At 61.9% G+C, this 57,671-nt stretch carries 46 protein-coding genes and 3 tRNA genes (2 of these 49 cut by a window edge); 23 read left to right on the top strand and 26 right to left on the bottom strand.

Translation table 11 applies throughout. The features are described from left to right. The 3 genes in view from QRN54_RS23350 to aroQ are tightly spaced (each overlapping or abutting the next) and all read right to left on the bottom strand, a layout consistent with a single transcriptional unit that may run on beyond the window. Positions 1-1,207 carry the 5' portion of a sugar phosphate isomerase/epimerase and 4-hydroxyphenylpyruvate domain-containing protein gene (locus QRN54_RS23350; RefSeq protein ID WP_030536642.1) on the bottom strand. It extends 707 nt beyond the left edge of the window, so only the first 1,207 of its 1,914 coding nucleotides appear in the window; it begins with the start codon at positions 1,205-1,207; its stop codon lies off the left edge, out of view. After that, entirely contained in the window at positions 1,204-2,082 is an 879-nt protein-coding gene (locus QRN54_RS23345; RefSeq protein ID WP_054187687.1) for a shikimate dehydrogenase, read from the bottom strand. The genes QRN54_RS23350 and QRN54_RS23345 overlap by 4 nt, the downstream gene beginning before the upstream one ends. After that, positions 2,082-2,531 carry a type II 3-dehydroquinate dehydratase gene (aroQ, locus tag QRN54_RS23340; RefSeq protein WP_058227172.1) on the bottom strand — a complete coding sequence of 150 codons (450 nt, stop codon included), beginning with the start codon at positions 2,529-2,531 and terminating at the stop codon, positions 2,082-2,084. Before aroQ ends, QRN54_RS23345 begins: the two co-directional genes overlap by 1 nt. 127 nt (positions 2,532-2,658) lie before the next feature. Between aroQ and QRN54_RS23335 the strand changes: the two genes are divergently transcribed. From QRN54_RS23335 to QRN54_RS23325, 3 genes are all read left to right on the top strand, one after another. After that, positions 2,659-3,333 carry a TetR/AcrR family transcriptional regulator gene (locus tag QRN54_RS23335; RefSeq protein WP_007730968.1) on the top strand — a complete coding sequence of 225 codons (675 nt, stop codon included), beginning with the start codon at positions 2,659-2,661 and terminating at the stop codon, positions 3,331-3,333. A 71-nt stretch (positions 3,334-3,404) separates the two neighbouring features. Continuing rightward, positions 3,405-5,627 (top strand): glycoside hydrolase family 3 C-terminal domain-containing protein, encoded by a 2,223-nt coding sequence (locus QRN54_RS23330; RefSeq protein WP_218695489.1) that lies wholly within the window; start codon positions 3,405-3,407, stop codon positions 5,625-5,627. Between the two features lie 190 nt (positions 5,628-5,817). Continuing rightward, entirely contained in the window at positions 5,818-7,155 is a 1,338-nt protein-coding gene (locus tag QRN54_RS23325; RefSeq protein ID WP_206029568.1) for an MFS transporter, read from the top strand. A gap of 101 nt (positions 7,156-7,256) precedes the next feature. On the opposite strand, the gene clpX is transcribed toward QRN54_RS23325, so the two are convergent. The 5 genes from clpX to QRN54_RS23300 form a co-directional block, all read right to left on the bottom strand. Beyond that, a complete protein-coding gene (gene clpX / locus QRN54_RS23320; protein ID WP_003944582.1) occupies positions 7,257-8,537 on the bottom strand; it encodes an ATP-dependent Clp protease ATP-binding subunit ClpX in 1,281 nt (426 codons plus the stop codon). Positions 8,538-8,869: 332 nt separating this feature from the next. Beyond that, positions 8,870-9,532, bottom strand: a complete 663-nt coding sequence (locus QRN54_RS23315) for an ATP-dependent Clp protease proteolytic subunit (protein ID WP_003944539.1) — start codon at positions 9,530-9,532, stop codon at positions 8,870-8,872. A gap of 48 nt (positions 9,533-9,580) precedes the next feature. Next, positions 9,581-10,168 (bottom strand): ATP-dependent Clp protease proteolytic subunit, encoded by a 588-nt coding sequence (locus QRN54_RS23310; protein ID WP_007730960.1) that lies wholly within the window; start codon positions 10,166-10,168, stop codon positions 9,581-9,583. Between the two features lie 216 nt (positions 10,169-10,384). After that, positions 10,385-11,758 (bottom strand): trigger factor, encoded by a 1,374-nt coding sequence (tig, locus tag QRN54_RS23305; protein WP_007730958.1) that lies wholly within the window; start codon positions 11,756-11,758, stop codon positions 10,385-10,387. A 115-nt stretch (positions 11,759-11,873) separates the two neighbouring features. After that, positions 11,874-11,947 (bottom strand) — tRNA-Pro (locus QRN54_RS23300). 408 nt (positions 11,948-12,355) lie between these two features. Between QRN54_RS23300 and QRN54_RS23295 the strand changes: the two genes are divergently transcribed. Both QRN54_RS23295 and QRN54_RS23290 read left to right on the top strand, forming a co-directional pair. Further along, positions 12,356-12,429 (top strand) — tRNA-Gly (locus QRN54_RS23295). Positions 12,430-12,621: 192 nt separating this feature from the next. Then, entirely contained in the window at positions 12,622-13,398 is a 777-nt protein-coding gene (locus QRN54_RS23290; RefSeq protein ID WP_285183184.1) for a DUF1542 domain-containing protein, read from the top strand. Here QRN54_RS23290 and QRN54_RS23285 read toward each other — a convergent pair. Together QRN54_RS23285 and QRN54_RS23280 are read right to left on the bottom strand one after the other, a co-directional pair. After that, entirely contained in the window at positions 13,395-14,192 is a 798-nt protein-coding gene (locus QRN54_RS23285) for an Fpg/Nei family DNA glycosylase (RefSeq protein ID WP_003944531.1), read from the bottom strand. The two genes, QRN54_RS23290 and QRN54_RS23285, sit on opposite strands and share 4 nt — an antisense overlap. Before the next feature lie 15 nt (positions 14,193-14,207). Then, positions 14,208-14,681 (bottom strand): ribose-5-phosphate isomerase, encoded by a 474-nt coding sequence (locus QRN54_RS23280; protein WP_003944571.1) that lies wholly within the window; start codon positions 14,679-14,681, stop codon positions 14,208-14,210. 100 nt (positions 14,682-14,781) lie between these two features. Between QRN54_RS23280 and QRN54_RS23275 the strand changes: the two genes are divergently transcribed. After that, entirely contained in the window at positions 14,782-15,660 is an 879-nt protein-coding gene (locus tag QRN54_RS23275; RefSeq protein WP_042923839.1) for a M48 family metallopeptidase, read from the top strand. On the opposite strand, the gene QRN54_RS23270 is transcribed toward QRN54_RS23275, so the two are convergent. Continuing rightward, positions 15,648-16,271, bottom strand: coding sequence for a DsbA family oxidoreductase (locus QRN54_RS23270; protein ID WP_285183135.1), 624 nt, complete (start codon positions 16,269-16,271; stop codon positions 15,648-15,650). The genes QRN54_RS23275 and QRN54_RS23270 overlap by 13 nt on opposite strands. A gap of 166 nt (positions 16,272-16,437) precedes the next feature. Between QRN54_RS23270 and QRN54_RS23265 the strand changes: the two genes are divergently transcribed. Continuing rightward, positions 16,438-17,673, top strand: a complete 1,236-nt coding sequence (locus QRN54_RS23265; RefSeq protein WP_065456265.1) for an NAD(P)/FAD-dependent oxidoreductase — start codon at positions 16,438-16,440, stop codon at positions 17,671-17,673. 65 nt (positions 17,674-17,738) lie between these two features. Further along, a complete protein-coding gene (gene pepN, locus QRN54_RS23260; protein WP_285183134.1) occupies positions 17,739-20,318 on the top strand; it encodes an aminopeptidase N in 2,580 nt (859 codons plus the stop codon). Positions 20,319-20,386: 68 nt separating this feature from the next. On the opposite strand, the gene QRN54_RS23255 is transcribed toward pepN, so the two are convergent. From QRN54_RS23255 to QRN54_RS23245, 3 genes are all read right to left on the bottom strand, one after another. Next, the gene (locus tag QRN54_RS23255) at positions 20,387-20,866 is read right to left on the bottom strand and encodes a DUF5130 domain-containing protein (protein ID WP_003944512.1); all 480 of its coding nucleotides are present in this window, start codon (positions 20,864-20,866) and stop codon (positions 20,387-20,389) included. After that, positions 20,853-21,116 (bottom strand): aa3-type cytochrome oxidase subunit CtaJ, encoded by a 264-nt coding sequence (gene ctaJ, locus QRN54_RS23250; RefSeq protein WP_007730943.1) that lies wholly within the window; start codon positions 21,114-21,116, stop codon positions 20,853-20,855. The genes QRN54_RS23255 and ctaJ overlap by 14 nt, the downstream gene beginning before the upstream one ends. 146 nt (positions 21,117-21,262) lie before the next feature. Continuing rightward, on the bottom strand, positions 21,263-21,961 hold the full coding sequence (locus tag QRN54_RS23245) for an HNH endonuclease (protein WP_172403517.1): 699 nt from the start codon (positions 21,959-21,961) through the stop codon (positions 21,263-21,265). 182 nt (positions 21,962-22,143) lie between these two features. On the opposite strand from QRN54_RS23245, the gene QRN54_RS23240 reads away from it, so the two are divergent. Then, complete coding sequence (locus QRN54_RS23240) at positions 22,144-22,551, top strand: globin (RefSeq protein WP_003944464.1); 408 nt, start codon at positions 22,144-22,146, stop codon at positions 22,549-22,551. A 4-nt stretch (positions 22,552-22,555) separates the two neighbouring features. Here the strand turns inward: QRN54_RS23240 and QRN54_RS23235 are convergent, their stop codons facing one another. Continuing rightward, a complete protein-coding gene (locus QRN54_RS23235) occupies positions 22,556-22,984 on the bottom strand; it encodes a cupin domain-containing protein (RefSeq protein WP_223304541.1) in 429 nt (142 codons plus the stop codon). 170 nt (positions 22,985-23,154) lie between these two features. Between QRN54_RS23235 and QRN54_RS23230 the strand changes: the two genes are divergently transcribed. Continuing rightward, entirely contained in the window at positions 23,155-24,753 is a 1,599-nt protein-coding gene (locus QRN54_RS23230) for a glycoside hydrolase family 13 protein (RefSeq protein ID WP_075833675.1), read from the top strand. A gap of 27 nt (positions 24,754-24,780) precedes the next feature. On the opposite strand, the gene QRN54_RS23225 is transcribed toward QRN54_RS23230, so the two are convergent. The 7 genes from QRN54_RS23225 to QRN54_RS23195 form a co-directional block, all read right to left on the bottom strand. After that, entirely contained in the window at positions 24,781-25,467 is a 687-nt protein-coding gene (locus QRN54_RS23225; RefSeq protein WP_007730934.1) for a DUF8010 domain-containing protein, read from the bottom strand. Then, positions 25,460-25,879 carry an acyl-CoA thioesterase gene (locus tag QRN54_RS23220; RefSeq protein WP_003944573.1) on the bottom strand — a complete coding sequence of 140 codons (420 nt, stop codon included), beginning with the start codon at positions 25,877-25,879 and terminating at the stop codon, positions 25,460-25,462. The genes QRN54_RS23225 and QRN54_RS23220 overlap by 8 nt, the downstream gene beginning before the upstream one ends. After that, the gene (locus QRN54_RS23215; RefSeq protein ID WP_285183132.1) at positions 25,876-30,723 is read right to left on the bottom strand and encodes an NAD-glutamate dehydrogenase; all 4,848 of its coding nucleotides are present in this window, start codon (positions 30,721-30,723) and stop codon (positions 25,876-25,878) included. Before QRN54_RS23215 ends, QRN54_RS23220 begins: the two co-directional genes overlap by 4 nt. 99 nt (positions 30,724-30,822) lie before the next feature. Further along, entirely contained in the window at positions 30,823-31,242 is a 420-nt protein-coding gene (locus tag QRN54_RS23210; protein ID WP_003944475.1) for an acyl-CoA thioesterase, read from the bottom strand. Positions 31,243-31,246: 4 nt separating this feature from the next. After that, complete coding sequence (ettA, locus tag QRN54_RS23205) at positions 31,247-32,926, bottom strand: energy-dependent translational throttle protein EttA (RefSeq protein WP_007730925.1); 1,680 nt, start codon at positions 32,924-32,926, stop codon at positions 31,247-31,249. 166 nt (positions 32,927-33,092) lie between these two features. After that, positions 33,093-34,271, bottom strand: coding sequence for an acyl-CoA dehydrogenase family protein (locus QRN54_RS23200; protein WP_021333428.1), 1,179 nt, complete (start codon positions 34,269-34,271; stop codon positions 33,093-33,095). Positions 34,272-34,365: 94 nt separating this feature from the next. Beyond that, a complete protein-coding gene (locus QRN54_RS23195; protein ID WP_054801009.1) occupies positions 34,366-36,183 on the bottom strand; it encodes an ABC transporter ATP-binding protein in 1,818 nt (605 codons plus the stop codon). Positions 36,184-36,289: 106 nt separating this feature from the next. Here QRN54_RS23195 and QRN54_RS23190 point away from each other — a divergent pair, with 106 nt between their 5' ends. Further along, positions 36,290-36,748: a MarR family winged helix-turn-helix transcriptional regulator gene (locus QRN54_RS23190; RefSeq protein WP_054781492.1), complete on the top strand. Its 459-nt coding sequence runs from the start codon at positions 36,290-36,292 to the stop codon at positions 36,746-36,748. 4 nt (positions 36,749-36,752) lie between these two features. Here QRN54_RS23190 and ssb read toward each other — a convergent pair whose 3' ends face one another. Further along, entirely contained in the window at positions 36,753-37,166 is a 414-nt protein-coding gene (gene ssb, locus QRN54_RS23185) for a single-stranded DNA-binding protein (protein WP_007733347.1), read from the bottom strand. 182 nt (positions 37,167-37,348) lie between these two features. Beyond that, positions 37,349-39,484: a bifunctional copper resistance protein CopD/cytochrome c oxidase assembly protein gene (locus QRN54_RS23180; protein WP_285183130.1), complete on the bottom strand. Its 2,136-nt coding sequence runs from the start codon at positions 39,482-39,484 to the stop codon at positions 37,349-37,351. A gap of 97 nt (positions 39,485-39,581) precedes the next feature. Here QRN54_RS23180 and QRN54_RS23175 point away from each other — a divergent pair. The 9 genes from QRN54_RS23175 to QRN54_RS23135 all read left to right on the top strand — a co-directional run bounded on the left by QRN54_RS23175 (position 39,582) and on the right by QRN54_RS23135 (position 51,001). Next, positions 39,582-39,654 (top strand) — tRNA-Arg (locus tag QRN54_RS23175). Positions 39,655-40,579: 925 nt separating this feature from the next. Beyond that, positions 40,580-41,338 (top strand): hypothetical protein, encoded by a 759-nt coding sequence (locus QRN54_RS23170; RefSeq protein WP_042923865.1) that lies wholly within the window; start codon positions 40,580-40,582, stop codon positions 41,336-41,338. A gap of 188 nt (positions 41,339-41,526) precedes the next feature. Continuing rightward, on the top strand, positions 41,527-42,897 hold the full coding sequence (locus QRN54_RS23165) for a hypothetical protein (RefSeq protein ID WP_256083115.1): 1,371 nt from the start codon (positions 41,527-41,529) through the stop codon (positions 42,895-42,897). A 301-nt stretch (positions 42,898-43,198) separates the two neighbouring features. Further along, positions 43,199-43,357 (top strand): hypothetical protein, encoded by a 159-nt coding sequence (locus QRN54_RS23160; protein ID WP_285183129.1) that lies wholly within the window; start codon positions 43,199-43,201, stop codon positions 43,355-43,357. Between the two features lie 455 nt (positions 43,358-43,812). Beyond that, positions 43,813-43,956, top strand: coding sequence for a hypothetical protein (locus QRN54_RS23155; RefSeq protein ID WP_283377267.1), 144 nt, complete (start codon positions 43,813-43,815; stop codon positions 43,954-43,956). A gap of 1,131 nt (positions 43,957-45,087) precedes the next feature. Next, positions 45,088-49,695: a DUF5979 domain-containing protein gene (locus tag QRN54_RS23150; RefSeq protein ID WP_502944072.1), complete on the top strand. Its 4,608-nt coding sequence runs from the start codon at positions 45,088-45,090 to the stop codon at positions 49,693-49,695. A 127-nt stretch (positions 49,696-49,822) separates the two neighbouring features. Next, on the top strand, positions 49,823-49,966 hold the full coding sequence (locus QRN54_RS23145; protein WP_007733341.1) for a hypothetical protein: 144 nt from the start codon (positions 49,823-49,825) through the stop codon (positions 49,964-49,966). A 66-nt stretch (positions 49,967-50,032) separates the two neighbouring features. Next, positions 50,033-50,848, top strand: coding sequence for a class E sortase (locus QRN54_RS23140; RefSeq protein WP_285183127.1), 816 nt, complete (start codon positions 50,033-50,035; stop codon positions 50,846-50,848). Further along, on the top strand, positions 50,849-51,001 hold the full coding sequence (locus QRN54_RS23135; RefSeq protein WP_003945315.1) for a hypothetical protein: 153 nt from the start codon (positions 50,849-50,851) through the stop codon (positions 50,999-51,001). A 211-nt stretch (positions 51,002-51,212) separates the two neighbouring features. Here the strand turns inward: QRN54_RS23135 and QRN54_RS23130 are convergent, their stop codons facing one another. Beyond that, positions 51,213-51,482 (bottom strand): putative quinol monooxygenase, encoded by a 270-nt coding sequence (locus QRN54_RS23130; protein WP_230358829.1) that lies wholly within the window; start codon positions 51,480-51,482, stop codon positions 51,213-51,215. 225 nt (positions 51,483-51,707) lie between these two features. Here QRN54_RS23130 and QRN54_RS23125 point away from each other — a divergent pair, with 225 nt between their 5' ends. Beyond that, on the top strand, positions 51,708-53,885 hold the full coding sequence (locus tag QRN54_RS23125; protein WP_285183125.1) for a glutamine synthetase III family protein: 2,178 nt from the start codon (positions 51,708-51,710) through the stop codon (positions 53,883-53,885). An 83-nt stretch (positions 53,886-53,968) separates the two neighbouring features. Here the strand turns inward: QRN54_RS23125 and QRN54_RS23120 are convergent, their stop codons facing one another. Continuing rightward, positions 53,969-55,303: a glycoside hydrolase family 183 protein gene (locus tag QRN54_RS23120; protein ID WP_285183124.1), complete on the bottom strand. Its 1,335-nt coding sequence runs from the start codon at positions 55,301-55,303 to the stop codon at positions 53,969-53,971. Positions 55,304-55,573: 270 nt separating this feature from the next. On the opposite strand from QRN54_RS23120, the gene gdhA reads away from it, so the two are divergent. Continuing rightward, on the top strand, positions 55,574-56,917 hold the full coding sequence (gdhA, locus tag QRN54_RS23115) for an NADP-specific glutamate dehydrogenase (RefSeq protein WP_003945368.1): 1,344 nt from the start codon (positions 55,574-55,576) through the stop codon (positions 56,915-56,917). A 486-nt stretch (positions 56,918-57,403) separates the two neighbouring features. Then, on the top strand, positions 57,404-57,671 hold the beginning of the coding sequence (locus QRN54_RS23110; protein WP_003945374.1) for a PucR family transcriptional regulator. It continues 992 nt past the right edge of the window; only the first 268 of its 1,260 coding nucleotides appear in the window; its start codon is at positions 57,404-57,406; the stop codon falls past the right edge of the window.

The raw sequence follows: 57,671 nt of genomic DNA, 5'->3' as shown, positions 1-57,671 counted from the left end.
GTACCTCGGAGTTCTCGTCGCTCGACCCCGGCAACTGCACGCGCGTCGCCGGCACTTCGAGAGCCAGAGCGCGCTCTCCCCACACCTCGGGTTCGGTTGCCCGGATGCCGATCTGAGTCAGAACCGGTAGATCCGCAGGCAGCCCGGGCGCCGTCCACACCGTGCCCGCAGTCGCATCCACGGCAACGGTGAGCGGTCCGTGCCGCCACAACTGCAAATCGTGATCGTGGTGCCGTCCGACAAGATGAAAACCGACGCGGGAGAGCATCGAGTGCACCTGGTCCTGTTTAGCCGGACCCGCAGCGATTCGCAGAGACACGATCCCTTCGAGCGGGGTGCGCTCCGGGGCGGTGAACAGCGTGGGTCCACCGGCGGCAGGGTTCGCGGCAGCGACCTGTTCTTCCAGATGCAGGAGCGACCGATGAGCGTCGATTGCCGTCCGCTGGGTGTCGGCGCGGCGGAATACGTCGTTGAAGATCTCGAGCGACCACGGTCCGTCGTAACCGGTGGCGTAGACATGCTGAGCGAACGCATTGAGATCGAAGCTGCCCTGCCCCGGGAAGTTTCGGTGATGCCGGCTCCACTGGAGGATGTCCATCGCCAAGAACGGAGCGTCCGCCAACTGGAGGAAGAAGATCTTCTCGCCGGGAATCTCGCGAATTCCGGCGGGATCGTCACCGCGCGAGAGGATGTGAAAGCTGTCCAGACAGGTACCGAGCGAAGGATGGTCGACGCCCTCGACGATCTGCCACGCATGGCCGTACGTGTTGACGTGGGCACCCCACGCGAGCGCCTCATAGGCAACCTTCTTGCCGTGCTCGGACGCCAGTTCGGCGAGAGCTCCGAATTGCTCTGTCAACTGACCGTCATCGTGACTTGCGGTCGGCAGGGGCGAGGAGCACACCAGGAGCGTCTCGCACCCCAGTTGATCCATGAGCTCGAATTTGCGTTGCACTCGAACAAGATTCCGAGCAAATTGGGCCTCGTCCACCGTGTCGAAGTCACGGAACGGCTGATACAGATCGAGGGTCAAGCCCAGATCCGCAGCCCTCGTTCGTAATTCCTTCGGGGACCACGGCGAAGCAACAAAATCCGGCTCGAACACCTCGAAGCCGTCGAAGCCGGCAGCAGCGATGGCGTCGAGCTTCTCCTCGAGAGTGCCACTGAGCGATACCGTCGCGATCGACGTCCGGACCGGGGCACTCACAGCGCTGCCGCAGTCTGTTCGCCGTGTACAAGTTCCGTCATGTGCGCGAGCATGCGCTTACTGTCGGGCTCGATGCCCGTGAAGATCCGGAACGCGTCGACGGCCTGGAAGACAGTCATTCCGCCTCCGCTGAGCGTCGGGGCTCCGATCAACCTTGCCTGACGCAACAGTTCGGTTTCGAGTGGACGGTAGACGATTTCGGCCACCCACAGATCAGGGCGAAGCAGATCTGGCGAGAACGCCATTCCGGGATGAGCCGCCATTCCCATCGGCGTCGCGTGGATCAATCCGTTTGCCTTGCCGAGCACTTCGGCGAGGTCGCTCGTATGCCGCGCCTCGACAACCTGCGCCGGAAACTGCTGCGCGAAGGTTTGTGCAAGTTCCTGCGCGCGAGGCAGGCTCGAATCGACCAACGTCAGTGTCCCGACGCCACGGGTGAGCGCGGCATAGGCAACCGCCGCACCGGCTCCGCCGGCACCGAGCTGCACGACACGATCGAGCTGTGCTCCGGGAAGTCCGTCGTCGAAATTTCGGCCGAAGCCCGACCAATCGGTGTTGTGTCCGATCGCCTTGCCGGAGTCGAAGAGGACCGTGTTCACCGCGCCGAGCCGGCTCGCATCGGGCGAGAGCTCGTCGAGGTGCTCGATCACCAACTGCTTGCACGGGTGAGTGATGTTGAGGCCGCGGAACCCGAAACGTCGTGCATAGGTAAGAAGTTCACCGATGTCCGACGGCGCCATGCCCATCACGTCGAGATCGAGGATGCGGTAGACGTACGGAAGACCCTGTCTGCGCCCTTCTTCCTCGTGCATGATCGGAGTCAAAGAGGCTCCGATTCCGGTGCCGATCAGACCGCAGAGCATCGAATCGCTCATCAGTTCTTCCCTTCTCGGATGCAGACGAATTCGACTGCGGCGCTGTATCCGTCGATTCCCAATCCACAGATGACGGCGTCGGCGATGCCGGAGACATACGAGTGGTGACGGAATTCTTCGCGACTGTGGATGTTGCTGATGTGCACCTCCACGACGGGGGCATCGAGTGTGACCAGAGCGTCACGCAACGCAACGGAGGTATGCGAGTACCCACCGGGATTGATGACGATGCCCGCGACTCTTCCCCTGGCCTCGTGGATCCAATCGATCAGTTGGCCCTCGTGGTTCGACTGCCTTGCCTCGACCACCGCTCCGAACTTCGCGGCCGCCGCTTCACAGCGGGAAACGACGTCGTCCAGCGTGTCTCTCCCGTAGAACTCCGGTTGGCGCTGGCCCAACAAATTCAAGTTGGGCCCGTTGAGGACCAGGACCGGTAGAGATGAAGTCATCAGGGGCACCTCGGGGTTGACGCTCGAAACTAATGTACGAACTAGTGAGTTAGTTCACTGGACGTTACTCCCCCGACGCGGACTCGACAAGCAAAGTCGACAAACTGCTGACAGATAGAGTGAGCACATGGTTTCCGAGCAGTCAGTGAACTCCGTGGTGTCGAAGCCGGAGAAACGACGCCGAAACAGCGATCTGACCAGGGTGAACATCATCGCCGTCGCCACCGAGGAGTTTGCCGACAAAGGCTTTGCCGGCGCCCGAGTGGACGAGATCGCAACCAAGACTCACACCACCAAGCGCATGATCTACTACTACTTCACCGACAAGGAAGGGCTGTACAAGTCCGTCCTCGAACACGCGTACAGCGTCATTCGTGCGCAGGAACGTGAACTCGACCTCGAGGGATTGAAACCCACGGCAGCAGTCCGCGCCTTGGCCGAACTCACCTTCGACCACCACGAACAACACCCGAACTTCATTCGGCTGGTAGCCAACGAGAACATGCTCCGCGGTGAGCACATCGAGAAATCCGAGCTACTCAGCGGTCTCGGCGCCCCCGCCGCCGACCTGGTCTCGCAGATCCTCCACGACGGACAGCAGTCGGGAGCATTCCGCTCCGACGTAGATGCTCTCGATATTCACATGTTGATCAGCAGTTACTGCGTCTTTCGTATCGCCAATCGTTACACCTTCAAAGCGCTCTTCGACCGCGACCTGACCGACTCGACGCATCGTGAGCATCTTCGAACCATGCTCGGGGACATGGTTGTTGCCTTCCTGACCTCGAAGGCGCCGTCCTGACCCACCCCGAAGTCCGAAAAATCCCCCTACGGTGGTGAGTGGAACTCACAGCTGCCACCGGGAGGAATGACGTGACCGAGAATTACGTAGACGGGCTTTCACTCGAGGAGAAGGCGTCGTTGACGTCGGGCTCGGATTTCTGGCACAGCCAGTCCGTTCCCGGAATCGAATCGATACTCCTGACCGACGGTCCGCACGGAGTCCGGAAACAACCCGAGGGCGGCGACGCACTCGGACTCGGCCACAGCATTCCAGCGACATGTTTCCCACCGGCGGTCGGGTTGGGCTCGTCGTGGAACCTCGACCTCATCCGCCAGGTCGGTGAGGCTCTGGGCGACGAGGCCAAAGCCGAACAGGTCTCGGTCCTCCTCGGCCCAGGCATCAACATCAAACGATCACCCTTGTGTGGCAGGAATTTCGAATACGTCTCCGAGGACCCATTCCTCTCCGGCCGCGTCGCGGCAGCGCTGATCACCGGCATCCAGTCTCGCGGCGTCGGAACCTCGCTCAAGCACTTCGCTGCCAACAACCAAGAACACGACCGGATGAGAGTCAGTGCCGACGTCGACGAACGGACACTGCGCGAGATCTATCTGGCCGGCTTCGAATACGCCGTCAAGACCGCGGCCCCGACGACGGTCATGTGCTCGTACAACAAGATCAACGGTGTGTACTCGAGCCAGAACCATTGGCTGCTCACCGAGGTACTCCGCGAACAGTGGGGCTTCGACGGCCTCGTCGTTTCGGACTGGGGAGCGGTCAACGACCGCGTGGCGGCACTCGCCGCGGGCCTCGACCTGGAAATGCCGCCGACCGGAACCGATACCCAGATCGTCGACGCCGTGCGCGGCGGCGACCTGGACGAATCAGTGCTCACCACTGCCGCCGAGCGCCTGGCGACGCTGGTGGCACGCACCGCCGCCGCGCGCACCGAAGGCCACACGTACGACGTCGAGCGTCACCACGAACTGGCACGGACCGCTGCAGCGGAGTCCGCTGTCTTGCTGGCCAACGACGGAGAACTACTGCCGCTGACCCCTGGCGGGCAAACCGTCGCGGTGATCGGCGAATTCGCGTGCAGCCCGCGGTACCAGGGAGCCGGCAGTTCACAGGTGGTCCCGACCAAGCTCGACAATGCCTTGGACGCGATCCTCGACCTCGAAGGCGCCGACCGCGTCACTTTCGCACCGGGCTTCACCTTCGACGGCACTCCGGACGACGACATGGTCACCGAGGCTGTCGACGCCGCACGCCGCGCCGACGTCGCGGTGCTGTTCCTCGGACTACCGTCCGCCACGGAATCCGAAGGATTCGACCGAACCGACATCGAACTGCCGGCTGACCAGATCGCCCTGCTGGAAGCGGTCCACGGCGCGAACCCGAACACGGTCGTCGTGCTCGCCAACGGCGGTGTGGTTGCGATCGAGCCTTGGAAGGATCATGCCGCCGCAATCCTCGAGGGCTGGCTACTCGGCCAGGCGGGCGGCTCGGCGATTGCCGATCTTCTGTTCGGCATCACGAATCCGTCCGGCCGCCTGACGGAGACCATTCCGCTTCGCCTCCAAGACAATCCGTCGTATCTGCATTTCCCGGGATCACAGCAGCACGTCCGCTACGGCGAAGGTCTGTACGTGGGATACCGCTACTACGACTCCGCGCTGCGCGAAGTGGCGTACCCGTTCGGGTTCGGGCTGAGCTACACCACCTTCGACATCACCGATACCTCCGTCGAGGCCGGTGAAAACTCCGCCGAAGTGACCGTCACCGTGCGCAACAGCGGCGACCGATCGGGCAGCAGCGTCGTTCAGGTCTACGTCCACGACGCCTCGGCAAGCATCGATCGACCCGCGCAGGAATTGAAAGGCTTTGCCAAGGTCCACCTCGACCCCGACGAATCCGCGACTGTGACCATCACGCTCGACAGCAGGGCATTTGCCTATTGGTCTGTCACGGAAAAGGACTGGGCGATCGAGGCCGGCGACTACGAGATCCGCGTCGGCTTCTCGTCTCGGGACATCGCAACCACCGACACGATCACCCTGGCCGGGAACGTCGGCGTCGGCACGCTCGACGCCATGTCGACCATCGGCGAATGGCTCGCCCATCCCGTCGGCAGCGCAGTTCTCGGCGCCGCCATGGCTGCCGCAGCGGGCGACGGTGCACAGGCGGTCAGCCCCGAGATGATGGCACTCGCAGGCTCGATGCCGCTCGGAAAACTCGCCACCTTCGGCCTCGGGATCACCGAGGAACAGGTGGAGCAGTTGGTGGCGGCCGCCGCGCAGCCAGGCTCCTGACTCCCTGAACTGCGGTTTCGACGAGCGGCGTGACCGCCAGTAGATTTTTATGAACTATTTGGTTAATAATCTTGTGTAGTTGCTGTGGCGTCGGTTACATTCCTTGTATCGCTCTCCGCACAGACGTTCTTTATACGAACACAATCGGCGGATGTAGAGCCTCCACGACGCTTCCACCCAGGAGATGAGCATGTCAGCTAGCACGGTTACACCGTCCGGGCCCGAGGCGGGATCCTTGGCAAGGCCGGATACGACCAAGGTCAAGCGCGCCGCAACATCGTCGTTTCTCGGCAGCATGCTCGAGTACTACGACTTCTACATCTACGCCTCCGCCGCTGCGCTCATCTTCCCCACGGTGTTCTTCCCGGACAGCGGACATGCGGCTCTGCTTTCGCTGGCCACCTTCGGTGTCGCGTACGTCGCGCGTCCCCTCGGCGCTGTAGTCCTCGGTCATTTCGGTGACCGCGTCGGCCGCAAGAAGATCATGCTGCTCACGCTCATCATGATGGGCGCAGCAACATTCCTCATCGGATGTATTCCCAGCGCAGATTCGATCGGAGTTCTTGCACCGATCCTTCTTGTCTTGATGAGAATCGCTCAGGGCATCTCCGCCGCTGGCGAACAGAGTGGCGCCAGCTCACTGACGCTCGAACATGCCCCCGAAGGCCGACGCGCGTTCTTCTGCAGTTGGACCCTCAACGGCACCCAGGCCGGCTTCATCCTCGCCAGCCTCGTATTCCTGCCCATCGCCGCGCTCCCCGACGACATCCTCTACACGTGGGGCTGGCGAATCCCGTTCTGGGGCAGCCTGATCGTTCTGGTCGCGGCATACATCATGCGTCTCAAGCTCGAAGAGCCCGAAGAGTTCACCGAGCAGCAGGAGTCGAAGGCCGTCGCCAAATTGCCTGTTGCCGATCTTCTTCGCACCCACAGCGCAAATCTGATTCGCGTGATCTGCTGCGCTTTCATCGCCGTCGTCTCGACCATCTTCTCCGTCTTCGGTCTCGCTTTCGCCACCACCGAAGAAGTGGGGATTCCGAAGTCGACCATGCTCTGGGTTGCCATCGCAGCCAACGCCGTAGCCCTGCTCAGTCAGCCCGCCTGGGCGATGCTCTCCGACCGGATCGGTCGCAGGCCGCTGTTCATCGGTGGCGCCCTCGGTAGCGCGGTGTTCATCTACGTGTACTTCGGCGCAATCGCCAGCGGCAACGTTCCCCTGATCTTCCTCGCCGCAATCGGATTGATGTCCGTCTTCTACGCTGCCCCGAATGCCATCTGGCCGTCGTTCTACTCCGAGATGTTCAACACCAAGGTCCGCTACTCGGGCATTGCGATCGGCACCCAGGTCGGCTTCGCCCTCGCAGGCTTTGCCCCCGCCATCGGCAACGCCCTCATGGGCGGCGACAAGACACACTGGATGCCCGTTGCCATTCTGACTTCGGTGGCCTGCGTCATCTGCGCGATCTCGGCGTTCACCGCCAAGGAGACTTTCCGCACCCCCCTCAAGGAGCTCGGCAACCCGATCTAGCCGACCACCCCACAGACACCCTGCACGAACGACTGTGTTGCGCGAACGACTGTGGCCCGGCATCTCGCGAGAGATACCGGGCCACAGTCGTTTTGAGTTTTCTACGCCGTCTTGTCGCGACGCTCGCCACGTTCCGGCTTACGCGGAACGATGGTCGGAAGTACGTTGTCGTTGACGGTCTCCGCGGTGACGACCACCTTTTCGACGTCGTCACGGCTGGGGATGTCGTACATCACCGGAAGAAGAACCTCTTCCATGATGGCGCGCAGGCCACGAGCGCCGGTTCCACGCAAGATCGCCTGATCGGCGATAGCGTCGAGCGCTTCTTCGGTGAACTCGAGTTCTACGCCGTCCATGTCGAACAGGCGACGATACTGCTTGACGAGAGCGTTCTTGGGCTCCGACAGGATCTGAACGAGCGATTCCTTGTCGAGGTTGGTCACCGACGCGATCATCGGCAGTCGGCCGATGAACTCCGGAATCAGACCGAACTTGATCAAATCCTCCGGCATGACCTCGGCGAAACGATCGACCGTATCCAGTTCGGCCTTCGACCGAACCTCGGCACCGAATCCGATACCGCGCTTGCCGACACGATCGGAGACGATCCGCTCGAGACCTGCGAAAGCGCCCGCGACGATGAACAGCACGTTCGTGGTGTCGATCTGAATGAATTCCTGGTGCGGATGCTTACGGCCACCCTGCGGCGGGACGCTTGCCTGCGTACCTTCGAGGATCTTCAGCAACGCCTGCTGAACACCTTCGCCGGACACGTCACGCGTGATCGACGGGTTCTCGCTCTTACGGGCGATCTTGTCGACCTCGTCGATGTAGATGATTCCGGTCTCGGCGCGCTTGACGTCGTAGTCGGCAGCCTGAATCAGCTTGAGCAGAATGTTCTCGACGTCCTCACCGACGTAACCGGCCTCGGTCAACGCCGTCGCGTCAGCGATGGCGAACGGGACGTTGAGCATCTTCGCGAGAGTCTGAGCGAGATACGTCTTGCCACAGCCGGTGGGGCCGAGCATCAAGATGTTGGATTTCGCGAGCTCAACCGTCTCACCCCGCGCGTCACGGCCCTTGTCGCCGGCCTGAATGCGCTTGTAGTGGTTGTAGACGGCCACGGCCAACGTCCGCTTGGCGGAGTCCTGACCGATGACGTAGTTCTCGAGGAATTCTCGGATCTCCGCAGGCTTGGGAAGCTCGTCGAGCTTGACCTCGCTCGATTCGGCCAATTCCTCTTCGATGATCTCGTTGCAGAGGTCGATGCACTCGTCGCAGATGTACACCCCGGGTCCTGCAATGAGCTTTTTGACCTGCTTCTGACTCTTACCGCAGAAAGAGCACTTGAGCAGATCCCCGCCGTCGCCGATGCGTGCCATCTCGTGAGGTCCCTACTTTCCATCATGTACGTGCACTCGCCGCCACTCGATCGGTCGAGACGCTCCGCAGTACTTCGGTAGTTGTCAGATCAGACAAACTGATCGAACAAATCTGGTCGAACAATCGCAGAACGCCGGTCGAGAACCAGCCCGTGAAGTGACGGTACCCGCAGATCCCGAACGGGGTCGACCTGTTCTCGGCGTTTCGTCTGCGGATAAAAAAGAAAAGAGTCGAGATTTCAGCCTGGCAAGCGCTCCACCAGGCACTTCTCGACGTGTCCGCCTCGTGTCGGGAATCGGGTAACAGATCCTCGACACGAGGCGGAAATCGACTACTTCTGTGCGCTGAGCTTCCGGTAAGCCAGCACGTCGTCGATGATGCCGTACTCCTTGGCCTGCTCGGCCGTGAGGATCTTGTCGCGATCGGTGTCGACGCGGATGGTCTCCGGATCCTTACCCGTGTGCAGCGACAGCGTGCTCTCCATGAGCCGACGCATACGCTCGATCTCCGCAGCCTGGATCTCCAGATCGGAAACCTGACCCTGGATGCCGCCCGTAGCCGGCTGGTGGATCAGAATGCGCGAGTTGGGGAGCGCGAAGCGCTTGCCCGGCGTACCGCCGGCCAGAAGCACGGCAGCTGCCGAAGCAGCCTGACCGAGGCAGACGGTGGAAATGTCGGCACGGACGTACTGCATCGTGTCGTAGATCGCCATCAGCGCGGTGAAAGAACCACCGGGCGAGTTGATGTACATCGTGATGTCGCGGTCCGGATCCTGCGATTCGAGAACCAGCAACTGCGCCATGAGGTCGTTGGCGGACACGTCGTCGACCTGCGAGCCGAGGAAGATGATGCGCTCCTCGAACAGCTTGTTGTACGGGTCGGACGTCTTGACGCCGTAGCTGGTCTGCTCCGTGAACTGGGGCAGGATGTAACGCGATTGGGGGCCCGACGGCGCCTGGCCGCCCAGCGAGTTAGCTCCGAAAAGATTGGTCATCAGTTCTCCAAAGTATGAATTGGGCAGCGAAAGGACGGGCGAACCGGCTCAGTTGCCGGTGCCGCCGGCCTGATTCGCACGGGAGACGACGTGGTCGACGAAGCCGTACTCGAGAGCTTCCTTCGCCGTGAACCAACGGTCACGATCGGAGTCCGCGGTGATCTGCTCGACCGTCTGGCCGGTGTGCTGAGCAATCAGCTCGGCCATTTCGCGCTTGGTGTGCTTGAACTGCTCGGCCATGATCGCGATGTCACTGGCGGAACCACCGATGCCGGCGGACGGCTGGTGCATCATGATGCGGGCGTGAGGCAGTGCGTAGCGCTTGCCCTTGGTGCCTGCCGAGAGCAGGAACTGACCCATCGACGCCGCAAGGCCCATGCCGAAGGTGGCGATGTCGCACTCGGCGAACTGCATCGTGTCGAAGATCGCCATACCTGCGGTCACGGATCCACCGGGCGAGTTGATGTAGAGCGAGATGTCTCGCGTCGGGTCCTCGGCCGAGAGCAGCAGGATCTGTGCGCACAGCTTGTTGGCGATGTCGTCGTCGACCTGGGTACCGAGGAAAATGATGCGCTCTCGCAGCAAGCGCTCGTACACCGAGTCGCTGAGGTTCAACCCAGCGGTCGCTGAAGTCATGGCGGGACTCTGCAAAGTCTCCAGGTGATTGGAAGTCACGGTACCTGCCTTCTATGTGGATCTACTTGTGCGGTGGATCGTCTATGCGAAACACTTCTACTGACACAGACAGTAACGAAGTAGGGCGGCACCGGAGTCCCGGTGCCGCCCTACTTCGCTCAAAGCGGAAAACTCAGTGCAGTCGATCGTGGTGAAAACACCCGTCCGCCTGCGTTTTTACTTGTCTTCGCTCTCGGCGGAATCAGACTCGTCCGCTTCGGTTTCGGCCTCACTGCTGCCGAACAGCTCTGCGGTGTCGACAACTGCGCCGGAGGTGTCCTTGACACCGGCCGACTCGACGACGGACGCGAGAGCCTTGCCACGACGGACGTCTGCGAAGACGGCGCCGAGCTGGTTGGCCTGCTGGATCTGCTGGATGAACTGCTCAGGAGCCATGCCGTAACGCTGCGCCTGGAACAGGATGCGCTCGGTGAGCTCGTCCTGACCGACGGTGACGTTGCCCGCATCGGCAATCGAGTCGAGCAAGAGCTGCGTCTTGACGGAGCGCTCAGCGGCTTCCTGTGCATCCTTGTCGAACTCTTCGCGGCTGCTGCCCTGTTCTTCGAGGAGCTTGTTCAGTGCCTCTTCGTCGTGATCGAGACCGTGAACGGCGTCGTGCAGTGCAGCGTCGACCTCAGCCTTGACGACAGCCTCCGGCAACGGAACCTCGACGGTCTCGAGCAGCTGCTCGAGAACCTTGTCGCGGATCTGACCGGCCTGCTCGACCTTGCGGACGCGTGCGACGCGCTCACGGAGGTCAGCCTTCAGTTCTTCCAGGGTGTCGAACTCGCTGGCGAGCTGAGCGAACTCGTCGTCCTCAGCCGGAAGCTCACGCTCCTTGACCGTCTGCACGGTCACGGTGACAACAGCTTCCTTGCCTGCGTACTCGCCGGCGACCAGCGTCGACGTGAAGTCCTTGGACTCCCCCGCCTTGAGGCCGATGATGGCTTCGTCGAGGCCCTCGATGAGCTGGCCCGAACCGACCTCGTGCGACAGTCCGCTCGCGGTTGCCTCGGCAACGTTCTCGCCGTCGACGGTGGCCGACAGATCGATGGAGACGAAGTCGCCGTCCTCGACTGCGCGGTCGACGCCGGTGAGGGTACCGAAACGCTGACGCAGCGAAAGCAGCTGCTCTTCGATAGCTTCGTCGGTGATCTCGATCGGATCGACCTCGACGTTGATGGAGCTGAAGTCAGGGAGCTCGATCTCGGGGCGCACGTCGACCTCGGCGGTGAACTCGAGGAGCTCGCCGTCTTCGATCTTGGTGACCTCGATCTCGGGCTGGCCGATGGCCTTCACGCCGGCGCTGGTGACAGCCTCGGAGTAACGCGACGGCAGAGCGTCGTTGACGACCTGCTCGAGCACAGCGCCACGACCGACACGCGCTTCGAGGAGGCGGGCCGGAGCCTTGCCGGGACGGAAGCCGGGGAGACGAATCTGCTGCGCGAGGGCCTTGTAGGCCTTGTCGAAATCAGACTTGAGTTCCGCGAAGGGCACCTCAACGTTGATACGGACTCGCGTCGGGCTGAGCTGCTCGACGGTGCTCTTCACGAAACTTCGCTCCTTCGTCTGGTCTTGCTCACAACTTGTGTTGAATCGGTACTGCTGTCTGGCGCGGCACTTCACTCCCGGACTTACTGGAGGTGAAGTGCCATGTACGTACTTGTCGGGATGACAGGATTTGAACCTGCGACCCTCCGCTCCCAAAGCGGATGCGCTACCAAGCTGCGCTACATCCCGTTTCCGATCACATGAAACACACGATACGGCCATCCGAGGCCACTAAGACAGCGGGCCACAAAGGCAGCCACCATCGGTGACCGCGCACAACCCTATCGCGCTCACTACTCTCTCACGAACCCGACCGCCATTTGTACACGGCCCGGCTGTCGACCCCGTCAGTATGTCATCCGACGGCAGCCACATACGGCAGCCACATACAGCCTTGCCTCAACTGCCATTCAAAGCCGGAATCAGAAGTCGCGCCTGCGGCCGAGACACCCCAACTCGCCGAGCAATTCGCCAATTCCCCAGGTGAACGACGGTCTCGAACTTCTCCGACCCCCCGATTATGAAATCCGGTGGGGCATTGGGTACAGTTTCGTATCGCAGACGACGAACACGGCGATCCCGAGTTGTCGTATGCACGGGGATGTAGCTCAATGGTAGAGCCTCAGTCTTCCAAACTGATCACGCGGGTTCGATTCCCGTCATCCCCTCCATCAGGAGGGAAACTCCACAAAAGATCCGCATCGGCCCAGCCGGTGCGGATTTTTTGTATTCCGACTTTGTCCACTCAGACCACTCCCCTGCGGTCCGTATCCTGGAGTTGTCCGGATCGATTCTGCTCGGGAGGCCACGTGACCACGATTCTTCTCATACTCGTCGTTCTGGCCGTAGTCGTATTCCTGGTCATGAAAAGCCAGCAACGCGGTTCCGGCCACAGCGCAACACAACTCGACGATGCGAAAGCCGATGCCCGGCAGTCGATCGAACGCCTCGGCGGTCAGGTCTACAACCTGACCGGCAGTGACGACGCGTCGCGCCAAGCCCTCGCCGACGCGGCCGAACGGTACAACGCCGCAGGCTCGCAGATCGATCAGGCCGCAACGCCGGTCCAAGCACGTCTCGCGAAACAGACTGCACTGGAAGGGCTTTACTACATCCGCGCGGCACGGGTGGCGATGGGCATGGATCCGGGACCGGAAGTTCCTTCCATCGACGGACAGAAGGCTGCCGGTTCGGTCACCGAAGACCGTGAGGTCGAATTCGAGGGCCGCAAGGTCGCGGCATCACCCAATCCGTCGTCGCACACACCCAACTACTACCCCGGTGGCCGAGTCGCCGGACGCCCGGTCCCGGCCGGCTGGTACTCCGAACCCTGGTGGAAGCCTGCACTCGTCGCCGGCGCCTGGGGTCTGGGTTCGATGATGCTGTTTTCGACCATGTTCTCCGGCATGGCCGGGGTTCCTTACGGCGCAGAGGCTTTCGGCCAGGGTGGCGATCCCGGCGCCGACACAGGCTCCGGTGACTCGGGAGATCAGGGTATGGACGCCGGTGATCCCGGCGCCGACCAAGGAAGTATCGACAACACGGACTACACCGCTGACGGCGGAAGCGACTGGTCTGGTGGCGACGGAGGCGGAATGGATTTCGGGGGCGGCGGGGACTTCGGCGGCTTCGACTTCTAAGCCGACTGACAGACCGGGCACCAGAACAGGTTTCGTGCCTTCATGACGGAATGCAGGATCGGTGTGCCGCACACGCGGCACGGCGATCCTGCTCTTCTGTAGACATAGGTACGCGGACGATCCTTCGCGTACGCCGGATCTCCGTTGTCGTGCTCGGCGCGAACGACGTGCATCTTCCCCCGTCTGACGCCGACTTTCATCAATTCGACTAGGTCTGCCCACATGGCGGTCCACTCGCCGTGAGAGACGAGATTCCCCGGTCGTTCAGGGTTGATTCCGTGACGAAAGAGAAGTTCGGCGCGATAGACGTTGCCGACACCCGCCAGGACCGCCTGGTCCATCAGCAGGGCGCCGATTGCCGTCTTGGACTTGGAGATTCGCAACCAGGCCTTCTCTGGATCCGCGTCGCGGCGCAGTGGGTCCGGCCCGAGTCTGGCCTCGATCGCGGCGACCTGAGGAGGTAGCAGGACTTCGCAGGCGGTGGGACCACGAAGGTCGGTGCCGAAATCGGCACCGACCATACGCATCCGGACCTGACCTACCGGTTCTTCCATCGGCAGGGCGGCGTCGGTGAACTTTCCGTACAACCCGAGGTGTACGTGAACTGTCAGACCGTTGTCGTACGTGTGCCAGAGGTGCTTTCCCCAGGCATCCGAGGACGTGAGTACGTGTCCGTCCACCAGGCGCGCGTCCTCGGCGAATCTGCCTTGCGGACTGAGGACGCGGACCGGTGAACCGACGAACTTGCGGGCATGCAACCGTGCCAGCCGGTGCAGGGTATGACCTTCAGGCACGGAACAACTTTCGGATCAGGCTTGCGGCAGAGCCGGTGCGACGCCGGTCTTCTCGTACTCGGACAGGATGTCGATACGACGCTGGTGGCGCTCTTCACCCGACCATGCGGTGGCGAGGAAAGCGTCGACGATGGCAAGCGATTCCTCGAGGGAATGCATACGCCCGCCGATGCCGATCAGCTGAGCGTTGTTGTGCTCACGTGCCAGCTTCGCCGTTTCGACGCTCCAAGCGAGGGCGCACCGTGCGCCGGGAACCTTGTTCGCTGCGATCTGCTCGCCGTTGCCACTGCCACCCAGGACGATTCCCAGGCTGCCTTCGTCGGCGACGACGCGCTTTGCGGCTTCGATGCAGAAAGCCGGGTAGTCGTCCACGGCGTCGTACTCGTGAGCACCACAGTCGATGGCCTCGTGGCCGTTCGCTTTCAGGTGTTCGATGATCTCGTTCTTACGTTCGAATCCGGCATGGTCGGCACCCAGGTATACGCGCATGGCGACAATTCTCTCAGGCCCGACCAGCCGGGCGCACCCGGGTCGACGTCACACTTTCAGGAACACGCATTGCCGCGCGAGCACACCTATCGTGGTGCCCATGTACCCCGTCAACGGCCAGGCCGCTGCACCCGCCGTTCGTGTGTCACCGGGCAGTGACGCCGTTCGCCACCCGTGGGAAATCCCGCTACTCGTGCTCGCGGTGCTGACGACGGTCGTCACTTATGTGGTGGCGATCGTTCTGATCGCTGCGGGTGATCTGTCGACGTGGATCCTCGTGGTGCTCGCGGCTCCGATCCTGCTGTTCCTCGCGCGAGGTCAGCTGTACGGATCGCAACAGGTCAACGGAATCAAGATGACGCCTTCACAGTTTCCGGAGGGGTATCAGCTGGTTGCCGAGGCTGCGGCACGGTTCGGCATGAAAACTCCGCCGGATGCCTACGTCGTGCTGGGGAACGGACGGATCAACGCGTTCGCGTCGGGGCACGGATTTCGCCGTTTCGTCGTCGTCTACAGCGACCTGTTCGAAGTCGGTGGGCAGGCACGCGAGCCCGATGCGCTCGCATTCATCATCGGCCACGAGGTCGGCCACATCGCTGCCGGGCATGCGTCGTACTGGCGCCAGTGGGGACAGTTCGCGTCGAACTACATTCCGGTGATCGGGTCTTCGCTGTCGCGGTCCATGGAGTACACGGCGGACAACTTCGGCTTTCACATGCGTCCGCAGGGTGCACCGGGCGCGATGGGCGTCCTAGGCGCGGGAAAGTATCTGGTGGGTCTGGTCGGGTTCGACGAACTGGCCGATCGGGCGACACTCGAATCCGGGTTCTTCCCGTGGTTCGTCAACATCTTGTCGTCGCATCCGGTGCTGACCTGGCGTGCGGCTGCGCTTCGCAACCGCACGCACTCAGGGCATCTGTTCTTCCGGCCGGGTCAGCTCTACCGAAATCCGGCGCTCACTGCCGCTCAGTCGAACTGAGGATCCTCGTTGCGGGTCCGCTTGAGCTCGAAGAAGTGGGGGTAGCCGGCCAGCGCGACTGCGCCGTCCCACACCTTGCCTGCGTCCTCGCCGCGCGGGATGCGTGAGAGCACGGGGCCGAAGAACGCCACACCGTTGACATGGATCGTCGGGGTTCCGACGTCGGGTCCGACGGCGTCCATGCCCTTGTGGTGGCTCTCGCGCAGAGCCTCGTCGTACTTGTCGGTGTCGGCGGCCTCGGCCAGTTCAGGTGGCAGGCCGACCTCGGCGAGGGACGACTTGATGACGTCGGCGAAGTCCTTGTTGCCCTCGTTGTGAATCTTCGTCCCCATAGCCGTGTACAGCGGCAGCAGGATCTCGTCACCCTTCAGCTGCGCTGCAGCGATGGCGACACGGACCGGGCCCCAGGCCTTGGTCATCATCTCCCGGTAATCGTCGGGAAGGTCACGGCCCTCGTTGAGAACCGCAAGGCTCATCACGTGGAACTTGGCCTCGATGTCGCGTACCTGCTGGGCCTCGAGAATCCAGCGTGAGGTGATCCAGCACCACGGGCAGAGCGGATCGAACCAGAAGTCAGCAGTGTCCGTGGTCTTGCTCGAGGTTACGCTCACGAAGAAACTCCCTATCAGTTCATGTCGGTCAGGTCATATCAGTTCGGGGACATACTCCCGTTCTGCCAACAATCATGAACCCGCAATCCTTCCCGCGCTTTCCCCCGAACCACCTCCCGATCGCAGTAGTGTCGAAAAGAAACGAGTACGAAGGAGTGGTTCAGTAATGAGCACCAACCGGAGATTCGTGATCGTCGGCGGCGGGCTCGCGGGCGCAAAGATCGCAGAAGCCCTGCGTGACAGAGATTTCGACGGTGAGATCACCGTACTGAGTGAAGAAGACCACCTCCCGTACGAGCGTCCGCCGCTGTCGAAAGAGTTCTTCGCCGGCAAGAAGACGCTCCCCGAATTCACCGTCCACGACGGCGAGTGGTTCCGCGACCATCATGTCGATCTTCGCCCGGGAACGACGGCAACGGCCATCGACCCCGCTGCGCACACCGTGTCACTTCCGGACGGTTCCACGATCAGCTACGACAAGCTCGCCTTGGCCACCGGTTCGCGGTCGCGGCGCCTCGACATCCCGGGATCCGACGCCGAGGGCGTTCACTACGTGCGAACAGTCGATCAGGCCGCCGCGCTGCTGCGCACCCTGGCCGCCGACAAGAAGCTCGTCGTGGTCGGTGCCGGCTGGATCGGCCTCGAAATTGCCGCGTCGGCTCGCGGTTTCGACGTCGAGGTCACCGTGCTCGAACATGCCGGCCTTCCGCTCGAATCGACCCTCGGCCCGGAAATGGGTGAGGTCTTCGCCGCGCTGCACCGCCAGAACGGGGTGGACTTACGCACCGGCACGGACGTCACTGCAATCTCTGTCGACGGCGGTCACGCCTCGGGCGTCACTTTGAGCGATGGAACCGTGATTCCGGCCGACGCCGTGTTGATCGCTGTCGGCGCATTGCCGAACACCGAGTTGGCATCGGAGGCGGGTATCGACGTCGAGAACGGGGTTCTCGTCGACGCCGGTCTGCAGAGCAGCGACCCCGACGTGGTCGCAGTGGGTGACATCGCGGCCGCACAGCATCCGATTCTGAATGCACGAATTCGGGTGGAGCACTGGGCAAACGCACTCAACCAACCCGAGACGGCCGCAGAGACCATGTTGGGACGGCCCGCCGAGTACGTCCGCATGCCGTATTTCTTCACCGATCAGTACGACCTCGGAATGGAATACGTAGGTCACGCACCGCACGGCGGCTACTCCCGTGTCGTCACTCGCGGCGACGTCGACAAGCGCGAGTTCCTGGCATTCTGGCTGGATTCCGCGAACAAGGTGCTCGCCGGAATGAACGTGAACATCTGGGATGCCGGTGACGCCATCAAGGAATTGGTCGCGTCTTCGCGTCCCGTCGATCCGGAGCGGTTGGCCGACCCGGAGATTCCGCTGGCAGAAGTGTCCGCTTGAGTGAAGTCGTTCTCTTCGTGATGGGATGGACGTAATAGATCCGCACCATCTACGAGGAGATCTTTGTGGTCGCACCGAACCTGACACGCGAAACCGCAGCGCAACGGTCAGCAATCCTGACCGTCGAGAACTACCTGATCGAACTCGATCTCACCGACGGCAAAGACGCACCCGGCGAGGAGACGTTCTCCTCGAAGACCACCGTCACGTTCACCGCCACGGCCGGAGCAAGCAGCTTCATCGACATCGTCGCGGCCAGAGTCCATTCCGCGGTCCTCAACGGCACCGCGCTCGACGTCTCCGGCTACGACGAGTCGACGGGCATCAGTCTGCCCGACCTCGCTGCCGACAACGAGTTGGTCATCGATGCCGATTGCATCTACTCCCACACCGGCGAAGGGCTGCACCGATTCGTCGACCCGACCGATGACGCCGTCTACCTTTATTCACAGTTCGAGACGGCTGACGCCAAGCGCATGTTCGCGTGCTTCGATCAGCCTGATCTCAAGGCCACGTTCGACGTCCGCGTCACCGCTCCCACGTCGTGGAAGGTCATCTCCAACTCCGCGGTCGTCGAGACCCTTGCCGCCGATCCCGGCAAGCACGTTTTCCGGACCACCCCGAAGATGAGCACGTACCTGGTGGCGCTCATCGCCGGTCCCTACGCGCAGTGGACCGACAACTACTCCGACGAGCACGGCGACATCCCGCTCGGAATCTTCTGCCGCGCTTCACTGGCCGAGTTCATGGACGAGGAGCGACTGTTCACCGAGACCAAGCAGGGATTCGACTTCTATCACCGCAACTTCGGTGTTCCCTATGCTTTCGGTAAGTACGACCAGCTCTTCGTCCCCGAATTCAATGCCGGCGCGATGGAGAATGCCGGCGCCGTGACATTCCTCGAGGACTACGTCTTCCGCTCCAAGGTGACCCGCTACTCGTACGAGCGTCGTGCCGAAACGGTCCTGCACGAAATGGCGCACATGTGGTTCGGCGACCTCGTCACGATGGCGTGGTGGGACGACCTGTGGCTCAACGAGTCGTTCGCGACCTTCGCTTCGGTCCTGTGCCAGACCGAGGCCACGGAGTACGCGAACGCCTGGACGACGTTCGCCAACGTCGAGAAGTCGTGGGCGTACCGCCAGGACCAGTTGCCGTCGACGCACCCGATTGCCGCGGACATTCCGGACCTGGCCGCCGTCGAGGTGAACTTCGACGGCATCACGTACGCGAAGGGCGCCAGCGTCCTCAAGCAGTTGGTGGCATACGTCGGACTCGAACCGTTCCTCGCCGGACTGCGTGAGTACTTCCGTGAGCACGCATTCGGAAACGCAACATTCGACGATCTGCTGGGCTCACTCGAAAAGTCCTCGGGCCGTGACCTTTCCGACTGGGGTCGGCAGTGGCTCAAGACCACCGGTTTGAACATCCTGCGCCCCGACTTCGATGTCGACGCAGACGGAAAGTTCACCCGCTTCGCCGTCCTGCAGGACGGTGCTGCACCAGGCGCCGGGGAGCGTCGAATCCACCGGATCGCCATCGGAATCTACGACGACGTCGACGGCAAGTTGGTGCGAAGCCATCGCGTCGAACTCGACCTCGATGCCGTGGAAAGCACGGATGTCCCCGAACTTGTCGGCGTCGCCCGCGGTGCACTCGTGTTGGTCAACGACGACGATCTCACCTACGGCTCCGTGCGACTCGATCCCGAATCGTTGGCGACGGCGATCGAGCGGGTCGGCGACATCACCGATTCACTCCCCCGCACCCTGGTCTGGTCGGCGGCGTGGGAAATGACCCGTCAAGCCGAACTGAAGGCACGCGACTTCGTCGCGCTGGTCGAGCGCGGCATCAGTTCGGAGACTGAAGTCGGTGTGGTGCAACGTCTCTTGCTCCAAGCCCAAACCGCCATCGGCTCCTACGCAGATCCGGCCTGGGCCGAGGCCGAAGGCGCGGCGAGCTTCGCCAATCGGTTGCTCGAACTCGCGCGTGAGGCAGAGGCCGGGTCCGACCACCAGCTGGCATTCGTCAACGCACTCACCGGCGCAGCACTCTCCCCGTGGCACACCGAGGTACTGCGCGAATTGCTCGACGCCGATCCCTCCACCGTTGGGCTCGACGGCCTGATCGTCGACACGGACCTGCGCTGGCGCATCGTCGGGGCACTCGCGGCCGCCGGTGAGATCGACGCCGAAGGAACCGCAACTCCATTCATCGACGCCGAAGCTCAGCGTGACCCGACCGCTGCGGGCGCTCGTCAAGCCGCGGCGGCCGCGGCCGGACGTCCGCAGGTCGCTGTCAAGGAAGAGGTCTGGGCAAAGGTCGTCGGCGACGACTCCGTGCCCAACATCACCGCGCGATCGATCATCGGCGGGTTCGCTCGCGAAGGCCAGGACGAATTGCTCGAGCCCTTCGTCTCCCGCTACTTCGCCGATATCGCGGCGGTGTGGGAACGACGCTCGAGCGAAGTGGCACAGACGGTCGTCATCGGGCTGTACCCGTCGTGGTCGATCTCGGACGAATCCGTAGCGGCAGCAGACCGGTTCCTCGAAGGCGACATCCCTCCCGCGTTGCGTCGCCTGGTCGTCGAAGGTCAGGCCGGCGTGGTTCGTTCACTCGCAGCACGAAAGTTCGACGCGAGCTGACATGCGAAAGGCCGGTGCTCGCTTCGATTCTCACGAATCGAAGCGAGCACCGGCCAGTGTCTTACAAGTCAGGGCGCTGAAATCGCGGCTGCCATAACGCGGATAGCGCTGATCAGTCCGTCGATCAGGTTGCCTTCACTGAATGATGCAACAGCTGCCGTTGCTCCGAGCTGGGTAACACGATCGGTGACCCGATCGGCGATTGCCCGACCGCTGCGAACCTCGACGGTGCGCTGGTTGGGCGAAACGGCGATCAGGACGGAACGCTCGGCTTCGGGCGTGGTCGGGAACAATGCGTCGGCACCCGCTGCCGGATCGGAACCGAGATCACCGACGTACGCGTTGAACCGCACCTTGGTGGCCCGCGTCGCTTCGGTCATCGCGACGTCGAGCGCGACCAGATCCATGGTCTCGAACGGAAGATCGTCGGTGAACGGCTCGCCGATGCGATGCACACCGGATACGCGTCCACTGGACGTGACGACGCTGCCGACGGGCAGGTCCTCGGGCGCTACTGCGAGCGCGGTCGAATGATCACCACTTGCCACTTGCGGACCCTCCGATCAGATCAGCCGAACCGGCTTCGATTGCGTGTGCACTGCCGTGATGGCCACCGCGAACGGTGACCTCGTCGACAGCACTCCACAGCACGGGAGCGTGATCCCACGACTCACCGAGATGGAACGCCGGCGGAACCGGTCCCGGCGTCTTCTTCCCGAGGAAGGACGCAGCCGCGAAGAACGCGGTGATCAAGGCCGGAATCCCAACGTATATCAGTACTACCTCGAGAATGCTCACACCAGATAACGTAGCCCAGAACGCCAGGAAGGAAAGCGTCAGGGCCACAAATTCTCGGGCAATTTCGTTTCGGTGACGCTAGAACTCAATTCAGGCTGCGCCCACGCCGACACATAGCTCAGGCTGCGCCCACGCCGACACATAGCTCAGGCTGCGCCCACGCCGAGATAAGGCATCCACGCCGGATGCAATTCCTTGGTCGCCGCGAGCAGACGCCAGTGCGGTCCGGACGGCGGGACCAATTCCGCACGGAGGGTCCATCCGAGTTCGCTGAGCATCTTGTCGGCCTTGCGGTGATTGCAGGGGGCACAGCAAGCGACGCAGTTCTCCCACGAATGCCCGCCACCTCTGCTGCGAGGAACGACGTGGTCGATGGTTTCGGCTTTGGCTCCGCAGTACGCACATCGGAAGTGGTCACGATGCATCAGCGCGGCACGAGTCATGGGGATGCGGGCGCGATATGGAACGCGCACGTAGGTGCGCAATCGAATGACCGAGGGAACCTGCACCGACCAGTCCGCGGAATGGACTACCGGGCCCTGTTCGTCCTCGTGGACGGTATCGGCCTTGCCGCAGGCCATCAGTACGACCGCGCGCCTGGCAGGAAGGGCGGTCAGCGGTTCGTACGTGACGTTGAGCAGTAGCACCCGACGTTTCACCCACTCGGGGACGACGCGATCGGGAGGGAACATCTCGAGGTGAGAATGCTCGTCGGAAAAGAGTGGGTCGGTAGTGTGCGCGAACCCGTCAGGAACAACTTCCAGAACAGCCCCTAACGCGTGGTCGTTCCGCGCGCTAGTGGGCTGGAGTTGTCGGTGATTGCGTGCAGCATGTCGGTTCTTCATACGACCTCCGGGAGACTGCCCCCAAGTTGACCACGGATGATCGCGTTACGCACTCCCATTTCGAACAAAATTGCCAGGACGGCCGGTGAATTTCCGGTGAATGGGTACGCACTCCGACTCGATACAACCGTCGTCGACCCGGAAACCGACCACTACGGCCGTCAGGCACAATGGAACTTGCCATGAATGACGTACAGCACGACGTGCAGCAGACCTTCTACGACGCCGTCGGCGGAGCCGAGACGTTTCACAAGCTCACCGCGCGATTTTACGAAGAGGTCGCGAAGGACGAGGTTGTGCGCCCGCTCTACCCCGAGGCCGATCTCGGCCCGGCCGAGCGGCGGATGCGGATGTTCCTCGAGCAGTACTGGGGCGGACCGCACACGTACTCGGAGGAGCGTGGACACCCGCGTCTGCGGATGCGCCACAATCCATTCGTGATCGGCCCGATCGAGCGTGATGCGTGGCTGCGGTGCATGCACGTCGCCATCGCGTCCATCGACGAGAAGACTCTGAGCCCGGTGCACCGCAAGCAGTTGATCGACTACATGGAGATGGCTGCCGCGTCCATGGTGAACTCCGCTATCTGACCGTCTACCTAGCCTTCGGCCTGACCACGCGCGCGACCCGGCGGACTGCTCGTACCCCGAACGACACCGTGGGATGCAGGGGCGAACTCAAGATTGCATGCTTGCGCACGTACTCTTCGACCTCCCACTCCGACCAACTGCCCGCACGGAAGAGTGCGGCATCGCCGACACTCAGGGTTCGCTCGGCGATTCCGTCGGCCTGAACGGTGACCGACCCTTCGATGATGTGCACGATTTCGTCCGCGTGGAAGTACCAGCGGAAGCGCCCCTTCGTGCAATCCCAGACGTGTGTAGTCGTGGTCCCGTCTTTACTCGCCGACCATTGCGCCGACCGTGCAACCGGTGTGCCGAAGATTATCCAGTCGCGGTTGATGGGATCATCTTCGAGCAGTACATGATCCAAACTGACCGCTTCGATTGCCGACAAAGTCAAGGCCAAGCCCCCTTGGTTGAATTCCCGAATACTTCTCCCCCGGCAGTAACACCAAAGTTGCCACATGGTGTCACCGCGTGAATGCAAAGTACACCAAGGCTAGGTAAAGAGTCACGCTTTTGCCGTGTCCAAGTCGTGAGAGTGCCAGACGTTTGGCACTATGAACTGCTGTGAGCACCCCCGCGGATTCGTCCTCTGTAAGCCGGCCCGAAGCCCCGTGGTGGAACGAGGCGGTCTTCTATCAGATCTATCCGCGTTCTTTTGCCGATTCGGGCAGCGACGGTATCGGCGACCTCGGCGGAGTCGAGGAGAAACTCGGCTACCTCGAACTGCTCGGCATCGATGCAATCTGGTTGAGCCCGGTGATGAAGTCACCGATGGCAGACCACGGCTACGACGTCTCGGATCCTCGCGACATCGATCCCCTGTTCGGCGATCTGGCGACGATGGATTCGCTGATCACGTCAGCCCACGAACGCGGAATCAAGGTCACGATGGACCTGGTCCCGAACCACACGAGTGATCAGCACGAGTGGTTCAAGGCAGCCCTGGCGTCGGCGCCCGATTCGGCGGAGCGATCCCGTTACATCTTCCGAGACGGCAAAGGTGAGAACGGCAACGAACCGCCGAACAACTGGCCGAGCATCTTCGGCGGCCCGGCGTGGACCCGTGTCACCGAAGCCGACGGAACACCCGGCCAGTGGTACCTGCACATCTTCGCCAAGGAACAGCCCGACCTGAACTGGGACAACCCCGAGGTCTTCGACGACCTCGCCAAGACTCTGCGCTTCTGGCTCGAGCGCGGAATCGACGGATTCCGCATCGACGTGGCCCACGGAATGGCCAAGCCCGACGGTTTGCCGGACCACGACTGGGAGCTCAACGAGCTCATGCGCAATTCCGACGACGACCCGCGGTTCAACAACCCGGCAGTTCACGAAATCCACCGCGGCATCCGCAAGGTCATGGACGAGTTCCCGGAGGCGATGACCGTCGGCGAGATCTGGGTGAAGGACAACCAGAAGTTCGGCGAATACATCCGGCCAGACGAACTGCATCTCGGATTCAACTTCCGACTTGCAGAAACCGAATTCTCCGCCGAGTCCGTCCGGGAGGCCGTGGAGAACTCTCTTGCGGCCGTCGCCGAGGTCGGGGGTGTGCCCACGTGGACGCTGTCGAATCACGACGTCGAACGTGAAGTCACGCGCTACGGCGGGGGTGAGATCGGAACCCAACGCGCACGGGCGATGATCCTCGTCGAACTGGCGCTTCCGGGCGCGAGCTTCATCTACAACGGAGCCGAACTCGGCCTGCCGAACGTCGACCTGCCCGACGAGGCACTACAGGACCCGGTCTGGGAACGATCCGGACATGCCGAGCGAGGACGCGACGGCTGCCGAGTGCCCCTTCCGTGGGAAGGAAGCGAACCCCCGTTCGGATTCACCACCGGTGCGAGCACCTGGTTGCCGATGCCACGCGAGTGGTCGACACTCACGGTGGAGGCGCAGATCGAGGACGTCGACTCGATGCTCTCGCTTTATCGCGCCGCCCTCGAACTTCGTAGCGCCAGGCCGGAGTTCTCCGGCGCCGACATCGATTGGTACGGCAGTCCCCCCGGCTGCCTCGCTTTCCGTCGACGCGGTGGTCTGATCTGTGCTCTCAACACCACGGAGGTGCCGATCGCACTGCCGAACGGGCAGCTGCTGTTGAGCAGCGCACCACTCGTCGACGGTCAACTACCCGTCAACGCTGCGGCGTGGCTGATCTGAGAGAACACGCACCCGCCACCTGAACTCCTATCGTGCGACCATCAGCGGTATCGAACCACCGCGGTGACGGTAGATCGAACCGAACCGTGCATCGAGCCGCACCCAGGATTTGCTCGCCCGCACCCGAACCAGTTCCGAGGCGTCGATCTGCTCGAGGTCGATGTCGGCGGTCATCGCCTCGGACCCGGCGTGCGGAACGAATCCCATTGCGGTCAAGGCAAAAATAACCCGCATCGAGATCCCGACCGTGCCGGACGGACCACTGACCTCGAGCACGTCCTGATCGAGCAACGACGCCGGCGGACCGTGACTACTTCCATGCTCCAGTGCCAAGGCGTTGCCCCGCTGCGCCAGTTCGATCAGCACCCGGGCGGGTACGTCGTCCAGGTGCTCGAAGCCGTCCATCGGCGGCAACGCCCCACGCCACGCCGAATCCATGGCGAACCCCGGATCGATCAGCTCACTTGTCGCCTGCTCCACCGCCGAGAGCAACTGATCGCCGGCAGCCGAGGTGTCGTCAGGGTTGATGGTGCCCGCCACGGTTCGCGTAGCGAGAGCGTCGAAACCCGTTGACGCCCAAACGCTCAGGTGAGCATCTCCGCGTCGACGCATCCGGATGACCGTGGACTCGTCCAAACGCAAGGCATGACCGATGAAGCCGGCCAAGTTCTTTCGCTCGGCCTCCTCGGGCACGGTCAGTACACGTTCATGCACGTTGCCAGCTCTCCAAGTACTCGCGCTCGGGCCCGCTGAGGCGACGCAAACGTTGAGTGTCGATATCGAAGGCCGCGATCTGAGTCGACGCCACGATGGACGGCGGGACACTGAGATCCGCACCGCGGGGGCGAACCTCGTACGCGATGGTGAAGTCCACCGCGCGCACCTTTTCCACCCACATGAAGACGTCGAGCGGCGAATCGTCGTGCCGCAGTTGGCCGCGGTACCGCACATGGAGATCGGCAATCACGGCCCCGTCACGCAGGGTGACCGTCGGGCGCGAGTCTTCGAACAACCAAGGAATCCGCGCCTCTTCGAGCAACGTCACCATCCGTGCGTGGTTGATGTGCTGGAAGGCATCCATGTCGGACCACCGAACCACAACTTCGGCGTGGAATCCTTCGCTCAACGTCCTACCTCCGATCGGGTGCCCATGCTGCGCACCATGCTACGAACCTGACGCGCCGCCACCGAGAGCGTCGCGAGGTCAAGCGTCCCAGACTCGAAGATCTCGACGAGAGCTGCCCTCGCCCGGCTCAGACGCGAGGCGTTGGTCGACTCCCATTCGTCGATCTTCTCCTGCGGCGACTCCCCCGGCTCGCCGCCGGCCAGAACCTCCATCGTCAGCTGCCGAAGCGAACTGTAGAGGTCGTCTCGCAACGCGAGCCTCGCGAGCGAGTGCCATCGATCGCCGCGCTCGAGTCCCGAGACCGCGCTCAGCAACCAGTCGATTCCCAGATGCGCGTCCAAGGCGTAGTACAGCTCCGCGACTTCGGTGATGTCGTGATCTGCGATGTCGGCGATATCCGCGATGTCGAGCAGGCAGTAGACATCCAGCAGTCGGAACACGTCCAGCGCCAACGCTTCCGGAGCCCCGCGATCGATCACCGATTGAGCCCGCACCAGCAGATCGTCGAGTTGATGGCCCGCAAGCAGCCCCGGGACCAGAGGTGCCGTAGCCCGATACGCCGCCGAGTAACGCGCAACCTCGGCGCCGACGGCGATCGGCTGGGGCCGATTGGCCAGGAACCACCGCGACGCGCGGTCGAGCAAGCGGCACGACTCAACGATCAACTCGTTTTCGATCTCTGCACTGACGCCCGCCGAGCGGATTCGCGACCACACCTCGTCGAGCGCAAACACCTCTCGCACAGCGGCGTAGGCACGGATCGAGTCCGTACTGCTCGCTCCGGTCTCCTCGGCCAAGCGGTAGGCGTACGTGATTCCGCCGTTGTCGATCACTTCGTTCACGAGCATCGTCGCGACGATCTGCCGCCGCAACGGGTGTGCCTTGATCTCCGTTTCGAACCGATCGCGAACAGCGGTCGGGAAGTACTGCGGGATCTGCTGGGCGAAGAAATCGTTGTCCGGCAACTCGGTTGCGAGCAGATCGTCCTTGAGTGAAAGCTTCACGTGCGCCGTCAGCGTCGCCAATTCCGGCGACGTCAGACCCACACCGGCCTCGAGTCGACGCTCGATCTCCTTGTCGGTCGGCAACGCCTCGAGTTTGCGGTCAAGGCCACGTGCCTTGGTCAGATCCGTCAACTGACGGCGGTGAACACCGAGCATCTGAGAAGCGGTCACGCGGGAGATTCCGAGCAGCGCGTTCTGAGCAATGTTGTCCGCCAACACCAGCGCCGCCACGTCGTCGGTCATCGACGCCAGCAACGGATTCCGTTCCTGCGTGGGCAGTAACTGCGAACGCACGAGCGAATCGAGAAGAATCTTGATGTTCACTTCGTGATCGGAGCAGTCGACGCCGGCCGAGTTGTCGATGGCGTCGGTGTTGATGTGACCGCCGCTGGCGCTGAACTCGATTCTTCCCAGAGCAGTGACGCCGAGGTTGCCGCCCTCCCCGATCACCTTGACCCGCAGATCTTGACCGTCGACACGCACGGCGTCGTTGCTCTTGTCGCCAACCTGCGCATTGGTCTCGGTCGACGCTTTGACGTATGTACCGATTCCGCCGTTCCACAGCAGATCCACCGGTGCCGACAGAATCGCCTGCATCAATTCCGGCGGCGAGAGCTTCGTGACCCCCTCGGCCAGACCCAGTGCGATCCGGACGCTTTCGGCGATCGGAACCGACTTGACCGTGCGGTCCCATACGCCGCCACCTTCACTGATCAGGCTCTTGTCGTAGTCGGCCCATGACGACCGTGGCAACTCGAAAAGTCGTTGACGTTCGACGAACGAGCTCGCTGCATCCGGGTTCGGATCGAGGAAGATGTGTCGATGATCGAACGCGCCCACCAGACGGATGTGCCGACTGAGGAGCATTCCGTTGCCGAACACGTCTCCGCTCATGTCGCCGACGCCTACCGTCGTGAAATCCTGCGTCTGCGTGTCGACCCCGAGTTCGCGGAAGTGCCGCTTGACGCTTTCCCAGGCGCCGCGAGCGGTGATACCCATGCCCTTGTGGTCGTATCCCACGGAGCCACCGGAGGCAAACGCGTCGCCGAGCCAGAAGTCGTACTTGGCGGCAACCGAATTGGCGAGATCCGAGAACGTCGCCGTGCCCTTGTCCGCGGCGACCACCAGGTAGCGATCCTGATCGTCCTTGCACACCACTCGATCCGGCGTCACAACTTCGCCGGTAGCCGCGTGCACGTTGTCGGTGATGTCGAGCAATCCGGAGATGAACGTGGTGTAGCAGGCCTTGCCGGTTTCCAGCGTCGCCATTCGATCAACGGCCGGATCGCCCGTCGGCAGAGGCGGATTCTTCACGACGAAGCCGCCCTTGGCGCCGACCGGCACGATCACCGCGTTCTTGACGGCCTGAGCCTTCACCAAGCCGAGCACCTCGGTGCGGAAATCCTCGCGCCGGTCGGACCAGCGGAGCCCGCCGCGCGCGACTGCGCCGAATCGCAGGTGGACGCCTTCGACCTCGGGTGAGTACACGTAGATCTCGAAAGCCGGCCGCGGCTTGGGCAACTCGCTGATCCGTGAGGGATCGAGCTTGACCGACAGGTAGTCGCGAGAGCGGCCATCGGCGTCGACGACGTAGAAATTGGTACGCAAGGTCGCCTTCACCAAGGAGAACATTCCACGCAGAATGCGATCGGCATCCAAGCTGAGTACCTCGTCGATGGACGCACGCAACTGCTCGTCCAATTCGGCGACGCGAATGTCGTCCTGCTTCTCGGGGTCGAACATCGCCTCGAACAACTGCACCAATGCAAACGCGGTCTGCGGGTGTGTAAGCGCGATTCCTTCGATGTGGAACTGACTGTATGGAAATGTGGCCTGGCGCAGATACTTTGTGTAAGCACGCAGCACCACGGCTTGCCGCCAGGACATTCCGGCCCGCAGCACCAACTCGTTGAATCGGTCAGCTTCGGCCCGGCCGAACCAGACTGCACCGAATGCAGCCGTGAATCGCTTCTGGACCTCGGTCAGCGGGGCGGTACTGGTCTCGAGCGGCACCTGCGCATCGAGGTCGATCTCGACCGACGCCCGAAGATCCGCCGGTACCGACAATCCGAAATCGTAGATCCAGCACTGAACGCCGTCGAGTCGCTGCACGACGTGCGGCCGCTCGTCGAGAACTTCGACGCCGAGTGACTGCAGCACCGGTAGCACCTGGCTCAACGAGATACCGTCGCCGCCGACGAAGAGCGTGAAGCGCCAGGCACCGGGCGCGGAGTCCACAGCACGATAGAGCAGTACGTCGATCGCGCCTGGCGCCAACGCCTCGAGTCTGGCGATATCGGCCAACGCGCGTGACGGTTCGAAGTCCTCCTTGTATCCATCGGGAAGCACCCGCGAATACCGCTGCACCAGTTCCGGATCCACACCCGGACTTTCACGAACAAGGTCGTTGATGCGGTCGTCCCAGCTACGACTGACTTCGGTCAACAGAGCCTGAACTCGCTCGCGGTTGGCCTCGGAGACATCCAGATGAACCGGCTCACTGTCCGGATCGCGCCGGATCGTCACGTGCAACAGCGCAAGATCATTCTCGGTAACCCGGGCGGTGTAATCGACTGTGCCTGGTCCGAATTCGCGCCACAGCAGGTTTTGCATCGCCAGTCGCACCCGCGTCGTGTACCGGTCGCGGGGTAGGTACACCAAGCAGGACACGAAGCGTCCGAACGTGTCCTCGCGGACAAAGAGTCGCACCTGTCGACGCAGCCCGATGCTGTGCACGGCGTGGACGGTCTCGAACAAGGTCTCGGCGTCGCTCGAGAACAACTCGGTGCGTGGGAACGACTGGATGACCTCGAGCATCGCCTGACCGGAGTACGAATGCAGGTCGACACCGGCACGCGCGATGACCTCGCGGACGCGGCGCTCGATCAGAGGAATCGCGAGGACGTTCTCGTGGAGTGCGACCACGGTGAACACACCCAGGAATCTGTGCTCCCCCACGATGTTTCCCTCGTCGTCGAGGATCGAGACACCCACGAAGTACGGGTAGACAGCGCGGTGCACCGTGGCGGGGAACGATCCCTGCGTCAGGACCAGAAGCGGTCGATCCGGGAGATCTGCAACTGGAGGCAAACTCATCGGGCCTTCGGTGACCGCGTCGGAGCGCAGCACGCCGAGTCCACTGCCGGCTACCGTGCGTGAACCGTCCTTCGTGCCCTCGAACCGCCGGTATCCGAGCACGGCATAGTTTCCGTCCGCCATCCACCGCAGCAGCCGGGCGGTGTCGGAGAATTCTTCGGGGGTGATCCTCCCGGAGGCAGTTTCTGCGGCACTCTCCAACTCGTCGGCAACGCGCAGTTGCAATGCCTTCATGTCCGGGGTGTCACCAACCACCTGGCGGACGTCCGCGAGCACCTTGCCGAGGTGTGCTTCGATCGCGTCGAGAGCGGAATCCTCGACTTCGGAGTCCAACTGGACGTGCATCCAGGATTCTTGGATACCGCTGTCGCCCAAGGACATCAGATTGCCCGAGTCATCGCGTTCAACCGTCAGGATCGGATGGGCGAATTGACTGATTCCCACACCTTGTCGGTTGAGCATCGCGGTAACGGACTCGACGAGCAACGACATGTCGTCGGTGACGATCTGGACGGCAGCGCCGAGACCCTCGGATCCTGACGGGCGGTACACACGCCATACGGCCGTGCCCGGGGTCCGCTGCCTCCCGAGCGCAAGATGCGCGAGCAGGACTCGATCCGATCGACCGTTGATGACGTCGTCGCTGTCACCCTCGTCGATATGCGTGAAAAAGGCCTCGCGAAGACGCGTCAACAACGTCGCTTCGTCGAGGCCTGTGCCCTGCTGCCGTACACGGTCTGTCATTGCTGGCTCACATCCTTGTGGGTTCTGATCGCCGCGACCAATCTCTGACTCGAGACTAGCCGCGGCAACCAGTACCTAGGGTGAACTGAGAAACGAAATCTACGATGTCGTCATCTGAACAAGCGATGCTTCGAGCACCGCGCGTTCGCTGTCCGCCAGCGGTCTGGACTTTTCGGACACCGTGTCGAATCCGACCATCAACGCGTCGCCGAAAGCGCATTCGACACCCGCGTTGTCACGGATGACGTGCCGAACCGTGAACGAGGAAGTCCCGACGTGAGTCGTGAAGATCTCCACATTCAAGGGACCGGACCGATCGGTGACCGGCTTGAGGAACTCGACGGTCATCTTTCGAACCACGAGGTATCCCGGCCGGCCGCCGAGCGGCGCCAGTTTCGCTTCCAGGAACTGGATGCGCGCTTCCTGCATGTACTCGACGTAACGCGTGTTGTTGACGTGACCCAACCGGTCGGAATCGCCCCACCGGACCTGGATTTGCGCCGTGTATACGTCGGACACCGGATCAGTCCCTGGTGAGCTTGCGGTGAGTCACGCGGTGCGGGCGTGCGGCGTCGGGGCCGAGTCGCTCGACCTTGTTCGCCTCGTAGCCCTCGAAGTTGCCCTCGTACCAGTACCAAGCTGCCTCGTTGTCGCCGAAGCCACCTTCCCACGCGAGGATGTGGGTACAGGTCCGGTCCAGGAACCAGCGATCGTGCGAGATCACGACGGCGCAGCCGGGGAACTCTTCGAGAGCGTTCTCCAGCGAGCCGAGGGTTTCGACGTCGAGGTCGTTGGTGGGCTCATCGAGCAGGATCAGGTTGCCGCCCTGCTTGAGCGTCATCGCCAGGTTCAGGCGGTTGCGCTCACCACCGGAGAGGACGCCGGCCGGCTTCTGCTGATCGTGGCCCTTGAAACCGAACGAGCTGATGTACGCGCGCGAGGGGAACTCGGTCTGGCCGACGACGATGAAATCGAGCCCGTCGGACACGGTCTCCCAGACCGTCTTCTTGGGGTCGATTCCGGAACGGTTCTGGTCGACGTAGCTCAGCTTGACCGTCTGACCGATCTTGACCTCACCGGCGTCAGGCTCCTCGAGACCGACGATGGTCTTGAACAGCGTCGTCTTACCGACGCCGTTGGGGCCGATGACGCCGACAATTCCGTTGCGCGGCAACGTGAACGAGAGATCCTTGATCAGCACGCGACCGTCGAAGCCCTTGTCGAGGTTCGAGACCTCCACGACCACGTCACCCAGGCGCGGCGGTGCCGGGATCTGGATCTCGTCGAAGTCGAGCTTGCGCGTCTTCTCTGCTTCGTTCGCCATTTCCTCGTAGCGATCGAGACGAGCCTTGTTCTTGGCCTGGCGGGCCTTGGCGCCGGAACGAACCCATGCGAGCTCGTCCTTGAGGCGCTTCTGCAGCTTCTGATCCTTCTTGCCGGCAACTTCGAGGCGTGCAGCCTTCTGCTCCAGGTAGGTGGAGTAGTTGCCCTCGTACGGGTACAGGCGTCCGCGGTCGACTTCACAGATCCACTGCGCGACGTGATCGAGGAAGTAGCGATCGTGAGTCACGGCGAGGATTGCGCCGGGGTAAGCAGCGAGATGCTGCTCGAGCCACAGGACAGATTCGGCGTCGAGGTGGTTGGTGGGCTCATCGAGGAGCAGGAGGTCGGGCTTGCTCAGCAGCAGCTTGCAGAGCGCAACGCGTCGCTTCTCACCACCGGAGAGGTGGGTGACCATCTCTTCCGGCGGGGGGCAGCGCAGGGCGTCCATAGCCTGCTCGAGCTGCGAGTCGATCTCCCACGCATCTGCGTGATCGAGCTTCTCCTGCAGCTCGCCCATCTCTTCCATGAGCTCGTCGGAGTAATCCGTAGCCATCAGCTCGGCGATCTCGTTGTACCGCTTGAGCTGGACCATCGTCTCTCCGAGACCGTCCTCGACGTTCTCGCGAACGGTCTTGGTCTCGTCGAGCTCCGGCTCCTGCATGAGGATGCCGACGGTCGCGCCCGGGGCCAGGAATGCCTCGCCGTTGCCCGGCTGGTCCAGTCCGGCCATGATCTTGAGGATGCTGGATTTACCAGCGCCGTTCGGTCCGACGACACCGATCTTCGCGCCGGGGTAAAAGCTCATCGTGACGTCATCGAGGATGACCTTGTCACCGTGCGCCTTGCGCACCTTCTTCATCGTGTAAATGAACTCAGCCATGACCGCCAGCCTATCGGTGTTTGTCCTATAACCCACATTGCGCGTTGGCGCTCACACCGATGCGGGTTCTGCGGACAGTCCGAGGTCATCGACCAGATTCGTCGACATGCTCATCGACCCCCACGAAAACCGCGATGGGGACACCTCCGGGTGTCCCCAGGACGGCTCAGATCATTGCCCTGTGGATGCCCTTCGGCTCGCCACCGAGCTGCGAGAGCGTCGACGAATGGAAAATGGAACCGGGTACGTGGATCGCGTGCGCGAGACCGGCATGAGCGTCACGCCAGAACCGCTGCATCGGCGTGTTCAACTGCAAAGCCCCACCACCGGAACGAGCAAAGATCTCGTCCACCGCACGCACCGCACGCCACGCCGCAGCAGTCTGCGTACGGCGACCGATCGCACGAAGCTCGAACGAAACTTCCTGCCCCTTCTCCGTCATGTCCCAGAAACGATCCACCGTCTCCAAGATCGCAGCCCGAGAAGCAGCGATCTCGGCCGCCGCCTCACCGATCGCGAACAGCACGTACGGATCTTCCTTGATCGGAACACCACTGACCGTCACCCGCTCACGCTGCGCCGCCATGTTGCACGCCAACGCACCCTCGGCGATACCGATCAACGACGAAGTGATCCCCAACGGGAAAATGCACGAGAACGGGAACTTGTACAACGTCTCCGTGCGACCCGCTTCCTTCCACGCCGTCCCGTCGTACACCTTTCCGGCGTCGATCGTGCGGTAGGTGGGCAGGAACGCGTCCTTGACGATCAGGTCCTTCGACCCGGTTCCGCGCAGGCCCACGACATTCCAGCTGTCCTGGTCGATGTCGTAATCCGAACGCGGCAACAACACGTGCAGAATCTTCGGCGGCATCAACGGCTTACCGGACTCGTCACCGACCATCGCACCGATCATGATCCAGTCACAATGATCGGTACCCGAGGAGAACGACCAACGACCGTTGAGGATGTACCCACCCTCGACCGGCCTCGCCACACCCATCGGCGCATACGGTGACGCCATCCACGTATCAGGATCGGTTCCCCACACCTCTTCCTGAGCCTTGCGGTCGAAGAACGCAAGCTCCCACGGATGCACACCGACGATGCCGCTGACCCAGCCCGTGGCACCATCCATCGCACCGATAGCCATTGCCGTCTCGGCGAATTCACGCGGATGCGCCTCGAGGCCTCCGAACTCCTTCGGCTGCAACATCCGGATGACGCCGGCGTCGCGCAAACGCTTCGCGCTGCCGTCCGTCAAGCGCATCAGCTTGTCGCCCTCGACCCCGTCGGCGCGGATCTCGTCGGCGAACTGTGAGATGTTGTCCAGAACCTGACCCATGATCTTCCGCCTCCATTGATAGTCGACCAACGACCATTAAAGTAGAACACGTTCTAGAAACTTGCGGAAGTGAAATGGCCGACATTTCTTACACTCACACGGTCTGCAGTTCCGACGGGAGTTCGACGGCGTCGCTACCCGAGGCCGCAAGCAACTGTGCGTATCGCCCACCTTGTTGCACAAGTTCGTCGTGGGTGCCCTTTTCCACAACCACGCCCTGGTCGAGGACCGCAATGAGATCCGCATCTCGAACCGTGGAAAGCCTGTGCGCCACAACAAGAGTGGTGCGTCCGACCATCAGCTCGTCGAGCGCGTCCTGCAACGCACGTTCAGTGCGATTGTCCAAGGCGCTCGTCGCCTCGTCGAGGACAAGGATCGGCGGATTCCGCAGGACTGTGCGCGCGATCGCTATGCGCTGTTTCTCACCGCCGGAGAATCGGTAGCCGCGCTCGCCGACCATGGTGTCGTACCCGTCGTCGAGACCGGAAATGAACTCGTGGATCTGCGCGATGCGCGCTGCCTGCTCGATCTCGGCGTCCGTGGCGTCGGGTTTCGCGAACCGAAGGTTCTCACGAATCGTCGTGTGGAAGAGATACGTCTCCTGCGACACCACACCTACCAGGTCGGAGACCGTCGCCAGATCGAGGTCCCGCAGATCGACGTCGTCGATTCTCACCGATCCCGCAGTCGGGTCGTACAGACGTGCGGCCAAGTATCCGAGAGTGGTCTTGCCCGAACCCGTGGAGCCGACAAGCGCCAAGGTTCCGCCGGCCGGGACCGTGAGGTCGATGTTGTCGAGGGTCTTGCTGTCGGTTCCTGGATACGAGAAGTCGACGTGGTCGAACCGAAGTTCGCCGGACATCTTGGTGCGGTCGAAGCTCTTCGACTCTTCCGGATCCGCGATGTCGATCGGCAGATCCAGGTACTCGAACACGCGACTGAACAGTGCCATCGAGCTCTGCACCTCGACGCCCGTGTTGAGCAGCATCATGGTGGGGCGGAACAATTGTGTTTGCAGCGTGGTGAATGCGACGAGGGTGCCGACGGTGATGGTGTTGCCGTGATCGAGAGTGAAACCGGCAAACCAGTAGACCAGTGCAGGCATGGCTGCGAAGGTGATCGACATGGTCGCCATGCGCCACTTGCCGGCCATCATGGCTCGGAGTTCGACGTCTGCGACTTCCGCTGAACGCTCGGTGAATCGATCCGTCAGAGCCGACTTCGCGCCGGTCGTCTTGCCGAGGAGAATGCCACTGACGGAGAGAGATTCCTCCACCTGGACCGACAGATCACTGAGTAGCTTCTGCCGCTTACCAGAGATCTTGCGGCGCTCGTCACCGATCTTGCGTGCGATACGGATGAACACCGGCAAGATCGCCAGCGAGAAGATGGCAAGCCGCCAATCCAGAAGGAACAGAGCAACAATGGTGGCTGCCACGGTCGTTGCATTCTGCGCGATGGACGTTGCCGTGTTGGTGACCACCGACTGCATACCGCCGATGTCGTTGGCAATACGCGACTGAACTTCTCCGGTTCGGGTTCGAGCGAAGAATCCGAGCGACTGATTCTGCAGATGCGAGTAGACCCGCACGCGCAGTTGGTGCATCAGTTTCTGGCCGATGCTGTTGGACATCCAGGTCTGGGCCACGCCGAGACAGCTCGTGATCACGGCAATGGCGATCATGCCGATGGCCAGAACGCTGACGAGTCCGAGGTTCTTGTCCGGGATCGCCTTGTCGAGCATTTCGCGTAGGAGCAGCGGGCTGCCCAGCGCCACGATCGCGCTGAGTGTGATGACCGCGGTGACGATGGCGATCTGAGTTCGATACGGCGCGAACAGTCCGAGTACGCGCTTTGCCGGTACGGATTCCGCCGGAGTGATCTCGACAGCGGATCGTTCGATGTTTCGCATGTGATCTGGTTTCACGTTCTACCTCCTGGAGGCCTTCTCACCCTAGTTTCATATTGATGAGGTTACCTCACTATGAGGCTGACACCAACAACGCTAGACTGGCGCCATGCATTCCCGAGAGCGCGAACTCACCGACGTCGTGATGTCGGTGGCACGGCTCATCCGCCGACGCCAAGTGGCAGCGCTGGAACCATTCGGCCTCTCGCCGTCGCAAAGCCGAGCGCTGCGAGTGCTGACCCGAGTGGGCGAACCGGTTCGACTCGGGTTTCTTGCCGAGCGCTTGCGCATAGTTCCGCGGTCGGCGACCGACGTCGTGGATTCCCTCGAAGACGCCGGATGGGTGCGCCGCACTCCCGACCCGAACGATCGGCGAGCAGTGCTGCTCGAGTTGACCGACGCCGGCGCTACCCTCGCTGCCGACGTCGCGAAAGCTCAACGACGCGAATCCTCGGATGTGTTCGACGACCTCGACGAATCGGAGCGAGCAACTCTCACCGAACTTCTTGAGCGAGTGGACGCGGGGCACGACTCGCGGCCCCGCGACTGCCCGAAACCTTCGGTCTGAGTCCTCACGCAGCGACGGTGTCGACTGCGTCCTCGACATTCTCCGCCGACGTCGGCTTGCTCTGACGCTCGATCTTCGAGATGCAACGAGCAAGGTCCGCGCCTACCGCAGTCGCCCGTAGCTCGAGATCGGAACGAGGCACACCCTCTTTGGTCGTGTACTCGTTGGTGCGCAACTCCCCCGCCACCATGACCGGATCACCCTTCATGATGGATGCGCCGACGCCGGTGACCAACCGCCGCCAGCAGCTGACCGTGAGATAGAGGGTCGCTCCGTCCGTCCACTCTCCGGTCACCGCGTCTTTGCGACGCGTGTTGCTCGCCATCCGAAAGCTCAGCACCTCTTCGCCATTGGTGGTCTGCCGCTTCACCGGATTGGTGATGACGGTTCCGACAACCGTTGCATGCGTTTCGTACATGTCCGATCCCCCTTCGAACTCCAGAACCCGCCAACTGCCGCGGGGCCGATCACTGCGTCGGCAGTTTCGATTGTGGAACGACAAACGCGTGGCTCGGGATCTTCGATTTCCACCTGTGCATCGGTGGAACAGCTGTGGAGAAACAGCACTGCCCGAGCCAAACGGCCCGGGCAGTGTCGGAGCTAAGTGCTAGTGGAGGATTCGTCGGATTTCTTCTCGCTGGGTGTCTCGTCCGCAGAGTCCTCGCTTGCAGTCTCCGCGTCAGCAGCCTCACGGGGTTTCCACCCTTCGCGGTCTCGCCTGGCCAATTCGGCGAACATCGCGTTGTGCGCGGCGAGGTCGGCGTCGTGGTCGCGCTCGGCCGCACGGTCGGTTCGGCGCGCTGTCCTGCCATCGCTGCGCGACCACTGAACCAGCAGCGCGAGCATGACCACCATGAGCGGGATCTCGCCGGTCGCCCACGCGATGCTGCCGCCCAGCTGCTGATCGCCGATCAGGTCGTTGTTCCAGCCGAGGCCGAGCGAACGGAAGTACGCGCCGCCCATGACGGCGGTGGTGCTCATCAATGCCACGCCGAAGAAGGCGTGGAACGGAAGTGAGCCGAAGACCATTGCCAGCTTGGTCACTGGCTGCAATTGACGTGGTGACGGGTCGATTCCGATCGCCACCCAATAGAAGAGATAGCCGCTGAGGATGAAGTGCAGGTTCATCAGCAGGTGAGCGCTGTGCGAGTCGACCGTCGCACCGTAGATTCCGCCGAGATACAGCGCGTAGAAACCGCCGACGAAGAGAACTGCCGCCACGATCGGGTGGGTGATGAATCGCGAGAACGGGCTGTGCAGAGCGGTCAGAATCCACTCGCGAATGCCGGGCACGCCGTCCTTGCCTGCCGGATCCAGGGCCCGCAGAGCCAAAGTGATCGGCGCACCCAGAACCAGCAGGACTGGGCCCAACATCGACAGCGCCATGTGCGCACCCATGTGAACGCTGAATACTGCCGGCGCGTACTTGCCGACGCCCGAAGACGTGGCGATCAGGAGCACCGCACAACCGCTCATCCAGGCGATGGTTCGGCCGACAGGCCAGGAATCCCCACGCTTGGCCAGCTTGCGCAGACCGATTCCGTACAGAATCGCCGCGGCGATCGCGGCGGTGCCGAACATGAGGTCGAATCGCCAGTCCGTCACGAAGGCCATGAACGACGGCGGGTCCGGAAGGTTGTAACCGAGTTCGACCTCGGGGATCGAGGGAATCGACAGCGGCGGGGGCGGCGGGGTACGACCGAGGCCGATCGCGAGACCGATGGTTGCCGCCATCACGATGCCTTCAGCGCCGGCAAATCGAATCAGGGCAGAGCGACTCTTGGGGTTCTCCGCCAGCGCCGGTAGCGCCCGACTCCGCTGAACCCAACCGAAGAACCCGAGGATGATCAGTGCAACGGTTTTCGCGACGATCAATCGTCCATACGTCGTGGTGAATACGTCGTCGAGAGGCAGACGGACAATCGCGTTGATGACGCCGCTGAATCCCATGACGACGAAGCAGATGGATGCGACCGTCGAAAAGCGTCGGGCTGCTACGTCGGTGTAATCGCCGCCGCGGCGCGCGTGTGCCAGTAGCGCGAACAAGCCGCCGGCCCAGAGCGAAGCCGCCACGAGGTGCAGGATCAGACTATTGGTAGCGATGTCATGCGAGCCGCCCGAAGAGGAGTGACCGGTGAGAGCAAGCGGCATCAGTCCGAGGAGACCGACCAGCAGCAGGAGCGGAGTCCACCACCAGCGCAGTGTCAGTCGGGCCAGGATCGCCAGAACAACCGCGATGATCGCCGTCCAACGCCAAGCGCCGGCGATCTCGACCTGATCGAGTCCCGACCACAGGTTCGCCGGTTTGATCGCTTCGGCAAACGGCTGACCCGACGTGTCGGAGAGCGTCAGAGGCACCATCATGAACGAACAGATCGCCCACACGATCGCGGCGTGCGATGCAGTTCGGACTGCCCGATAGCCGTCGACGTCGAGGACGCCCGACTTCTGCGGCGGCACGAAGAACGCGGCCAGCAGCAGTGACCCGATCGCAATAACCGCGGCGATCTCCCCCAGTGCCCGCATCGCGGGCAGGCCGTACGTGGTGATCGGGCCTGGATCCGGGATACCCAGAAGAGTCAGTGCCTGCGACGCGGAGAATCCCACCACGATGGCTGCGGTGAGCCCTGCGATGAGTCCACTGACCACGAATATCGCGGTCGAAGAAGCGGGTGCACCGCTGTGCTGTGTGGACTCCGGTGGGGAATCTGTCGGCGCGAGGTCGGGTGTAGCCATACCTCAAGGGTAGGACCTTCGCGAACCGACTACGACAACGCGTCGGAGTTGGGCGGCGCGCGTCACATCCCGAACCCTCGAGTATGATGTTCCACGCGCCTCCGTAGCTCAGGGGATAGAGCAAGAGCCTTCTAATCTCTTGGTCGCAGGTTCGAATCCTGCCGGGGGCACTTTTGTATCGTTTCCCCAGGAACGAATACCCTCTACACCTGCACGTACGAAGCCATGACCGACGCGGCATTCCTGCGTTATCCCACTCAATCCCGGCCAAAGTGTTGAGTAAGTGTTGTTGTGCGGTTCTCAGGTGAGTCCAGTGGATACACCATAAGTTGGGCGCCGAATCCCGGCTTGTCATCGACAATCTTGCTGTCCAGCGGCGGAGCGAATTGGTACGGAAGACGAGTTCTGGAAAGCCCTGCAATGCTTCTGTCACACCCGGAACTCCAAAGGGAACCAGGCTATTTGGGCCCACATCAGTAATGGGCCTCTCAGATTCAAGCTCGGGCGCCAGCACGTCTGGCGCAAGAGTGTCGTACTCGCGTGGGCGCCGAACAGGAACCCCCGTGGTGTCAAGCGCGGCACCCGACCCCCCTGAAGTTTGGGCGCAGCGTTCGTTCGAATGGTGGAACTCTGTACGATCCGCACGCTAATCGGTAGATCGCGAATTACTTTCGTTGAGTCGGACGCTGCGGTGGCCGATCAAACGCACGTCGCGATTCGTCATTTCGCCCTCCATTGATCCACCGGCCTCGACCTGGCCGGTCGCCCAGTGGGTCATCCTGGGTGCACGTGTTCCCGACAGCTCAGGTGCGCCGACCTGCCGGAGTGCACGCGGGGGCCACCCCGGCAGGCGACCCCACTACAAGGGGCAGCCACAAGGCAGCTCGTTCTCACTCGCTGAGAAATCACAAGTGCCGATTCACACAAACCTTGATCGTAATTCGCGCGGGAAACCGAAATACGTTACTTGCCAGCCTTTTTCCTTGGACAACCTTGGGCAATCGTTCCCCATCCTCAACATTCACAAACCGGACAGTCTGTGCTAATTTTTACAGACCTTCACCCCCGTTTTACCCTCCGAGAGGTTCATCACGCATGTCTAAAGCCACCCGCCGCGCCGGAATCGTTGCCGCACTTGTCGGCTCCGCTGCATTGATTGCACCGGCTTTCGCGGGCGCAGCACCCACTGGTTCACTCGGTTCCGCAGAGCCGGAAGCGGGCTTCACCTGCTCCACAACGTCTACCGAAACCACCGCGAACGGCTGGGGAATCCCGTTCACCGACGAGAAGGACCAGATCGCCTCCTACGCGGCCGATAATGTCTTCGACAAGGACGGCTCACTCAAACTCGAAGTCACCGACGTCAACGACCGCTCGGTGTCGTACCACGCGGCTGGAAGCATCAAGCTCGCCGACGCGGCTGCCAAGGAAATCGGGTTCTCCGAGCGCGCCGTAACCACCAGCGCCGCGTTCCAGCTGCGTTTGACCGGTACCACGAATCCGAAAGACAACGGTTTCACCACTCTGGTGTGGGTGCCGAGCCAGAACGACGCACCTGTCACGGACGTTGCGGTCAAGCACGAGAACATCCAGGACGGACTCTGGTGGAGCACCCGTACCATCGGCGGTGCAGTAAAGGGCGAGCCCACCTCACTCGATGCCATCGTGGCAGCCAACCCCGGCGCGAAGGTCGAGCACTACGGTGTGAGCGTCGGCACCGGCTCGGCGGCCTCGAGCGTCTTCGTCGACGCGGTGAAGTTCAACGGCTGCACCACCAACTTCGCCAAGAAGGATCCGAAGCCCGAGACAGGCACCGGTTCGCTCGGTTCACTCGGCGACATCTTCGGCAGCTAGCAGCAACAGTTCTACTGCGGATGACGAAAGCCCCCCACCCTCATTGCGAGGTTGGGGGGCTTCCCTATCGAGACATCGCAAGGAAAGACAGGACTTTCGTCGCACAATCCGCGCACCAAATTCCATAGGCCAACACACCGGTTTACCGGACAATGAAACGATGGCTCACCTTGCGCAGGACCGTGTCGATGCTTGAACCTGAAACAGTAGACACCGCGATCCTCGCCATCTTCATCGGAACGGCCATTTCGGCAGTCACTGCGAGCGTCATGCCATGGGCATTCGGAAGGGTGCCACGAACCAAGTCGACGACATATGACAATTACCGACGAGTTTTCGGATTGCTTGCCGCCGTGCCTATGCCGTGGTTTCGCTCCGCGTTCTGCGCAGCATCAGTACCTGGAATATTTCTGATTCCGATAAAGCCCCTGAATGGATGGCCCCGATGGAGTAAGGCGCTCATTGGGGCGGCCATCGGGGCTGCATCTATGATCGCCGTCAGCGCTTTCCTTCAAGGAGTGCCGCTTCCCGTGACAGCGGTCGTATCGCTTCTCGCTGCGGCACTGTTCGCATCATCGGCGGTTAAGTTGACGGCCGGCGAACGAGATGCAGGGCAATTGATCGCTTGGACCGCTGCTGGCCATGCCTTGTTTTTCATCTTGATCGGCACTAGCAATACATCAGACTCATTTGAACACTTGTGGAAGTACGGGATCGCCACACCCGTGACGATAATTCTGATTTACATGGCCGTGTCGACTGGTAAAACATGGGTGTCAGTTGTACTGCTCGCAACCCTGGGCGTGACCAGCATGTCTCTAGGGTTCCGGTCCCACGCACTCGTCTGCCTGATTTCTGTGGTCATGCTGATAGCGAAGGGTCCATCAAGCCGTCCCAGATGGGCTAAGATTGGGGTCGCACTAGTCGGCATCTATGCTTTGGCGGTGCTCCTGCCGAATGCTATTTCGTCTGGCACTTTCGGAGCTGACGTACAGGCTCGGACCATTGCTCAGGAACAAGTTTCCGACGCGCCATCCTTTCTTGCAGGCCGGGTCGAGCCCCCATTCTCAATCGCGGCCATCTCAGAGAAGCCGCTAATAGGGTGGGGCAATCTGAACAAGATTGACCGCGCCACCGAAGCGTCGGGCGTCCAAATCGCCAAAGACCTCGGAATGGCAAACCCCGACTCGTACCGAAAAATCTGGATTCGAGACGGGGGGCAAGTCTCCCTGCATTCGGTATTCTTCGAATCGTGGGCCGCTGGTGGAATCTTGGCCGCCGGATTCCCTGCCTTGCTAATCTTCCTATTTTCCGCTGCAGCCATCCGAGCGCGAGGGCAATACGCCGCGTTGGTGATCCTCGTGTCGATACAAGGCCTTTGGGATGTAGTATTTTCACCCTGGGGCTACAACCGCCCAATCCTTTTCGCGACCTCGGCAGTGCTCGCGTGTTGGTCCATCGCGGAGCACCGCCGAGTGAAGAGTAAGCCTCAGCCATATCCTTCGTCGGACGCGGGCCCTAGCCATTTGGTTGGGGATTTCGCACAGAATCCCACGTAGGAGAATCTTGCGTCACCGCGACTCTCCGACATGTCGCCAGTCATGTCACACTGCACGGTCGAAATCGGTCTAGATTGCGGCGCCCGCTGCACCACAGCCCGCCAGTTCGCGAGAGGTGTCTTGTCGGTGCTGTGGTGCACTTAGTTGTGTGGCCGCAGGTTCGAATCCTGCCGGGGGCACCACAAGATTTGCATCACGAATAGTCACGCTGCGTGGATAAAGCGATCTCTCTCCAGACCGATCCGATCCGGACCGAAACCTAGCCCACAAATTGCGTACCGTCCGCAGTAATCTGCCTCGCATGAAGAAGGCGCTTCCGAAGACCCTGAAGTCACTCGCCCGGACCGTTGGAATCCTGGCACTCGCGATCGTCGTGGTATCTGTCGTCGAGAGGTTCAGCGGCGCACACCAACCGACTACCGGTCCCGCCTCGTTGACCGGACCCGACCAATCGTTGTAGCCCTTCCCTGCGACTGCGACAAGGTCGTCTCACGAAGTTCTACGACGACGAGTCGGTAGGCAAGAGTCCACCAATGGCGGCTGAGTCGCATGCAACACGCTGCGCGGAGCGGCCGCGACTGTCACAGAATCTCTGGGCTCCGGATCCCAAGGCGTCACAGCAGCCGGGGCAGTCAAACCTTGCGGGCAGCCGTGGGTGTAGCGCCATTGACACAAGCTGCGTCAGAATGGTTGCGCGAGAACTCGATTCGAAGGTCCGATTTCGCGAAGTGTCCAGAGAGCTGCGAAAAGTACCGGCTGAGGGACCTCGCGGCCACTCGGTGCGGTTGCTCGGATGTGGCGACTGCGCACCGATCGAACCGGCCGCATCCGCCGTCAGCGACTACGCAACGACCGTCACCATTTGACTCCGGGCATCGAAAGCGCTTGAAAAGTAAGCCATTTCATCGTGCCGAGATGCGCGAGAACGACCTGAACTTGCGAGGTCTCGAGATCTTCGAAGAAGCCTCCGACATGGCATTTTCCGAGATCCACTCACATTCCAGGCTGTGCCTCATCCGTGCGCACAAGAGCGTCGCCAAAAGTCGCTGCGGCGCGTGATCAGCTGGACTGACGTAACCGTACCGAAGGCTTTCTACGAAAAGCTGGGCGATTCTTCGTCTCGAATGGCCATGTCGGCCCCCGAAGCATTAGCGACGGTTAACTCAGGCCGAAATCTAATCTGCTAAGAAAAACGAATCTAATGTGACCCCTATCTCTGGATCCTTTCAGAACAGGGGTTTCGATGACGCGCGACTGAATTCACCCCCTAATTCACCCTCCTCCTATGCACAGAAAAGTGATTTGCATTTATGTCGAGCGTGTGCGCACAGATAATTCGCTCCACGCCTTGTCGTTCCGACAGCAAATAAGGGCCGTGAACTGCATAAAGGCCCATTCGGTACAGCAGCGCGGACTCGGCTCGGCCGCTCACCGCTTGTCGACAGGAGCCAGGGCAGGTATACAACTGATGGTCGAGATCGAATTGTGATGAACCAGCCAGTTAACTTGGAAAAAATCAACGGAAGATAGATATGGCCAGTTAAGCGCAGTTTTTCTTGCATGGACGCACGTCCATGGCGTGTCCAGCTATGCGATTTGCTCGTGTTAGATTCCTGATTGCGCATCGCCCGGTTTGCGCCTTCTGCGTTGTTTGCGCGGAATTTGCATCTTCTCGCGAACGGCCCCGCGCACATTTCCTTACGTTGTGCCAAAGAAAGGAATTTCATGAAAACCGTCACGGCAGCGAAGCACGCAGCACGAAGACTCCCCCTCGGAGCCATCGCACTGTTGCTATTGCTATCCGGGATGGTACTCATGCCCGAACTGCAATGAATCGCGCAGGAAAGATCCTCGGCCGCAGCCTTTAGTACCTCGTAGGTCGTCGCGTTAGGTAACACCGGCGATCGATCTTTCTTGGAATTTCCTGGCCTACCCAGAGCCGGCCGTCGGTCTGCGCTGGCGCCAACCAGGTCCGATTACCAACTGTTCGGCTCCGCAATAGGACGCCTGAGAATCACCAACGCTCGCATCCAGGCTCCAGAGCTGCTCAAAGGTCCCGTTTCGCTATTCGACGGCCCCGGAAACGGGGCCCAAATCATGTGTTCTGAACGAAAGGTGTTCGTCATGCGTAACCGTGTCTTCCCACGCCGTGCCGGGGAGGGGGTGGTGTCTCGGTGGGCAGCTTTGGGGATGATCGTTGCGGTCCTGGCGCTGGTCATATCGTCGTTCTCATTCGTCCAAGTTGCCTCAGCAGATGACATCGGGACCTCGACCACCACAGGTCCGACCACCACAGTTCCGACCACAACGAAGCCGCCCGCGACTACGACGGAGGCGCCACTGAAAACGACGGCGCCGCCTACTTCCACGTCGGAGTCACCCGCTTCTGCGAAACCGCCGATCACAACCACAGCGCCCCCGTCTACGACTTCTGTGGCGGCGCAGCGACTGGCCGCACGCGGAGTCAATCCCGGCATCGATGTGAATATCACCAACGTCCAGGTCGAGGGAAAGAACGACCAGCAGATAACGGTCGGGGACTCCGTCACGGTGAAGGGCACCTGGGACGCGTCAAGCGCGAGCCCGCAACCGGGCGACCAGTTCACCATCGGATTCCCTGACGAGTTGAAGCTCCAGTCCAACCCGACGATCGCGCTCGCGGGCGACGACGGGACGGTTTGGGGCACATGCGATCTGGTTGCTTCCACCAATCTGATGACGTGTGTTCTCTCCGATGCCGTGGCGGATCGCCCAGACGAGGTGAAGGGCGATTTCTTCGTCTACACGAAGGCAGTCGAGTACACCACGTCAGAGACTGTGGATTTCACGATCAACAACAAGGTCACGCCGGTCGAACTGCCCGGCACGGGCGGCATCACCGACGGCCGCGTAATCGGCGAGTCGACGAAGTCCGGCAAACTCCAGGACAACAAGCAGTCAGTGCGGTGGACCATCGACATCCCCGGCGCCGATCTGGCCAAGTTGGACGCAGGCAACACCGGTTCGGTGACCCTGAGCGACGAGCTCTCCGACAACATGAAGGTGTGTGCGGGCAGCCTGCTCAACGCGAAGCTGTGGTCCGGTCGCCCGGGCGATCTCAAAGAGACCCCCGGCGGCGTCACCGTCACCCAACCCGACGCGGGTGATCAGGTCACCATCAAGATCAACAACGGCGCGCCCTTCGAGGGCAACAAGCTCTACCGCATCGAGTACACCTCATGCACGACCAGCGGCGTGGTGGATCTCAAGGGGACTCAGTACACCAACTCCGTGACGATCGGTGACAACACGGTCGCTTCGGATGGCGTGGGACAGGACTATGCGCCGCAGACCGAGCCTTGGAAGGGTGGCTACCTCGACGGCGGCAAGCGCAATATGGAAGCCGTCTGGACGATTGTGGTCCCGGGCACCGACATTGCCGCCAACAACCACAAGATCGACATCACCGACACCTTCGGCGGCCCCCATGCGGTCTGTGCCTCGGGCGTGCAGGTAGTCATCGAGAAGTCTGACTACCTCCCAGGGCGGGAGAACGAACCCAACTACCGCACTCCTGCCGCAGGATTCACCATTGCTCCCATCGGCGCAGTAGCCGGCGCGAGTACCTTCACCGCGGCGATCACTGTGGATAACCCGGCCACGTTTAACGAAGAGCAGTATTACTACTTCACGTACCGGACCTGCCTGACCACCACAGAGGTGCCGGACTCCGAGGACCATCTCACCAACTCGGCGGTCGTCAACAAGACGTCGATCACGGGAAAGACTGAGGGGCCTGGGTTCACGAGCGGCAAGAACGGCGCGATCAACACCACGTCGCAGCCTGTCGGCGGTGTGGAGCAGCCGGCAGGCACCACCCTCAATTGGACCGTGGAAATCTCAGGACACGATCTCGAGGGCCTTACGGAACCGGCGGTCATCAACGACAGGTTCTCACCGAACATGACGGTGTGTGAAATCGGCGGCGACCTCAAGAGCAACCTCAATCTCAAGGTCGTCGCGCAAGACTTCTTCGACGGCAACAAGAAACGCGAAATAACCGACGCCACCTCGGTGGCGCGCGCCGACGGCGGTTTCGATCTCACCCTCCCTCGGGACGCGGACGGTTACAGCCGTCAGACGAAGTACCTCGTCAGCTACACCCTGTGCACCAGCAGCGGCGGACTGGACCAGCGCGACACGGAATACTCCAACACCCTCACCTATGCCGGCAAGCAGACGCTGTCGAAGAGCGTCAAGCAGGAATGGGGCGGCGGCGGCACAGGTCAAGGTGTGTCGCGGGGCTCGTTCTCGCTGCTGAAGGAGATCGCTCCCTTCTCCGAGAAATTCCCGGAGGACACCGAGTTCACTGTGAAAGTCGAGGAGTTCGCCCCCGGGCAAGATCCAGCGACCGACGCCCCGGTGAGCTCCTACGAGATCAAGGTGAAGGCTGACGGGACACCGGTCAGTGGGATCAACCCCCGCGGAACCGGCTGGCAGATCCGACTGTCCGAGATCAACCTCCCCACCGTTGACGGCGTGTACTTCGAGAGAGGGACGTTCCGCCCGTCGGAGGGTGTGACGCTCAACGGGGACCGCACCGAGGCACTGGTGACCATCACGCCGAAAAGCAATGTCGGTGTCACACTGCTCAACAAAGCGAGTCTGGGATCGGCGCGGATCACCAAGTCCGTCATCGGTGACGGAGCGCGCACGGGACTCGAGGCTTTCGTTGTCAACGCAGAGATCGCCTTCGGTGACGACGCCGCCGGCAACGAGTTGCGTCAATTCACCCTGAAGGACGGTCAGCACTACGACCTGGGCAAATTGCCCATCGGAGCGAAAGTCACCTTCACCGAGGTCCAACCGATGAACACCGACCTCGTGACGTGGTCGCTGCCGGTGATCAGCCCGAAAATGCTCACCATCGGCACCGATGCGTCGGCGAACACGGTCTCCGTCACCAACGAGGCCACGATCACGCAAGGCACCTTCGAAGTGAGCAAGAAGCTCACGGGCCCGAAGGCGTTCGACAAGGCCGTACCGGCCAGCTTCGACGTGATTGCCACCTGGCTCGACACGGACGACAACCCGCAGAGCAAGACGCTGTCTCTTCCGTCCGACGGCACCCCGGTTCCGTTCGGCGAGAACCTGCCGGGCGGCACCGAAGTCACACTGACAGAGCTGGTTCCGGCAAACGGTGACGGTCTCGCCTATGGCGTGCCCGCATACTCCGGGAATGTCAGGATCAGTCCGGACAACGCAGCCGTGGTGACCATCGGCAAGGATCTGCGCAAGATCGAGGTGTCGAACTTCGTCGACGTCAACGACGGCACTCTGCGCATCGCAAAGCAGGTCGGCGGTGAGGCCGCCGAGGCCGTCGGCGACGACGTGGAGTTCACGGTCGAGGCGCGTTGGCGCGACGGTGTGGGGTACCGCACCCAGGTGCTGAGCGTCAAGCAGGGACAGACCACACCGCTCGGCGTCGACCTCCCTGTCGGCACCGAGGTGACCTTCACCGAGACCGGCCGTCCCGATGTCGACGGAGTCGAGTGGGGCGCGATCTCCTGGGGCACCAGCCCGGAAGGCGAATCGTGGCTGCACTCGAACCTCGACGGCACCGCGACGGGCATAGTCTCCGACGACCCGACCGACGGTCGGCTGATCACGCTGTCGAACGAGGCGCTGTGGAAATTCGGATCGGTCGAATTCACGAAGTTCATCCTCGACGCTGACGGCAACCCCGTCCGCGCACCCGAGGCCGACCTGCCTGACAGCGCGACGTTCGAGGTCCGTATCGACGGGATCGATCCGGCACTCCCCGCTGGAACTGATTTCCCGGCAGTGGGCCAGACCATCACCCTCGATGCCGCAAACGACTGGAGCTGGACGTCCGACGAGGTTGTGCCGCGGAACACCGTGATCACCTTCTCCGAGGTCGACCCCAAGCCACTGGCCGGTATCGACTGGGCGCGGCCGTACTACTACGTCTCCGCGGATGCCGGTGACGCCGATTACCGCGACACCGTCAAGGCGGTGGCCGGTGAGAAGGCTGTGGTGGAGATCCACAACCGCCCGATCCCGACCACCGAGGTGGATATCGACAAGATCGTGACCGGCCCCAAGGGCAGCCAGGTGGCCAAGGACGGATCCACGATCTTCCAGGTCACGGCTACGTGGACGGACATCGACAATGAGGCGCGGTCTTGTGTTCTCGATGTCAAGCCGGGCGCTTCGGTCACTCCGACCGCCCAGTGCGACGCAGCCGTCATCGACGGCCGGGTCCAGTTCCCGCTGAACACCGACATCACTTTCACAGAAACCGGTGCTCACACCGACGTCACCAACGTCAAGTGGGGTGAAGTGATCTGGGGCGTCAAGGAAGGCAAGGCGGATGTCTCGACGATCGACGGCGAACCGACCGCAACTTCCGTCAAGCTCACCGGCGAAGCAAACAAGTCGGTGGTCCTGGGACTCGAGAACAAAACCAGCAGCAATGGGCTGATCATCATCCCGATCCCGATCCCGCTGCCGCCGTGGGAAATCCCGACATGGCCGGGCTCTGAAGTACCCGGAGGACCAGGCACTGACGTTTCGACTCCCGGCAACAACACTCCCGGCAACAACGGTGGTGGACACAACGGTGCTCCGGGCACACCTGCTCCGGGAAATCCTGCTCAGGCCAAACCGGACCAGTCCTCGTCCCTGCCGGTAACAGGCGCGAACGTCATCTGGCTCGCCGGTCTGGCGCTGGCACTGATCGGCGGTGGCGCATGGCTCACCCTGCGTAACCGCAAGCGTGGACCCGGCCAGGAGTAACTCCCAACCAGAAATACCGAAACAGGGCGGGTGCGACATACACCTGGTCGCACCCGCCCTGTTTCACCGTCACGACGCATCTATCTCGCGGCCGCCGCCGCGGCCCACCCCTCGAAGGAGAAACACCATGTCATTCCTCCCGTTCCCGATCGTCATCGAAGGCATCGAGACCACTGGTTCTGCCGCGATCGACGGCCTCGGTCGCCTGTCCGTACTCCTTTACGATCTCCTCGGCGGTACCGGGAGCGCCACGATCGACGCGGGCAGCTAGTTCGATACGGCACCAATGCGACACATCAGCTAGCTCGGTAGATCTGTGGAGAGGAGACCCCGGTTCGTGAGCGATACCAAAGTTCCAGGGCGTCGGCGGCCGGGCGCAGGCCAGGTAATCGGCGAACTGCTCCTCACGGCCGGGGTCGTCATCCTGCTGTTCGTCATCTATGAGGCGTTCTGGACCAATATCGTCTCGGGGCGGCTGCAGGACGAGCTCACCAACAGTCTGGAGGAATCCTGGGCCGAAGTCCCCGAAGCCTCAGGAGTGATCGATGGTCAGCCGGTGTCCCCGCTGATCCCTGTGCTCGGCGAGGGATTCGCGCGCGTGCATTTCCCCACACTCGGCGCCGCGTACGCAATCGTCGAGGGCACACGCAACGAGGACCTGCGGGCCGGCCCCGGCCACTACCCGGACTCGCAGATGCCCGGCGAAGCCGGAAACTTCGCGCTCGCCGGGCACCGCAATGGTTCCGGCGCAGTCTTCCAGCACCTGGATCGACTCGATGCATGCGATGCCGTCGTCGTGGAGACCGAGTTCCAATGGATGACGTACCGGTTGCTCCCACTCGACCAGGCCTCGCCCGAACGTCGCGCTGCGGCGAAAGCCTGCTTGAATCCCGAGGAAGCCGATCGTGTTTCCGAAGGCGACTACGTCCATCTCCTCGGGCGGCGCATCACCGTGCCCGGGGATGTTGCGGTCGTCAACCCGCTGCCCGGAAGCCCTTGGGCCGAGCCCGACGCCACGCTGGAAAGTATGTTGACACTGACCACGTGCCATCCGCTCTACTCGAACAGCGAACGCTTGATCGTCCACGCGGTTCTCGTCGAAACAATCTCGAAGACTTCGGGCACCATTCCCGCGGCATTCCAGGAGCAATGAATGTACGGATACCTCTGGGGAGCGCTCCCCGGCCCCCGACCAGTGAAGGCCCTGCTGGCGATCGTTCTCGTGGTCGCGGTGGTGCTGCTACTCATGGAATTCGTATTTCCTTGGGTGTCAGAGCATATGCCCTACTCCGACGTCACCGTATAGAGCGCCCGTGCAGGTCGGCCGACACCTGCACAACGCCCGGCTGGAGCCCGAAGGTGCTGTCCTACATCGGACTCGACGGATCTACGATGATTCTGGCGTGTCGATGCAAACCAGTTTCCGCGTGTGTCGGAACGGGTCGCCTCGTTGACGCTCGGGGCTCTCCGGAATGTTTGTTCGACGCCTTAGCGAGCACTGAAACCTGCCTCCGCCGCTACAGAACCTTCGTGAAGATCTGCGCCGGCGCTGCCGTCTCGAGCTTGTCCAGCGCCTCAACCAACCTGACGAAGTGCTCGGTATGGGTGTGGGCGTCGAGGTGCTCCTGCGATTCCCATTCCTCCACCAACACAAGCTCGCAGGGATTTTCGGTGCGCTGCAGTAACTCGTAATTGATGCAGCCGTCCTCTTTTCGGGTCTCGGTGACAAGTTCGTCGTACAACCGAAGCACTTCCGCGAGATCGCCCTGCTCCACCGTTGTTGGCACCAACACCCTGATCACAAAGACTCTCCGATTCGACTGTCCTGCAGTAGCCCGTCGGCTCGAAGTCTGCCGTAGACCTCCGACAGATCGACATTTCCGTTGTGACTCGAAGTTTGCGGACAGGCGCAATATCTACGAAACACCCCCGATACCGGAGGTTCGTAGGGTTTGCCGAAGTCGGGCTCGCAATCAGCAGCGCAGCCCTGGGCCCGGGCGAGGGGTAAGCACATGAGTGGAAATGCAGTTCGCTTGCAAGCGATCAAGGACGTCGAGGCCTACACACCTCCGGTGGTCAGTTTCACGACCGACGAGACACCCGGAGAGGTGTTCGGAGCCAACGTCTTCAACAAGGTGGTCATGCAGAAGCGACTGCCCAAGCTTGTCTACAAATCGGTGATGGCGACGATCGAGCAAGGCAAACCGCTCGATCCCATGGTCGCCGACGCGGTCGCATCCGCGATGAAGGACTGGGCGTTGGAGAAAGGCGCAACCCACTACGCCCACGTCTTCTATCCGCTTACCGGGTTGACCGCCGAGAAGCACGACAGCTTCCTCGAGCCGGTCGGCGACGGCAGTGCACTGGCGGAGTTCGCCGGCAAGACCTTGATCCAAGGTGAACCCGACGCTTCGAGTTTCCCGAACGGCGGGCTGCGCAACACGTTCGAGGCTCGCGGATACACCGGCTGGGATGTCACGAGCGCGGCCTACGTTCTCGAAAACCCCAACGGCAACACACTGTGTATCCCGACCGTGTTCGTTTCGATGACCGGCGAAGCGCTCGACCACAAGACTCCCCTGCTGCGTTCACAACAGGCAATGGGTTTCCACGCCGAACGAATCCTTAAGTTGTTCGGTCATACCGATCCCGAGCACATCGTGTCGTTCTGCGGACCCGAGCAGGAGTACTTCCTGATCGATCGACACTTCTTCCTCGCCCGCCCCGACCTCCTCAACGCCGGCCGAACACTCTTCGGCGCAAAGCCGCCCAAGGGCCAGGAGTTCGACGACCACTACTTCGGGGCGATCCCGGAACGTGTGCTCGGATTCATGATGGACACCGAGCGGGAACTTTTCAAACTCGGTATCCCCGCCAAGACGCGGCACAACGAGGTTGCGCCCGGCCAGTTCGAAATCGCCCCGATGTTCGAGCGAGGCAACATCGCCGCGGACCACCAGCAGTTGCTGATGACCACTTTCAAGACAATCGCCAAGAAGCACGGCATGGAATGTCTGTTCCACGAGAAGCCGTTCGACGGTGTCAACGGCTCCGGCAAGCACGTCAACTTCTCGCTGGGCAACTCCGAACTCGGCAGTTTGCTTGTCCCCGGCGACAATCCGCATGACAATGCCCAGTTCCTCGTATTCTGCGCCGCAGTCATCCGGGCCGTCCACAAATACGCGGGCCTCCTGCGCGCGTCGGTCGCATCGGCAACCAACGATCACCGCCTCGGTGCCAACGAGGCTCCCCCGGCCATCATTTCGATCTTCCTCGGCGATCAACTGGCCGACGTCTTCGAGCAGATCGCCAAGGGCGCCGCGACATCGTCGAAGGACAAGGGCACCATGATGATCGGCGCCGATACCCTTCCCGTCCTACCGACCGACCCGGGCGATCGCAACCGTACGAGCCCATTTGCCTTCACCGGCAACCGTTTCGAGTTCCGCGCGCCAGGATCGCTGCAAACAGTCAACGGCCCGATGGTCACCATCAACACGATCATGGCCGAGGCCTTGGACTACATGGCCACCGAACTTGAGGCCGCGGTCGCCGACGGCGCCGATTTCGACACCGCCGTCCAGAATCTGCTCACCGAGATCATCACCAACCACGGTGCGGTTGTCTTCAACGGCGACGGTTACTCGGAGAACTGGCAGATCGAGGCCGAGTCTCGCGGCCTGCCGAACCTTCGCACGACGCTGGACGCCCTTCCTGAACTGATCACCGAATCCTCGATGAAACTCTTCGAGAAGTACAAGGTCTTCAACCACCGGGAGATGCACAGTCGCTACGAGGTCGGACTCGAACAGTACGCACTGAGCATCGGCGTCGAGGCACGCCTGGCCGCCGAAATCGGTACGACGCTGATTCTTCCGGCTGCAGTGCGCCACCAGACGGAAGTTGCGCAGAACTTCGTCGCACTGAAGTCTGCCGGCCTCGAACCGGATTCAGCACCGCTCGAAGAAGTGTCGGCGCCCGTTGCGGCTCTGCGCACAGCGCTCGCGGCCCTGCGCGCAGCAATCGACACCGACGCCGGCGAGTCGCCATTCGATCAGGCCAAGCACGCACAGGACGCACTCCTGCCCGCCATGGCAGAGGTACGTGCAGCGGCCGACTTCCTCGAAACCATCGTCGCCGACGATCACTGGCCACTCCCGACGTATCAGGAAATGCTCTTCATTCTCTGAGCATCACCCGAATATCACTACCCACAGAACTATGGCCTGCAACTCGATCGAGTTGCAGGCCATAGTTGTCGAATCTTGCTCGGCTAGCGGTCTTCCGGCATCGTGACTTCGAGGACGCGAGCCTCACCGGTGGTCGCGGGGTCAGGACGATCGCGCGAATCCGACGACGCCATCTGGAGTCCGTTCAAATCGGTCCGCATGTAGATGACGTTGTAACGGTCCCACGTGGTGGCGACGAATTCGAGGAACTGTCCGCTCGCCCACGGGTGCATGAATCCGCCGTACAACGCGGGCAACGTGATTCCACTCAACAGGGTCTGCGTACCACTCCACGGGCCTTGCGGTTGGTCGGCCTGACGGATCACCAGGTTGCCCTCGGCACTGGTGTACATGGCAACGAACTTGTTCAGGTAGTCGTTCCACTGCACTGCGAGTTCACTGACCCGTGCCTTGATGACCTGAACGGCATCGGTATCTCGCGGACTCCAACCGGAGCCGTCCCAGTATTCGTAGGCACCGAGATTTCTGATGTCGGCGCCGGCCACTCGCGCCAGGATCGCCTTACCGAAACGACCTGAGGGAGTTCCGTATTCGTAAATGTAGCCGTCCCGACCGTCGAGGAAGGCGCTCTGCTGGAAGTTGGAATTGATCGGCGATACTGCCGGAATCCCCGGAATGCCAAGTCCTTCGGTATTGGCGCGAACTGTCGCCGGATCGAGTTCCCAGTTCTCACCGTTGTCCGTGGAGAAAGCCAAAGCCGAGTAGTTGGTGGTCCAGGCTCCGGGTTCGTCCCACGACCGAACGGACATGAATCTGATGTACTGCACACCACCGTGAGAGATTCCAGCGGTCGGGATGGTGGTGAACTCACCCGGAATGCCGAATCCCGGAATGATCTCCTTGGAATGATTGGGGCCGTCCAAAGGAGAACTGTCGATCTTCATCCCGTCGGCAATGGCGGTGTCGTTGCTGCGGAACAATACGTTGCTGCGCCAGTCGTCACCCGGGGTGTCGCAGTCGCCCACCGTGTCGCCGAATGCCATCAGCACGTCGTGATCCGGCCCCGAAAGACCGTTGTCCCACATGATTCCGAGGTCGGTACCCGACACGTTGAACCGCTCGATGGTGTTGTTGGGACTGCCTGGGCCAGTGACCATTTCGATCGCCTTGGTCCGGCCGGTCAGCACCGGCAGAGCACCGTTGGGGGCGCCGGTGATCCAAGGCAGCGCGTTGGCGAGGGAGCCGGTACCGGCGGAACCACTGCCGAGTGATCCGGTCAGCGAGCCGAGCGAACCCGTCATCGATCCGGCGGAACCACTTCCTCCCGACCCACACGGTCCGCCGATCGCCGACGCAGACGGTGCTGCGGCAATCGTCGCGGCAATCGTGACGACGCCTATCGACAACATCGCCGACATGGAGTGTTTTTTACGCACGTGCAGCCCCTCTGATCATTTCGACTCCCGTTCGGACCACAGGCACAGTGATCCCCGACCGCAGAAGCAAACCATTTGGACTGTGTTAAGAGAGTGAAAGCTGAGCAAATTGTTATAAATCGCCCGTTCAACTGACACAAGTGACAGCTGTGTCCGATTTCACCTTCACAGGACAGTTGTCCGATACAGCAATAAAGGCGCCTAGTATGTAACGGAAATGTAAAAGAGTTCTCACAACGAGGTAGGTGAGCGGTGTCCGTACGTGACCGCGTAGCGCAGATTTACGATCAGGTTTTGGTTCGCAATGCAGGAGAGCCCGAGTTCCATCAGGCCGCCGCAGAGGTCTTCGAGTCTCTTCACGTAGTGCTCGAACGCCACCCCCGCTACGCCGACGCCGGACTCATCGAGCGGCTCTGCGAGCCGGAACGCCAGATCATCTTCCGCGTGCCGTGGACCGACGACCAGGGCAACGTTCACGTCAACCGTGGCTTCCGCGTGCAGTACAACAGTGCACTCGGCCCCTACAAGGGCGGCCTGCGCTTCCACCCCAGCGTCAACCTGGGCATCGTGAAGTTCCTCGGCTTCGAGCAGATCTTCAAGAACTCACTCACCGGCCTGCCCATCGGCGGCGGCAAGGGTGGCTCGGACTTCGATCCCAAGGGCCGCTCCGACGCAGAGGTCATGCGCTTCTGTCAGTCCTTCATGACCGAACTGCAGCGTCACATCGGTGAATACACCGACGTTCCGGCCGGCGACATCGGCGTCGGCGGTCGCGAGATCGGCTACCTGTTCGGTCAGTACAAGCGGCTGACCAACACGTACGAGTCGGGCGTCCTCACCGGCAAGGGCATCACCTGGGGCGGATCGCAGGTTCGCACCGAGGCCACCGGCTACGGCGTCGCGTACTTCGTCGCCGAAATGCTCAAGGCGAAGGGTGAAGGCCTCGAAGGCAAGAACGTCGTGATCTCCGGATCCGGCAATGTCGCCATCTACGCAATCCAGAAGATCCACCAGCTCGGCGGCGTCGCGATCGCCTGCTCGGATTCCTCGGGATACATCGTGGACAAGAAGGGCATCGATCTCGACCTCCTCAAGGAGATCAAGGAAGTTCGCCGCGGCCGCATCAGCGAGTACGCCGACGCAGTTCCGCATGCCGAGTTCATCGCCGACGGTTCCATCTGGGACGTGCCGTGCGACGTCGCACTCCCCTGCGCGACTCAGAACGAGCTCGACGAAGATGCCGCAAAGACCTTGATCGCCAACGGAGTTCAGGCCGTTGCCGAAGGCGCGAACATGCCCACCACCCCCGGTGGCATCCAGCTCTTCCGTGACGCGAACGTAGCCTTCGCGCCCGGCAAGGCGGCCAACGCCGGTGGCGTTGCAACCTCCGCCCTCGAAATGCAGCAGAATGCTTCGCGTGATTCCTGGAGCTTCGAGTACACCGACGAGCGTCTCGCCGGAATCATGCGCGGCATTCACAAGCGCACCATCAACACCGCTGCCGAGTACGGAAAGCCGGGCGACTACGTGCACGGCGCGAACATTGCCGGCTTCGTGAAGGTGGCCGACGCCATGATTTCGCTGGGCGTCATCTAGAGATTTCCGCAATACAGACAGCAGTACAAAAAGGGGTGATTTCACCCTGAACCGGTTCCCGTACATCGGACTGGTCGAATCAATACCTAGGCCTCGAGGGCCCTGGGTCCGCGAGGACCCAGGGCCCTCGAGCTTGATCTGAGCAAATCGCCCGCGACGAGCACCGTAGGCGCCGGCAATGATCCCAGACGGAACTCGTGGTGTCCTCCGAATCCGTTTTCCGCTCTGACGTCGAAAAACACCGTAAGTGGACGATTGTTTAGGTCCGCAGCGCGTGGGGCATATGGACTTATCTTCACATTTGTCCATTTCACAGTTGGACGATCGTTCATGTGGTAGAAATCACAACGCCTGGCGCAATTCGATCCGCAAATTTCAGCGGCGAGTATGCCCCCGAACAAGGCCTCAGCGTGTACCCCGCTTCGTAACGCGCCGAGCCTCCGGGTGCCTGTGCCAGGCGACGCACCTGTCTAGAGGAGGCCACCCATGTCCCCAGCGCTGCTGAACAACCCGGGACCGCTCATGTTGGGAGGCAAGCCCGCCTCCACAGCGGTCAACGACGTCATCCCACTGGCAAGCGATCTCGTAGATCACCTGTCCCGTGCCAACCCGACGTTGACTTCCCTCCAAACGGAGGCAGTTCGTCGGGAACTGATTGCGGTGATCGTGCAGGGGCTCCAAGTGGGGATCCAGCTGCTGGATCACCGCAAACTTCCCACCGACCAAGAGTTGGACGGCATTCACACGATGACCG

The organism is Rhodococcus sp. MEB032 (assembly GCF_030208925.1).
Taxonomy (GTDB): domain Bacteria; phylum Actinomycetota; class Actinomycetes; order Mycobacteriales; family Mycobacteriaceae; genus Rhodococcus_F; species Rhodococcus_F qingshengii.
Note: the sequence above shows the minus strand (reverse complement) of the source record. Positions and strands in the feature narration are given on the sequence as shown.

Excerpts from the sequence above, each read along its gene's own strand:
- QRN54_RS23345 (WP_054187687.1), bottom strand. The coding sequence starts at position 2,082 with ATGAGCGATTCGATGCTCTGCGGTCTGATCGGCACCGGAATCGGAGCC.
- aroQ (WP_058227172.1), bottom strand. The coding sequence starts at position 2,531 with ATGACTTCATCTCTACCGGTCCTGGTCCTCAACGGGCCCAACTTGAAT.
- QRN54_RS23335 (WP_007730968.1), top strand. The coding sequence starts at position 2,659 with ATGGTTTCCGAGCAGTCAGTGAACTCCGTGGTGTCGAAGCCGGAGAAA.
- QRN54_RS23325 (WP_206029568.1), top strand. The coding sequence starts at position 5,818 with ATGTCAGCTAGCACGGTTACACCGTCCGGGCCCGAGGCGGGATCCTTG.
- clpX (WP_003944582.1), bottom strand. The coding sequence starts at position 8,537 with ATGGCACGCATCGGCGACGGCGGGGATCTGCTCAAGTGCTCTTTCTGC.
- QRN54_RS23315 (WP_003944539.1), bottom strand. The coding sequence starts at position 9,532 with ATGACCAATCTTTTCGGAGCTAACTCGCTGGGCGGCCAGGCGCCGTCG.
- QRN54_RS23310 (WP_007730960.1), bottom strand. The coding sequence starts at position 10,168 with ATGACTTCAGCGACCGCTGGGTTGAACCTCAGCGACTCGGTGTACGAG.
- QRN54_RS23290 (WP_285183184.1), top strand. The coding sequence starts at position 12,622 with ATGAAAAGCCAGCAACGCGGTTCCGGCCACAGCGCAACACAACTCGAC.
- QRN54_RS23280 (WP_003944571.1), bottom strand. The coding sequence starts at position 14,681 with ATGCGCGTATACCTGGGTGCCGACCATGCCGGATTCGAACGTAAGAAC.
- QRN54_RS23275 (WP_042923839.1), top strand. The coding sequence starts at position 14,782 with ATGTACCCCGTCAACGGCCAGGCCGCTGCACCCGCCGTTCGTGTGTCA.
- QRN54_RS23265 (WP_065456265.1), top strand. The coding sequence starts at position 16,438 with ATGAGCACCAACCGGAGATTCGTGATCGTCGGCGGCGGGCTCGCGGGC.
- QRN54_RS23245 (WP_172403517.1), bottom strand. The coding sequence starts at position 21,961 with ATGAAGAACCGACATGCTGCACGCAATCACCGACAACTCCAGCCCACT.
- QRN54_RS23240 (WP_003944464.1), top strand. The coding sequence starts at position 22,144 with ATGAATGACGTACAGCACGACGTGCAGCAGACCTTCTACGACGCCGTC.
- QRN54_RS23215 (WP_285183132.1), bottom strand. The coding sequence starts at position 30,723 with ATGACAGACCGTGTACGGCAGCAGGGCACAGGCCTCGACGAAGCGACG.
- ettA (WP_007730925.1), bottom strand. The coding sequence starts at position 32,926 with ATGGCTGAGTTCATTTACACGATGAAGAAGGTGCGCAAGGCGCACGGT.
- QRN54_RS23200 (WP_021333428.1), bottom strand. The coding sequence starts at position 34,271 with ATGGGTCAGGTTCTGGACAACATCTCACAGTTCGCCGACGAGATCCGC.
- QRN54_RS23195 (WP_054801009.1), bottom strand. The coding sequence starts at position 36,183 with ATGCGAAACATCGAACGATCCGCTGTCGAGATCACTCCGGCGGAATCC.
- QRN54_RS23190 (WP_054781492.1), top strand. The coding sequence starts at position 36,290 with ATGCATTCCCGAGAGCGCGAACTCACCGACGTCGTGATGTCGGTGGCA.
- ssb (WP_007733347.1), bottom strand. The coding sequence starts at position 37,166 with ATGTACGAAACGCATGCAACGGTTGTCGGAACCGTCATCACCAATCCG.
- QRN54_RS23180 (WP_285183130.1), bottom strand. The coding sequence starts at position 39,484 with ATGGCTACACCCGACCTCGCGCCGACAGATTCCCCACCGGAGTCCACA.
- QRN54_RS23170 (WP_042923865.1), top strand. The coding sequence starts at position 40,580 with ATGTCTAAAGCCACCCGCCGCGCCGGAATCGTTGCCGCACTTGTCGGC.
- QRN54_RS23165 (WP_256083115.1), top strand. The coding sequence starts at position 41,527 with ATGCTTGAACCTGAAACAGTAGACACCGCGATCCTCGCCATCTTCATC.
- QRN54_RS23160 (WP_285183129.1), top strand. The coding sequence starts at position 43,199 with ATGAAGAAGGCGCTTCCGAAGACCCTGAAGTCACTCGCCCGGACCGTT.
- QRN54_RS23155 (WP_283377267.1), top strand. The coding sequence starts at position 43,813 with ATGCGCGAGAACGACCTGAACTTGCGAGGTCTCGAGATCTTCGAAGAA.
- QRN54_RS23150 (WP_502944072.1), top strand. The coding sequence starts at position 45,088 with ATGATCGTTGCGGTCCTGGCGCTGGTCATATCGTCGTTCTCATTCGTC.
- QRN54_RS23145 (WP_007733341.1), top strand. The coding sequence starts at position 49,823 with ATGTCATTCCTCCCGTTCCCGATCGTCATCGAAGGCATCGAGACCACT.
- QRN54_RS23135 (WP_003945315.1), top strand. The coding sequence starts at position 50,849 with ATGTACGGATACCTCTGGGGAGCGCTCCCCGGCCCCCGACCAGTGAAG.
- QRN54_RS23125 (WP_285183125.1), top strand. The coding sequence starts at position 51,708 with ATGAGTGGAAATGCAGTTCGCTTGCAAGCGATCAAGGACGTCGAGGCC.
- QRN54_RS23120 (WP_285183124.1), bottom strand. The coding sequence starts at position 55,303 with ATGTCGGCGATGTTGTCGATAGGCGTCGTCACGATTGCCGCGACGATT.